At 68.8% G+C, this 56,920-nt stretch carries 53 protein-coding genes and 1 pseudogene (2 of these 54 only partly in view); 34 read left to right on the top strand and 20 right to left on the bottom strand.

Features of this window, described 5'->3' with window-relative positions:
- Both LEL84_RS07295 and LEL84_RS07290 read right to left on the bottom strand, forming a co-directional pair.
- On the bottom strand, window positions 1-266 hold the 5' portion of the coding sequence (locus LEL84_RS07295; RefSeq protein WP_211539382.1) for a beta-class carbonic anhydrase. Its footprint begins 223 nt before the window's first position; the window shows 266 of its 489 coding nt (coding positions 1-266); it begins with the start codon at window positions 264-266; its stop codon lies off the left edge, out of view.
- Between the two features lie 140 nt (window positions 267-406).
- A complete protein-coding gene (locus tag LEL84_RS07290) occupies window positions 407-1,456 on the bottom strand; it encodes an ABC transporter substrate-binding protein (protein ID WP_226513678.1) in 1,050 nt (349 codons plus the stop codon).
- Window positions 1,457-1,747: 291 nt separating this feature from the next.
- Here LEL84_RS07290 and ctaD point away from each other — a divergent pair, with 291 nt between their 5' ends.
- The 4 genes from ctaD to LEL84_RS07270 are packed head-to-tail and all read left to right on the top strand — an operon-like array spanning window position 1,748 to window position 6,014.
- A complete protein-coding gene (ctaD, locus tag LEL84_RS07285) occupies window positions 1,748-3,532 on the top strand; it encodes a cytochrome c oxidase subunit I (protein WP_226513677.1) in 1,785 nt (594 codons plus the stop codon).
- A gap of 3 nt (window positions 3,533-3,535) precedes the next feature.
- Entirely contained in the window at window positions 3,536-4,777 is a 1,242-nt protein-coding gene (gene serB / locus LEL84_RS07280) for a phosphoserine phosphatase SerB (RefSeq protein WP_068970709.1), read from the top strand.
- 14 nt (window positions 4,778-4,791) lie between these two features.
- Window positions 4,792-5,568, top strand: coding sequence for a peptidyl-tRNA hydrolase (locus LEL84_RS07275; RefSeq protein ID WP_159371166.1), 777 nt, complete (start codon window positions 4,792-4,794; stop codon window positions 5,566-5,568).
- Window positions 5,565-6,014, top strand: coding sequence for a cupin domain-containing protein (locus LEL84_RS07270; RefSeq protein ID WP_137809019.1), 450 nt, complete (start codon window positions 5,565-5,567; stop codon window positions 6,012-6,014). The genes LEL84_RS07275 and LEL84_RS07270 overlap by 4 nt, the downstream gene beginning before the upstream one ends.
- A 21-nt stretch (window positions 6,015-6,035) precedes the next feature.
- Here the strand turns inward: LEL84_RS07270 and LEL84_RS07265 are convergent, their stop codons facing one another.
- Window positions 6,036-7,037: an LLM class flavin-dependent oxidoreductase gene (locus LEL84_RS07265; protein ID WP_159371165.1), complete on the bottom strand. Its 1,002-nt coding sequence runs from the start codon at window positions 7,035-7,037 to the stop codon at window positions 6,036-6,038.
- A gap of 99 nt (window positions 7,038-7,136) precedes the next feature.
- On the opposite strand from LEL84_RS07265, the gene LEL84_RS07260 reads away from it, so the two are divergent.
- Both LEL84_RS07260 and LEL84_RS07255 read left to right on the top strand, forming a co-directional pair.
- The gene (locus LEL84_RS07260) at window positions 7,137-7,973 is read left to right on the top strand and encodes an ABC transporter ATP-binding protein (RefSeq protein ID WP_058252176.1); all 837 of its coding nucleotides are present in this window, start codon (window positions 7,137-7,139) and stop codon (window positions 7,971-7,973) included.
- Window positions 7,974-8,801 carry an NUDIX hydrolase gene (locus LEL84_RS07255; protein WP_137809018.1) on the top strand — a complete coding sequence of 276 codons (828 nt, stop codon included), beginning with the start codon at window positions 7,974-7,976 and terminating at the stop codon, window positions 8,799-8,801.
- Window positions 8,802-8,813: 12 nt separating this feature from the next.
- Here LEL84_RS07255 and LEL84_RS07250 read toward each other — a convergent pair whose 3' ends face one another.
- Window positions 8,814-9,413, bottom strand: coding sequence for a maleylpyruvate isomerase family mycothiol-dependent enzyme (locus LEL84_RS07250; RefSeq protein ID WP_159371164.1), 600 nt, complete (start codon window positions 9,411-9,413; stop codon window positions 8,814-8,816).
- A 101-nt stretch (window positions 9,414-9,514) separates the two neighbouring features.
- On the opposite strand from LEL84_RS07250, the gene LEL84_RS07245 reads away from it, so the two are divergent.
- Window positions 9,515-9,919, top strand: a complete 405-nt coding sequence (locus LEL84_RS07245; protein ID WP_413466970.1) for a MarR family winged helix-turn-helix transcriptional regulator — start codon at window positions 9,515-9,517, stop codon at window positions 9,917-9,919.
- On the opposite strand, the gene ligD is transcribed toward LEL84_RS07245, so the two are convergent.
- A complete protein-coding gene (gene ligD / locus LEL84_RS07240; RefSeq protein ID WP_159371163.1) occupies window positions 9,900-10,880 on the bottom strand; it encodes a non-homologous end-joining DNA ligase in 981 nt (326 codons plus the stop codon). The genes LEL84_RS07245 and ligD overlap by 20 nt on opposite strands.
- Before the next feature lie 127 nt (window positions 10,881-11,007).
- Between ligD and LEL84_RS07235 the strand changes: the two genes are divergently transcribed.
- From LEL84_RS07235 to LEL84_RS07225, 3 genes are all read left to right on the top strand, one after another.
- On the top strand, window positions 11,008-11,796 hold the full coding sequence (locus LEL84_RS07235; protein WP_058252172.1) for an enoyl-CoA hydratase/isomerase family protein: 789 nt from the start codon (window positions 11,008-11,010) through the stop codon (window positions 11,794-11,796).
- Window positions 11,797-11,858: 62 nt separating this feature from the next.
- On the top strand, window positions 11,859-12,833 hold the full coding sequence (locus tag LEL84_RS07230) for a class I SAM-dependent methyltransferase (protein ID WP_226513676.1): 975 nt from the start codon (window positions 11,859-11,861) through the stop codon (window positions 12,831-12,833).
- 19 nt (window positions 12,834-12,852) lie between these two features.
- Window positions 12,853-14,052 carry a THUMP-like domain-containing protein gene (locus tag LEL84_RS07225; protein ID WP_226513675.1) on the top strand — a complete coding sequence of 400 codons (1,200 nt, stop codon included), beginning with the start codon at window positions 12,853-12,855 and terminating at the stop codon, window positions 14,050-14,052.
- A gap of 71 nt (window positions 14,053-14,123) precedes the next feature.
- Here LEL84_RS07225 and LEL84_RS07220 read toward each other — a convergent pair whose 3' ends face one another.
- Window positions 14,124-15,461 (bottom strand): PQQ-binding-like beta-propeller repeat protein, encoded by a 1,338-nt coding sequence (locus LEL84_RS07220; RefSeq protein WP_226513674.1) that lies wholly within the window; start codon window positions 15,459-15,461, stop codon window positions 14,124-14,126.
- 127 nt (window positions 15,462-15,588) lie between these two features.
- Between LEL84_RS07220 and LEL84_RS07215 the strand changes: the two genes are divergently transcribed.
- The gene (locus LEL84_RS07215; RefSeq protein WP_226513673.1) at window positions 15,589-16,341 is read left to right on the top strand and encodes an acyltransferase; all 753 of its coding nucleotides are present in this window, start codon (window positions 15,589-15,591) and stop codon (window positions 16,339-16,341) included.
- Between the two features lie 82 nt (window positions 16,342-16,423).
- Here the strand turns inward: LEL84_RS07215 and LEL84_RS07210 are convergent, their stop codons facing one another.
- The 3 genes from LEL84_RS07210 to LEL84_RS07200 are packed head-to-tail and all read right to left on the bottom strand — an operon-like array spanning window position 16,424 to window position 20,111.
- On the bottom strand, window positions 16,424-17,731 hold the full coding sequence (locus LEL84_RS07210) for a glycosyltransferase family 4 protein (protein WP_226513672.1): 1,308 nt from the start codon (window positions 17,729-17,731) through the stop codon (window positions 16,424-16,426).
- Entirely contained in the window at window positions 17,728-19,290 is a 1,563-nt protein-coding gene (locus LEL84_RS07205) for a glycoside hydrolase family 57 protein (RefSeq protein ID WP_068970699.1), read from the bottom strand. Before LEL84_RS07205 ends, LEL84_RS07210 begins: the two co-directional genes overlap by 4 nt.
- A gap of 2 nt (window positions 19,291-19,292) precedes the next feature.
- Complete coding sequence (locus LEL84_RS07200; RefSeq protein WP_068970698.1) at window positions 19,293-20,111, bottom strand: class I SAM-dependent methyltransferase; 819 nt, start codon at window positions 20,109-20,111, stop codon at window positions 19,293-19,295.
- 186 nt (window positions 20,112-20,297) lie between these two features.
- Between LEL84_RS07200 and LEL84_RS07195 the strand changes: the two genes are divergently transcribed.
- The 10 genes and pseudogenes from LEL84_RS07195 (at window position 20,298) to ligA (ending at window position 30,741) form a co-directional block, all read left to right on the top strand.
- Complete coding sequence (locus LEL84_RS07195; RefSeq protein ID WP_004019278.1) at window positions 20,298-21,083, top strand: electron transfer flavoprotein subunit beta/FixA family protein; 786 nt, start codon at window positions 20,298-20,300, stop codon at window positions 21,081-21,083.
- 53 nt (window positions 21,084-21,136) lie between these two features.
- On the top strand, window positions 21,137-22,093 hold the full coding sequence (locus tag LEL84_RS07190) for an electron transfer flavoprotein subunit alpha/FixB family protein (RefSeq protein WP_068970697.1): 957 nt from the start codon (window positions 21,137-21,139) through the stop codon (window positions 22,091-22,093).
- A 100-nt stretch (window positions 22,094-22,193) separates the two neighbouring features.
- Window positions 22,194-23,180 (top strand): GNAT family N-acetyltransferase, encoded by a 987-nt coding sequence (locus LEL84_RS07185; RefSeq protein WP_159371951.1) that lies wholly within the window; start codon window positions 22,194-22,196, stop codon window positions 23,178-23,180.
- A complete protein-coding gene (locus tag LEL84_RS07180) occupies window positions 23,177-24,121 on the top strand; it encodes a lysophospholipid acyltransferase family protein (protein ID WP_226513671.1) in 945 nt (314 codons plus the stop codon). Before LEL84_RS07185 ends, LEL84_RS07180 begins: the two co-directional genes overlap by 4 nt.
- A gap of 63 nt (window positions 24,122-24,184) precedes the next feature.
- Window positions 24,185-24,664, top strand: coding sequence for a DUF4334 domain-containing protein (locus LEL84_RS07175; RefSeq protein WP_159371154.1), 480 nt, complete (start codon window positions 24,185-24,187; stop codon window positions 24,662-24,664).
- A 69-nt stretch (window positions 24,665-24,733) separates the two neighbouring features.
- Window positions 24,734-25,954, top strand: coding sequence for a cysteine desulfurase family protein (locus LEL84_RS07170; protein WP_226513670.1), 1,221 nt, complete (start codon window positions 24,734-24,736; stop codon window positions 25,952-25,954).
- Window positions 25,954-27,072: a tRNA 2-thiouridine(34) synthase MnmA gene (gene mnmA, locus LEL84_RS07165; protein ID WP_058252159.1), complete on the top strand. Its 1,119-nt coding sequence runs from the start codon at window positions 25,954-25,956 to the stop codon at window positions 27,070-27,072. Before LEL84_RS07170 ends, mnmA begins: the two co-directional genes overlap by 1 nt.
- Entirely contained in the window at window positions 27,069-28,085 is a 1,017-nt protein-coding gene (locus tag LEL84_RS07160) for a vitamin-B12 independent methionine synthase (protein ID WP_065632682.1), read from the top strand. The genes mnmA and LEL84_RS07160 overlap by 4 nt, the downstream gene beginning before the upstream one ends.
- A 42-nt stretch (window positions 28,086-28,127) precedes the next feature.
- Window positions 28,128-28,513: pseudogene (locus LEL84_RS07155) on the top strand (MmcQ/YjbR family DNA-binding protein).
- A 137-nt stretch (window positions 28,514-28,650) separates the two neighbouring features.
- Window positions 28,651-30,741 carry an NAD-dependent DNA ligase LigA gene (ligA, locus tag LEL84_RS07150; RefSeq protein WP_226513669.1) on the top strand — a complete coding sequence of 697 codons (2,091 nt, stop codon included), beginning with the start codon at window positions 28,651-28,653 and terminating at the stop codon, window positions 30,739-30,741.
- Window positions 30,742-30,748: 7 nt separating this feature from the next.
- Here ligA and LEL84_RS07145 read toward each other — a convergent pair whose 3' ends face one another.
- Both LEL84_RS07145 and LEL84_RS07140 read right to left on the bottom strand, forming a co-directional pair.
- Entirely contained in the window at window positions 30,749-31,264 is a 516-nt protein-coding gene (locus LEL84_RS07145; protein ID WP_226513668.1) for an O-acetyl-ADP-ribose deacetylase, read from the bottom strand.
- Window positions 31,265-31,298: 34 nt separating this feature from the next.
- On the bottom strand, window positions 31,299-31,967 hold the full coding sequence (locus LEL84_RS07140) for an amino acid-binding protein (protein WP_226513667.1): 669 nt from the start codon (window positions 31,965-31,967) through the stop codon (window positions 31,299-31,301).
- 179 nt (window positions 31,968-32,146) lie between these two features.
- Between LEL84_RS07140 and gatC the strand changes: the two genes are divergently transcribed.
- Entirely contained in the window at window positions 32,147-32,458 is a 312-nt protein-coding gene (gene gatC / locus LEL84_RS07135; protein ID WP_065632687.1) for an Asp-tRNA(Asn)/Glu-tRNA(Gln) amidotransferase subunit GatC, read from the top strand.
- Complete coding sequence (gene gatA, locus LEL84_RS07130) at window positions 32,455-33,975, top strand: Asp-tRNA(Asn)/Glu-tRNA(Gln) amidotransferase subunit GatA (protein WP_226513666.1); 1,521 nt, start codon at window positions 32,455-32,457, stop codon at window positions 33,973-33,975. The genes gatC and gatA overlap by 4 nt, the downstream gene beginning before the upstream one ends.
- A gap of 45 nt (window positions 33,976-34,020) precedes the next feature.
- Here the strand turns inward: gatA and LEL84_RS07125 are convergent, their stop codons facing one another.
- Together LEL84_RS07125 and LEL84_RS07120 are read right to left on the bottom strand one after the other, a co-directional pair.
- On the bottom strand, window positions 34,021-35,268 hold the full coding sequence (locus LEL84_RS07125; RefSeq protein WP_226513665.1) for an alpha/beta-hydrolase family protein: 1,248 nt from the start codon (window positions 35,266-35,268) through the stop codon (window positions 34,021-34,023).
- Window positions 35,265-35,966 (bottom strand): hypothetical protein, encoded by a 702-nt coding sequence (locus LEL84_RS07120; protein WP_413466946.1) that lies wholly within the window; start codon window positions 35,964-35,966, stop codon window positions 35,265-35,267. Before LEL84_RS07120 ends, LEL84_RS07125 begins: the two co-directional genes overlap by 4 nt.
- A gap of 165 nt (window positions 35,967-36,131) precedes the next feature.
- Here LEL84_RS07120 and LEL84_RS07115 point away from each other — a divergent pair, with 165 nt between their 5' ends.
- The 3 genes from LEL84_RS07115 to LEL84_RS07105 all read left to right on the top strand — a co-directional run bounded on the left by LEL84_RS07115 (window position 36,132) and on the right by LEL84_RS07105 (window position 39,208).
- Complete coding sequence (locus LEL84_RS07115; RefSeq protein ID WP_226513664.1) at window positions 36,132-37,424, top strand: sensor histidine kinase; 1,293 nt, start codon at window positions 36,132-36,134, stop codon at window positions 37,422-37,424.
- A gap of 9 nt (window positions 37,425-37,433) precedes the next feature.
- Window positions 37,434-38,084: a response regulator gene (locus LEL84_RS07110; protein WP_065632692.1), complete on the top strand. Its 651-nt coding sequence runs from the start codon at window positions 37,434-37,436 to the stop codon at window positions 38,082-38,084.
- A gap of 89 nt (window positions 38,085-38,173) precedes the next feature.
- Complete coding sequence (locus tag LEL84_RS07105) at window positions 38,174-39,208, top strand: 6-phosphofructokinase (protein WP_068971735.1); 1,035 nt, start codon at window positions 38,174-38,176, stop codon at window positions 39,206-39,208.
- Window positions 39,209-39,223: 15 nt separating this feature from the next.
- Here LEL84_RS07105 and LEL84_RS07100 read toward each other — a convergent pair whose 3' ends face one another.
- Window positions 39,224-39,460 carry a PspC domain-containing protein gene (locus tag LEL84_RS07100; protein ID WP_226513663.1) on the bottom strand — a complete coding sequence of 79 codons (237 nt, stop codon included), beginning with the start codon at window positions 39,458-39,460 and terminating at the stop codon, window positions 39,224-39,226.
- A gap of 133 nt (window positions 39,461-39,593) precedes the next feature.
- Here LEL84_RS07100 and gatB point away from each other — a divergent pair, with 133 nt between their 5' ends.
- Window positions 39,594-41,087 carry an Asp-tRNA(Asn)/Glu-tRNA(Gln) amidotransferase subunit GatB gene (gene gatB / locus LEL84_RS07095; protein ID WP_226513662.1) on the top strand — a complete coding sequence of 498 codons (1,494 nt, stop codon included), beginning with the start codon at window positions 39,594-39,596 and terminating at the stop codon, window positions 41,085-41,087.
- Between the two features lie 310 nt (window positions 41,088-41,397).
- Here the strand turns inward: gatB and LEL84_RS07090 are convergent, their stop codons facing one another.
- Window positions 41,398-42,591, bottom strand: coding sequence for a PQQ-dependent sugar dehydrogenase (locus LEL84_RS07090; protein WP_388031272.1), 1,194 nt, complete (start codon window positions 42,589-42,591; stop codon window positions 41,398-41,400).
- A gap of 108 nt (window positions 42,592-42,699) precedes the next feature.
- Between LEL84_RS07090 and LEL84_RS07085 the strand changes: the two genes are divergently transcribed.
- Window positions 42,700-43,935: a DoxX family protein gene (locus tag LEL84_RS07085; protein ID WP_065632695.1), complete on the top strand. Its 1,236-nt coding sequence runs from the start codon at window positions 42,700-42,702 to the stop codon at window positions 43,933-43,935.
- 70 nt (window positions 43,936-44,005) lie between these two features.
- Here LEL84_RS07085 and ilvD read toward each other — a convergent pair whose 3' ends face one another.
- The 3 genes from ilvD to LEL84_RS07070 all read right to left on the bottom strand — a co-directional run bounded on the left by ilvD (window position 44,006) and on the right by LEL84_RS07070 (window position 47,998).
- Window positions 44,006-45,850 carry a dihydroxy-acid dehydratase gene (gene ilvD, locus LEL84_RS07080; RefSeq protein WP_065632696.1) on the bottom strand — a complete coding sequence of 615 codons (1,845 nt, stop codon included), beginning with the start codon at window positions 45,848-45,850 and terminating at the stop codon, window positions 44,006-44,008.
- A gap of 268 nt (window positions 45,851-46,118) precedes the next feature.
- Entirely contained in the window at window positions 46,119-47,462 is a 1,344-nt protein-coding gene (gene mgtE / locus LEL84_RS07075; RefSeq protein WP_226513661.1) for a magnesium transporter, read from the bottom strand.
- Window positions 47,463-47,542: 80 nt separating this feature from the next.
- The gene (locus LEL84_RS07070) at window positions 47,543-47,998 is read right to left on the bottom strand and encodes a PH domain-containing protein (protein ID WP_226513660.1); all 456 of its coding nucleotides are present in this window, start codon (window positions 47,996-47,998) and stop codon (window positions 47,543-47,545) included.
- A 347-nt stretch (window positions 47,999-48,345) separates the two neighbouring features.
- On the opposite strand from LEL84_RS07070, the gene LEL84_RS07065 reads away from it, so the two are divergent.
- The 4 genes from LEL84_RS07065 to LEL84_RS07050 all read left to right on the top strand — a co-directional run bounded on the left by LEL84_RS07065 (window position 48,346) and on the right by LEL84_RS07050 (window position 52,961).
- On the top strand, window positions 48,346-50,310 hold the full coding sequence (locus LEL84_RS07065; protein WP_226513659.1) for an acetolactate synthase large subunit: 1,965 nt from the start codon (window positions 48,346-48,348) through the stop codon (window positions 50,308-50,310).
- Window positions 50,307-50,810, top strand: coding sequence for an acetolactate synthase small subunit (ilvN, locus tag LEL84_RS07060; RefSeq protein WP_058252141.1), 504 nt, complete (start codon window positions 50,307-50,309; stop codon window positions 50,808-50,810). Before LEL84_RS07065 ends, ilvN begins: the two co-directional genes overlap by 4 nt.
- A gap of 119 nt (window positions 50,811-50,929) precedes the next feature.
- Window positions 50,930-51,943, top strand: a complete 1,014-nt coding sequence (gene ilvC, locus LEL84_RS07055; protein WP_226513658.1) for a ketol-acid reductoisomerase — start codon at window positions 50,930-50,932, stop codon at window positions 51,941-51,943.
- A 172-nt stretch (window positions 51,944-52,115) separates the two neighbouring features.
- Window positions 52,116-52,961, top strand: coding sequence for an alpha/beta fold hydrolase (locus tag LEL84_RS07050; protein ID WP_226513657.1), 846 nt, complete (start codon window positions 52,116-52,118; stop codon window positions 52,959-52,961).
- A gap of 137 nt (window positions 52,962-53,098) precedes the next feature.
- Here LEL84_RS07050 and LEL84_RS07045 read toward each other — a convergent pair whose 3' ends face one another.
- Window positions 53,099-53,764 carry a trypsin-like peptidase domain-containing protein gene (locus LEL84_RS07045; protein ID WP_058252132.1) on the bottom strand — a complete coding sequence of 222 codons (666 nt, stop codon included), beginning with the start codon at window positions 53,762-53,764 and terminating at the stop codon, window positions 53,099-53,101.
- Window positions 53,765-54,104: 340 nt separating this feature from the next.
- Between LEL84_RS07045 and serA the strand changes: the two genes are divergently transcribed.
- Window positions 54,105-55,700 (top strand): phosphoglycerate dehydrogenase, encoded by a 1,596-nt coding sequence (gene serA, locus LEL84_RS07040; RefSeq protein WP_058252194.1) that lies wholly within the window; start codon window positions 54,105-54,107, stop codon window positions 55,698-55,700.
- Window positions 55,697-56,704, top strand: a complete 1,008-nt coding sequence (locus LEL84_RS07035) for a 3-isopropylmalate dehydrogenase (RefSeq protein WP_226513656.1) — start codon at window positions 55,697-55,699, stop codon at window positions 56,702-56,704. Before serA ends, LEL84_RS07035 begins: the two co-directional genes overlap by 4 nt.
- A 71-nt stretch (window positions 56,705-56,775) precedes the next feature.
- Here LEL84_RS07035 and LEL84_RS07030 read toward each other — a convergent pair whose 3' ends face one another.
- A protein-coding gene (locus LEL84_RS07030; protein ID WP_226513655.1) for an MFS transporter crosses the window boundary here: on the bottom strand, window positions 56,776-56,920 show its 3' end. Its footprint extends 1,085 nt past the window's final position; only the last 145 of its 1,230 coding nucleotides appear in the window; its start codon lies beyond the right edge, outside the window; its stop codon occupies window positions 56,776-56,778.

Raw genomic sequence — 56,920 nt, 5'->3', positions numbered from 1 at the left:
GTGTGGTGGATGAGGATGATCTCGGTGGTGCCGAGCAGTCGCTGACTGATGGCCAGGGAGCGGATCTCGTCGTCGGTCACCACCCCGCCGGCGTTGCGGATCACGTGGGCCTCGCCCTCGTTCAATCCGAGGATGCGGTAGACGTCGAGGCGGGCGTCCATACAGGCCACCACCGCGACGTGCTTGGCCGGCGGCAGGGGCAACGGCCCGGTGAAGGTCTTGGCGTATTCGGCGTTGTTCTCGAGGCATTCGTCGGTGACACTCATGCGCCGATCCTGATGTGTCGACGTCGCCCCGGCGAGGGTTTGGACGTGGGTGATCGGAAGTGGCCGAAACGGCACCCGGCAGATGTAGCGCATCGTTGCGCCTGGGGCAACGATGCGCGACACCTGCCGATCGGAGACCGTCAGGAGTTGCCGTCGAGTGAGCCCTTGACGTCGTTGAGGACCAGCCAGGCGGCGGCGAGTCCCGAGGACTCGTACCAGACGTCGTCGTCGACGGCGAGCACACGTTTCCACACGGGTGCGCCCAGGCTGAGCCATTCGTCGCTGAGCAGGACCTGTTCCCCGTGGGCGAGGCCTTCCTCGCCTTCGAAGCTCACATAGATGAGGTCGGCGTCGGCGTCGCGGAAGTTCTCGTCGGTGACGGCGAAGGAGTCGGGCACGCGCTGCGGGCCGGGCCGCTGGACGCCGATGTCCCCGAGCACCTGGCCGGCGAAGGTGTTCATCCCGGCGATGGTCTCGGAGTCGTCGCCGAATCGCACCAGCGACACCTGGGTGTGCGAGGCGTCCATACGCCGGCCGGTCTTGGTCGCCTCGGTCGTGTACTCGGCGAGACGTGTCCGACCCGACCCGCTGCGGTTCACGGCGTCGGCGACGGCCTGGAACTGCTCTTGCCAGGTGCCGTCGGCCGGGATGGTGACGGTGCGGACACCGGGGAACGCGCGGGCGGAGTCCGCGGTGTCGGCGGTGGTGAGGACGAGTCCGGCGTCGGCGTCGGCGACCGCCGCGGCGTCGGGCGTCGGTCCGATGGCCGGGACCGAGGTCAGCTGGGGACCGAGATACTCGGGCACGGAACCGGGCTCGGCAGCCACCGCGACGACCTCGGGGCCGAGCCCGAGGGCGCACAGCGCGTCGAGAACAGCGGGGTCGGTCACGACGATGCGTTCGACGTCGGCCTCACCCGGATCCGGCGCGGTGGGTGCGAGGCAGGTCTTCGCGTAATCACGGTCGGCCGAGACGATGTTCACCTCCGCCACCCGTGTCGTCACGGTGGAGATGGGGGAGCCGTCCGGAGTCGTCAGCGGCTCCTCGCCCGAACAGGCGGCCAGCGCGACCACGGTCAAGCCGATCGTGGTCGCCAGGCCAATGCGTCGGACGAGTGAGCGCCGGGTCTCGCCGGTGGCTGCCTCGACACTTCTGGCGGCCTCGTTCGCGACCGTGACCCTCCGTTGCACCCGCCCAACCTAGCACCGGCCCCGAGGCGGCCGGCGTAGGCTCGGATGCGCACTCCCGGGCGCCGGACGCCGGCGATCGGAGGGGTGCTCCGAGAGCCTGGCGCGTCGTCGAAGAAACCGCCGATGAGCACTGCCGATCCGGTGGCTCCGACATCGAATACGACAGATCGTAGGACCCGCTCGGCCCGGGCACCGGTGAGGGTTTAGGATCAGTAACCAGCGCTCGGTTTGTTCATGTGCCGACCGACGGCCGAAGGGGTTCGGCGTCGGGTTCGGGCAAGAGGAGGATCTGTGACCGCGGTAGACCAACCCACCACGCAAGTGGCTCCAGTGCGTCCGTTCCCGGAGCGCTATCAGCCCAAGGGTTCGTTCATCTACAAGCTGCTGACGACGACCGATCACAAGTTGATCGGCATGATGTACATCACCGCCTGCTTCGCGTTCTTCCTCATCGGCGGCCTCATGGCCCTGCTGATGCGTGGCGAGCTCGCGATGCCGGGCATGCAGTTCCTGTCCACCGAGCAGTTCAACCAGCTCTTCACGATGCACGGCACCGTGATGCTGCTGATGTACGCGACGCCGATCGTGATCGGCTTCGCCAACTTCGTGTTGCCGCTCCAGATCGGTTCGCCCGACGTCGCCTTCCCGCGACTCAACGCACTCGGCTTCTGGCTGTTCGTCTTCGGTTCGACCATTGCCGTCGCCGGCTTCATCACGCCCGGTGGCGCCGCCGACTTCGGCTGGACCGCGTACACGCCGCTGACCGACGCCGTGCACAGCCCCGGCATCGGCGCCGACCTGTGGATCATGGGTCTGGCCGTCTCGGGTCTCGGCACCATCCTCGGTGGCGTCAACATGGTCACCACCGTGATCTGTCTCCGCGCACCCGGCATGACGATGTTCCGCATGCCGATCTTCACCTGGAACATCCTGGTGACCAGCGTGCTGATCCTCCTCATCTTCCCGCTGCTGACCGCGGCGCTGATGGGTCTCGAGGTCGACCGCCAGTTCGGTGCCCACATCTACGACCCGGCCAACGGCGGCGTCATCCTGTGGCAGCACCTGTTCTGGTTCTTCGGACATCCCGAGGTGTACGTCATCGCCCTGCCGTTCTTCGGCATCGTGTCCGAGGTGTTCCCGGTCTTCTCGCGGAAGCCGATCTTCGGCTACTCCGGCCTGATCTACGCCACGCTCGCCATCGCCGCCCTGTCGGCCGCGGTGTGGGCCCACCACATGTACGTCACCGGCGCCGTGCTGCTGCCGTTCTTCTCCTTCATGACGTTCCTGATCGCGGTGCCCACGGGTGTGAAGTTCTTCAACTGGATCGGCACGATGTGGCGAGGTCACATAACGTTCGAGACCCCGATGCTGTTCTCGGTCGGCTTCATCGTGACGTTCCTCTTCGGTGGTCTGACCGGCGTCCTGCTCGCGAGCCCGCCGCTGGACTTCCACCTGTCCGACAGCTACTTCGTCGTCGCGCACTTCCACTACGTGCTCTTCGGCACCATCGTGTTCGCCACCTACGCCGGCATCTACTTCTGGTTCCCGAAGATGACCGGACGCATGCTCGACGAGCGACTCGGCAAGATCCACTTCTGGCTGACGTTCATCGGCTTCCACATGACCTTCCTGGTGCAGCACTGGCTGGGCAACGAGGGCATGCCGCGTCGCTACGCCGACTACCTCCCGTCGGACGGCTTCACGACGCTGAACATGATCTCGACCGTGGGCGCGTTCATCCTCGGCCTGTCGACCCTGCCGTTCCTGTGGAACGTCTTCCGCAGCTACCGCTACGGCGAGGTCGTCACCGTCGACGATCCGTGGGGCTTCGGCAACTCGCTCGAGTGGGCCACCTCCTGCCCGCCGCCGCGCCACAACTTCACCGAGCTGCCCCGCATCCGGTCGGAGCGCCCGGCGTTCGAGCTGCACTACCCGCACATGATCGACCGCATGCGTGCCGAGGCGCACGTCGGCCCGGGCCACGCCGCGGGCAAGGACCGTCAGATGGAAGAGGCTCGTCGCGAGCCGTTCACCGTGGGAACGCACGAGGGATCCCCGGATCCCGACCCGCGCTGACCGGTGAGCAAGGACTCGACAGCCAGTTCCGGTACGACCGTCCTGGTCACTGTCACCGGTCCCGACCGGCCAGGTGTCACCTCTGTTCTCATGGGTGCCCTGGCCGGTCAGGCCGTTGCACTGCTCGACGTCGAGCAGGTGGTCATCCGCGGGCAGCTGACCCTCGGCGTGCTGGTGTCCTCCACCGGCGACCCCGAGGCGCTGCAGGAAGTCGTCGAACAGGCGATGGCGTCCATCGGTTTCGACGTCCGGGTGGAGATCGGGGTCGATCCCGGTAGCCGTTCGCCGTCGTCGCATGCCGTCGTCATCCTCGGCAGCCCGGTCACCGCCACCGCGTTCAGCGCCGTCGCGGCGAAACTGGCGAGCCAGGGCGGCAACATCGACTCGATCCGCGGAATCGCCGACTACCCGCTCACCGGCCTCGAACTCATGGTCAGCGTTGCCGGCCGGGGTGGTGTCGCCGCCGACGCCGCCCTCCGCAAAGGCCTCGCCGAGGTTGCTGCGAAGCATTCGGTCGACATCGCCGTGGAGCGCGGCGGACTCGCTCGGCGCGCCAAGCGCCTGATCGTCTTCGACGTCGACTCGACCCTCATCCAGGGCGAGGTGATCGAGATGCTCGCCGCGCACGCGGGCCGCGAAGCCGAGGTCGCCGCGGTGACCGAGGCGGCGATGCGAGGTGAACTCGATTTCGCGCAGTCCCTTCACGAACGCGTCAAGGCCCTGGCCGGACTCGACGCGAGTGTTCTCGACGATGTCGCCAAGTCACTCGAACTGACCCCCGGTGCTCGGACGACGATCCGTACGCTGCACCGCCTCGGATTCCACTGCGGTCTCGTGTCCGGCGGTTTCCGTCAGGTCATCGACGGACTCGCGCACGAACTCGAACTCGACTTCGTCCGGGCCAACACCCTGGAGATCGTCGACGGGAAACTGACCGGCCGGGTCGTCGGCGAGGTCGTCGACCGGATGGGCAAGGCGCACGCGCTGCGGTCGTTCGCCGATCAGGTCGGGGTGCCGATGGAGCAGACGATCGCGGTGGGCGACGGCGCCAACGACATCGACATGCTCAGCGTCGCCGGGCTGGGAATCGCCTTCAACGCGAAGCCGGCGCTGCGCGAGGTCGCCGACGCCACGCTGAATCACCCGTTTCTCGACGGGGTCCTGTTCATCCTGGGCGTCTCCCGCGACGAGATCGAGGCGGCCGACGCCGCCGACGGCGTCTATCGCCGGGTACCCCTGGGCTGACCTCGCACCGCTCCATGGGATCCGAGCGCACGGTCTCTCCGCAGGTCGATCCGGAAGCGATCGTGGCCGATCATCGGCGGCTGGTCGCCTACGTCGGAGGCGGTGACGACCCGTCTGACCCCGCCGACGTCCTGGCGATGGCGATGGTGCTCCGGATCGAGAAGAACGATCCGCCCGACCGCACCGAACTGCTGACCGCGGCAGCGCGAGCGGTGGCGTTACTGTGCCTCGACGAACGAAGTGCGGGCGACGGTCCGTGGTCGGCGGCGATGGACGCCTGGTGCGACGCACGAATCCGGAAGATCGCCCGGCGCGCGCGTGGCGCGCAATGGGCTGCCGCGCAGGAGGTCTGGGGTGTGACCGCGACCGAGGGCGGGGCGTCGGCACGGGCGTTCGTGCCCGGCCGCGTCGGTGACCTCGACCGGCGTGTGGCGAAGCTGCAGATCGGTGGGACCGAGGTCGAGGGAGAGCTGCCCGAGCAGCCGCCGGTCTCGGGCGTCGTGCTGTGGACCAATCCCGACCTGCCGATGACTGTCGGCAAACTGGCCGCGCAGGTCGGTCACGCGTCGATGCTGGCGGCCAAGCTCCTCTCCGCGGACGACGCGATCGAGTGGCGTCGGGACGACTGCCCGCTCGCGGTCCGTCAGGCCACGCCCGGGCGGTGGCGAGAACTGCTCTCCGCCGATGCCGCCGGGAGGGCGGTGGCCGTTCGAGACGCCGGGTTCACCGAGATCGCGCCCGGTTCGGTGACCGTCATCGCCGAGGTCATCCGGGCCCAGGAGGACACGTGAGCGCTGCGGTACCGCCGGAATGGGTGAAAGCTCTTGATCTGCAACCCCATCCGGAAGGCGGCTGGTTCCGGGAGACGTGGCGGAGCGACGTCGTCGTGCCGTCGGCGTCGCTTGCCGACGGCTATACCGGCGACCGTGCCGCCGGCACGGCGATCTACTTCGTCCTCATGCCGGGCGACGAGTCGGCGTGGCACACGGTACGCGGCGCCGAACTGTGGCTGCACCATCGAGGAGCGCCGGTCGAACTCGATCTCGGCGGGGACGCCGATGTCCCCGGTGACCCGACGACAGTTCTCGTCGGACCCGACATCGAGGCCGGTCACCGACCCCAGGCGCTCGTGCCGCCGGGCGTGTGGCAGCGTGCACGGCCCGCCGGGGACGAGCCGTCACTAGTCAGCTGTATCGTCGTGCCCGGGTTCGACTTCGAGGACTTCCGGCTGGCCTGACGGTCTGCCCTCGGATCTCGGTCAGCCGGCGGCGACCGGTGAGTTCACCGGCGCGAGGTGGCCGAAGGTGCCCAGCCACACGTCACGATCGGGCGCCAGCGACGCGACGATCAGCTCGTCTGCGTCGGCGTGCCCGGCGAACCACGAGAGGTAGTCGCGCACCTCGCCCGGCGTCCCGACACCCGAGTACGTCAGCATCTCGTCGATCTGGCGTCCCTGCGGCATCGAGAGGATGGCGTCGGCTTCCTCGTCGGTGAAGGTCCGGCCGCGGCCGTAGAGCAGCGACACGCGTTGACGTTTCGCGATCTGCAGCTGCGCCTGCGCACGGTCGGCGTCCTCGTCGGCGATCGCTCCGACACCCGCGATGACGTAGGGCTCGGCGAGGACCTCCGACGGCCGGAACTCGCGGCGGTACAACGCCACGGCCTCGGTGAGCGCCTGCGGCGCGAAGTGGGAGGCGAAGGCGTACGGAAGTCCGAGGGCCGCGGCGAGCTGCGCGCCGAACAGCGACGAGCCGAGGATGTAGAGCGGCACGTGGGTGCCCGCGCCCGGGGTCGCGCGAACGCCTTCGATACGCGACTCGTCGCCGAGGAAGGCCTGCAGCTCCAGGACGTCGTGCGGGAACCGCTCCGCGGAGGCGTGGGTGCGGCGCAGGGCCGCGAAGGTCTGCTGATCGCTGCCGGGCGCGCGCCCGAGCCCGAGGTCGATGCGCCCGGGATGGAGTTCGGCGAGGGTGCCGAACTGCTCGGCGATGGTCAGCGGGGAATGGTTCGGCAGCATCACGCCGCCGGCGCCGAGACGGATGGTCGAGGTGTGCGCGGCGATGTGTGCGATGAGCACCGCCGGCGCCGACGACGCGATGGCCGACATGTTGTGGTGCTCGGCGTACCAGATCCGGCGGTAGCCCCACTTCTCCGCGTTCTGTGCGAGATCGACACTGGCGGACAGGCTTTGCGCGGCAGTCTCGTCACGACCGATCTGCGCGAGATCCAGGATCGACAAGGGGAGGTTCGAAGGGGTCACGACGATGTTCAATGCGGCCGACGCCCCGGACTATTCCCGCCGTCCGGTCTGCCGTGAGTCGAACGGGTCGACCATTCCCTCGTGGTGCAGGATGGGGGAGTGACCGAATCCGATCCCGACCTCTTGATCGATTTTCGCGACGTCGCCGTCGTTCGAGGCGGCAAGACTCTCGTCGGCCCGCTGTCGTGGCAGGTGGAACTGGACGAACGCTGGGTGATCATCGGACCCAACGGCGCGGGCAAGACGACACTGATCCGACTGGCCGGGGCGGAGATCCACCCGACGTCGGGCACCGCCTTCGTGCTCAACGAGAAGCTCGGCCGGGTCGAGATCCGCGAGCTGTCGACCCGGATCGGGGTCTCGAGCCCGTCGCTGGTCGATCGAGTGCCGCCGGAGGAGATCGTCAGCGACGTCGTCATCTCGGCGGGATATGCGGTCCTGGGGCGGTGGCGCGAGAGCTACGACGCCATGGACCGTGCGCAGGCCGTCGAATCGCTGGAATCGATGGGCGCCGAGCACCTCGCGGACCGTCGCTTCGGCACGCTGTCCGAGGGCGAGCGCAAGCGTGTCGTGATCTCGCGCGCGCTGATGACCGACCCCGAACTGCTCTTGCTCGACGAACCGGCCGCCGGGCTCGACCTGGGTGGCCGCGAAGAACTCGTCGATCGTCTCGCGCGTCTGGCCGCCGACCCCGACGCCCCGGCCATCGTGCTGATCACCCACCACGTCGAGGAGATCCCCGAAGGTTTCACACATGCGATGATCCTGTCCGAGGGTGGCGTGGTGGCCCAGGGGCTGCTCGAGGAGGTACTCACGAGTGAGAACCTCACCGCCGCCTTCCGCCAGCAGATCGTTCTGGACAAAGTCGACGGCCGGTACTTCGCGCGGCGCCGGCGCCGTGCGGGTGGCCACCGTCGAGCAGCAGGAGGTAACTGAATGACGTCGACACAGCAGCAGGGCCCGGACATCGTGTCCGCACCGTTGCGGGATGCCGCGACCGTCGTGCTCGTCCGCGACGCTGCCGACGGCATCGAGGTCTTCCTGCAACGCCGCGTCAAGCAGATGGCCTTCGCGGGGGGAATGACGGTGTTCCCGGGCGGCGGCGTCGACAAGCGGGACGCCGACGCCGACCTGGCGTGGACGGGTCCCGAGGCCACCTGGTGGGCCGGGCAATTCGGCAGCGACGCCGAGATCGCCCAGGCCCTGGTGTGCGCGGCCGTCCGCGAGACGTTCGAAGAGTGCGGCGTCCTGCTCGCGACCGATGCCGACGGCGCCTTCGCCGACCCGGAGGGACTGGCCGAGGATCGGCAACGCCTCGTCGAGAAGTCGTTGTCGTTCGCGCAGTTCCTCACCGCGCGCGGACTGACGCTGCGTGCCGATCTGCTGCGTCCGCTCGCGCACTGGATCACCCCGGTGAACGAGAAGCGACGCTACGACACCCGGTTCTTCCTGGCCGCGATGCCCGACGGACAGCACGCCGACGCCGAGACCACCGAAGCCGAGGTCGCCCGGTGGGTGAACGCCCGGGTCGCGATCGATTCCTGGGCCGCGGGCCAGCACTTCCTCATGCCGCCCACGTGGTCGCAGCTCAACTACGTCTCGCAGTTCTCGACCATCGACGAACTGCTCGACGCCGAGCGTGTCATCGAACCGATCCTGCCGAACGTGACACCCGGCGCCGGGCTGGCCGGCCTCGGTTTCCCCGGCTCCGACGAGTACTTCCGGACTCTCGGCGATCAGCAGCCGCCCGAGATCACGCTCTGACCGGACGCGCTGTCAGGTTGAGGGCGCCAGTGCCCCGGCGGCGTTCGTCCGTCCGCCGAACAGCATGACGATGTCGCGGATCGGCGCCTCGACGACCGCGCCCGTCCCGGCCGCGAAGTCGCTGTCGGTGGCCACGTAGCGTCGTCCCTCGTTTCGGCGACGTGCGTGGAACGGGAAACCCGTCGACCACAGGTAGTCTGCGCACGCCGTCGCGGCGTCGGTCGGCATCGGCCGGTCGAGTCCGAGCGGGACCGCGATGTCCTGCCCGTGCAGGAGCGAATCCAGCAGCGGCGCCATGGGAGTCGTCCCGATCGGATGCCGACGCGAACCGACCATGGCGCGCAACTTCGAGGCGGCCTGATCCGCCGTGGTGTCGTCGCGCAGCGCGAGTTCGCGGATCATCGTGTTGAACCGGAATCCGTATCGGCACGCGGCGATCATCGCTCGTGCCGGTGAGGTGTGGGAGTGGGTGAGGTGGACCGCGACGTCGCGCACCGTCCAAGCGTCGCACAGCGACGGGGTGGCGAGTTGCTCGGGCGTGAGGGTCTCGATCAGTCCGGCGAGTTCGAGTCGTTGCTCGTCGATGCGTTGCCAGATGAGGTCGGTGTCCATCGGTCGCTCCCGCCGCACAGATAGTCAGGTTCCCTGACTGATATTAGTCAGGGTTTCGTACTAAAGTCAACGTCGTGTCCGACCCGCAGATCGCCGTCCTGATGTTCATCGCCCATCGCGCGACCGAGCGCCGGGTGTTGGCACGGATCGCCGAGGAAGGGGCCGACGACATCACTCCGGCGCAGTCCCGGGTGCTACAGCGGCTGGCACCCGAACCCATGCGGCTGACCGATCTCGCCGAGCAGGCGGGTGTCACCAAGCAGACCGCGGGCGGCATCGTCGACCAGCTCGAGGCGGCTGGCTACCTGACCCGGGTGCCGGACCCGTCCGACCGTCGCGCCCGGCTGGTGACGCTGAGTGAGCGGGGCGTTCACCTGTGCGAGGTCGCCGCGCGTGAGGTCGAGGCGCAGCAGCAGGAGTGGCGCGAGCATCTCGGCGACGCTCAGTTCGCCGCCCTGGAAGAGGCATTGCGGTCGTTACGCGACGTCACCGATCCATATCGATGATCTCGGCGTCCTCGTCGGTGCCGATGTCGTCGCGGTCGGCCCAGTCGATGAGGGTGTCGAGTCGGTGCGCGACGTCGTCGATCTCCGCGTGCAGGTCTCCGAGTTCGGCGAACCGGGCCGGCACGGTGGCGATGGTGAAATCGTCGGGTTCGATGTCGTCGATCTCGGCCCAGGTGATCGGCGTCGACACGGTGGCCCGCTCGTTGCCACGCACCGAGTAGGCCGAGGCCATGGTGTGGTCGCGGGTGTTCTGGTTGTAGTCGACGAAGACCGCCGCCGGGTCGCGGTCCTTGCGCCACCAGGTCGTCGTCACGTCGTCGGGCGCCCGACGTTCGACCTCCCGGGCGAACGCGAGAGCCGCACGCCGGACCTGCGGGAAGCCCCACTCCGGCGCGATGCGGACGTAGATGTGCAGCCCGCGACCGCCCGAGGTCTTGGGGAACCCGCGCATACCCAGTTCGTCGAGCACTTCTTCGACGACGTGCGCCACGCGCCGGATCCGGGGGAACGTGCAGTCGGGCATCGGGTCGAGGTCGATACGCCACTCGTCGGGCGACTCGGGGTCGTCGCGTCGTGAGTTCCAGGGGTGGAACTCGACGGTCGACATCTGCACCGCCCAGATCACCGATGCCAGTTCGGTGACGCACAGTTCGTCGGCGGTGCGGCCGTACCGCGGGAAGTAGATCTCGGTGGTCTCCAGCCAGTCCGGCGCACCGGCGGGGATGCGCTTCTGGTGGACCTTGTTGCCGCTGACGCCCTTGGGGAACCGGTGCAGCATGCACGGACGGTCGCGCAGCGCACGGACGATCCCGTCGCCGACGGACAGGTAGTACTCGGCGAGATCGCGCTTGGTCTCACCGCGCTCGGGAAAGTAGACGCGGTCGGGACTCGACAGCCGGACGGTGCGGTCGCCGACCTCGAGCTCGATGGGATCACCTGCGGAACCCGACGTTTTCGCCATGACCGCCACTGTATGGCTCCGATGCCGGTGGGCGGCGGACTCCGGGCCGCGTCGTGCGTGCCGGGTCGTCGGCCTGGGTCGTCGGGCTGGGGCATCGATCGGACTTACCTACCGGTAGCCTTCGACCATGCCTGAGTTCGTGACCCTCGAGTGCTCCGACGCTCATCCGGGGGTCGGCACCATCCTGCTGCACCGGCCGCCGATGAACGCGTTGAGCCGGCAGGTGCAGGCCGAACTGGCCGCCGCGGCCGAGGAGGCCACGGTCCGCGCCGACATCAAGGCCGTCGTCGTCTACGGCGGCCCGAAGATCCTGGCGGCCGGCGCGGACGTCAAGGAGATGCGGGACGTCGGCTACGCCGAGATGAGCCGGGTGGCGGGTCGCCTGCAGAGCGATCTCGGCGCGATCGCCGCCATCCCGAAGCCGACCGTCGCGGCCATCACCGGGTACGCGCTCGGCGGTGGCCTCGAAGTCGCGTTGGGTGCCGACCGACGGATCGCGGGCGACAACGCGAAGCTCGGGCTGCCCGAGGTCCTGCTCGGTCTCATCCCCGGCGGCGGCGGCACGCAGCGGCTGGCACGTCTCATCGGGCCGTCGAAGGCCAAGGATCTGATGTTCACCGGCCGCTTCGTCGACGCCGCGGAGGCACTGGCGATCGGACTCGTCGACGAGGTCGTCGCGCCGGACGAGGTCTACAACGCCGCGCTCGCCTGGGCCGGACAGTTCGACGGCGCCGCCTCGGTGGCGCTCGCCGCGATCAAGAAGGCCGTCGATCAGGGGCTCGGCGTCGACCTCGACACCGGGCTCAAGATCGAAGAGCAGTTGTTCGCCCCGCTATTCGCGACCGAGGACCGCGCCATCGGTCTGACTTCGTTCCTCGAGAACGGCCCCGGGAAGGCGGAATTCGTCGGCCGCTGAGCCGTCGTCGCCGCGTACCCCTCGACCACAGCACCCCATCACCACGCACACAGGAAGCGATCATGACCACCGACGCCACACCGGGCACCGATCCCGCTCCCAATCCGCACGCCACCGAGGAACAGGTCAAGGCGGCCCTCACCGACACCAAACTCGCCCAGGTGCTCTACCACGACTGGGAGGCCGAGACCTACGACGAGAAGTGGTCGATCAGCTTCGACGAACGCTGCATCGACTACGCGCGTGGCCGTTTCGACGCCGTGGCCACCGAGGAGCCCCTGCCGTACGGCCGCGCGATGGAACTCGGTTGTGGCACCGGCTTCTTCCTGCTGAACCTGATGCAGTCGGGTGTTGCGTCGAAGGGGTCGGTCACCGACCTCTCGCCGGGCATGGTCAAGGTCGCCCTGCGCAACGCGGAGAACCTTGGTCTCGATGTCGACGGCCGGGTCGCCGACGCGGAGAAGATCCCGTACGACGACGACACCTTCGACCTCGTCGTCGGACATGCTGTGCTGCACCACATTCCCGATGTCGAGCAGGCGCTGCGCGAGGTGCTGCGGGTCCTCAAGCCCGGCGGGCGGTTCATCTTCGCGGGTGAGCCGTCGACGATCGGTGACTTCTACGCGCGCTGGATGAGTCGGGCGACGTGGTTCGCCACGACGAACGTCACGAAGCTCGGTCCGCTGCAGGGGTGGCGGCGCCCGCAGGAGGAACTCGACGAGTCCTCGCGTGCGGCCGCGCTCGAGGCCGTGGTCGACATCCACACCTTCGATCCCGACGAGCTCGCCGGCATCGCCCGCGCCGCCGGCGCGCAGAAGGTGGCCACCGCCACCGAGGAACTGGCCGCCGCGATGCTCGGCTGGCCGGTCCGCACCTTCGAGGCCGCTGTGCCGCCGGAGAAGCTCGGCTGGGGCTGGGCCCGCTTTGCCTTCGGTGGCTGGAAGCGGCTGACCTGGCTCGACGAGAACGTGCTGCGCAAGGTCGTACCCCCGAAGTTCTTCTACAACGTCGTGGTGACGGGGACGAAGCCGCAGTAGGCGGTTCCGTCGTCAGGCCATGGGCTACTCCTTCGATCTCGACGATGTCGCGTTCCTGCGGTCGCGGCACGGCGAGAAGGCGCTCGACACGGTGGCCGGCCTCGAGCTCACCCCGTCGACGATGCTGGCCGACATCACCGAGGTACGCAGCCGATACGCGCCCCACGACGCCGCGCTGATCGAGACGGTGCAGTGTCGTAGGCGCGCCCGCTCGAAGCTGCGCGATGCCGAGGCGCTCCTGCTCACCGACGACGCCCTGCAGCAGGCGACCGCGTCGGTGGTCGCCGCGCACCGTGCGGCCGAAATCGCGGCGCGGTTCCCGGAATCGGTGGTGCACGACCTGACCTGTTCGATCGGGGCGGAGTTGCGAGAGCTGGTGCGCGCCAACGGTATCTCGGGTGTCATCGGCAGCGACATCGACCGGGTCCGGCTCGCGATGGCGCGTTCCAACGTGCCGGAGGCGACGCTGCTGGTCGCGGACGCGCTCACCCCGACCTCGACCGCGGACGTGCTCCTCGCCGATCCCGCGCGGCGATCGGACGCGGGCCGCATCTTCCGACTCGATCAGCTGACCCCACCGCTCTTCGAGCTGTTGACCACCTACCCCGGCCGCGCGCTCATCGTGAAATGCGCTCCCGGACTGGATCATCAGATGCTGCGAAACCGCTATGGCTTCGACGGCGAGGTCCAGGTCACCTCAGTCGACGGCGGCGTGCGCGAGGCGTGCCTGTGGACGGGCCCGGGTGTGGAGCCCGGCCGGCGGGCCACCGTGCTCCGCACCCGCGCCGACGGAACCATCGCCGAGGTCGAGGTCACCGACCGCGAAGACGACGACGTGCCGGCCGGTGAGGCGGGCGAGTGGATCGTCGACCCGGACGGGGCGATCGTGCGCGCCGGGCTGGTCAAGCACTACGCCCACCGGTCCGGGCTCTGGCAACTCGATCCGCAGATCGCCTATCTCACGGGTGATTCCGTCCCCGACGGCGCCCGCGGATTCCGGGTGATCGAGCAGACGGGCGTGACCGAGAAGGCGCTCCGGAAGGCGCTCGCGGCGCTCGACTGCGGCCCCCTCGAGATCCTCGTCCGCGGACTCGACGTCGACCCCGACCGATTGCGGAAGAAGCTCAAGCTCAGGGGCTCCCGGCCGTTGTCGGTGGTGCTGACCCGGATCGGGCGCAAGGGTGCCGCGTTCATCTGTGAGCCGGGCGTCCGGTTCTGAAACGAACCCCGACCACGCAGAGTGCGGGATCTGTATCGGTTTCCAGTACGAATCCCGCACTCTACGAACACCTAGTCGAGATCGGCCTTGCTGTCGAAGAAGTACACCTCGCCGAGATTGGTCGCGGTCGCGATCTGTCCGGCGTAGGACACCGAGACGCCGGTCGCGAAACCGCGTGAATCCGGCAGCGGCAGAGTCCGTTTCGTCGCGCCGTCGGTCGTGGACACCTCGACCAGGGACAGGGAGTCCTTGCCGGGATCGCGGGCGACCGTCCACGCGGTCTGCTGCTGGGTCAGCGCGGACAGGCTCACCGTCGCCAGATCGGTGCGCTGCCAGACCTGTTCGGCACGATCGCCCCGGTCACGCAGCAGGGTCAGCGGGGCGCCGAGCGAACCGGTCGGGATGATCAGACCGTCCGGGGAAACGGTCATCGTCGCGAATCCGTGGCCGCCGATGTCGTAGGTCCACCGCGTCGATCCGTCCTCGGCGTTCAGGGCGACGATCTTGCCGTCGCGCGAGAACGCATAGACGGTCGCGCCGTCGGCCGAGAGCGTCGGGGTCCCGATGACGCCGCTGGGGACGTCGGCCTGCCACGCGGTCCGGACTTCGCGGTTCCCGGCAACGGCGCCGTACTTCATCGCGCGGATCTGCGACGTCGCTGCGCCCTGGGGAAAGAAGTTGAGGAAGAAGCGTTCTCGTTCGGTGTCGACGGCAGCGGGGGCGGGGATCGCGCACTGCGGCCCGTTGCTCACGCAATCGCCGAAGCCGCGGAGCGGTTGCGCGGGGTCGGCGTCGTCGCGCAGTCTCACCTCAGGCGCGAGGAGTTCGTTGCGCTGGGTGTCGATCAGCAGGATCTGACCCTGTGTGGTGGCGACCAGCACCTCGTTCGGGGCCGCGAACTTCGCCGACAGCGGTACCCCGATCACGCCGGCCCGCCAGCGGATGGCGCCGCCGGCATTGAAGGCGAGGAAGGTCGTCTCCTCGCCGAGATAGGGCTGGTCGTACTGATCGACGAGCATCGCGTTGATCTCGACACCGGCCCGCATGTCCTTGCAGAAGTTCTTGCGTCCGGAGCGGCTGTCGAGCACGAGCACGTTGCATCCCTGCGCCGCATTCGACGTCACGCCCACGTTCCCCTTGCCGGAGATCGTCACCGGCGCGGTGACCGGGCCGCCGGTCGGCCGTGTCCAGCTCAGCGTGAGGTCCTCCGGCACATCGGCATACGCGAAGTTGGCGTTGCCCGGGACGCCCCCGTAGCTGGGCCAGCCGACGCTCGGCACGGAGCGGACGTCGATGTGGCCGTCCGAGCAGGCGGCGAGCGCCATCGAGCACACGGCCGTCAGCGCGACGAGCGGGCGGGTCAGCGCGGATCGGCGGCGTCGAGACACCTGCGGTCGTGCCAAAGCCATCCTGCTCCTCGTCGTCGTGCCCTGTTCTGCGTCGTGTCCAGGCGCCGGGCATGCCATCGAACGGCACCCTCCGCGCCAGCAGTGAGCCTATCGTGCGCGAAAATCGCGTCGATTAGGGTTTCTGGTCATGACCACCATGTGGAATGCGTCGTACCGGTCCCGCCGGCGCGCGGGCCGACGCCGCGACCCCGACCAGGCGCGTTTTCTCACGCTGGACTCGCTGCGATGGATCAGACGCAACCGGGCGTTCACACCGTGGTACCTCGTGCGCTACTACCGCCTGGCGCGGTTTCGCCTGGCCAATCCGCACATCGTGCTGCGGGGCATGGTGTTCCTCGGGCGCAACGTCGAGATCCACGCGACGCCGGAACTCGCGCGCATGGAGATCGGTCGCTGGGTCCACATCGGCGACGGCAACTCCATCCGCTGCCACGAGGGCAGCCTCCGCATCGGCGACAAGACCGTCTTCGGCTGCAACAACGTGGTGAACTCCTACCTCGACCTCGAGATCGGCGGTTCCACCCTCATCGCCGACTGGTGCTACATCTGCGACTTCGACCACAAGATGGACGACATCACGCTGCCGATCAAAGACCAGGGCATCGTGAAGGGCCCGGTGCGCATCGGGCCGGACACGTGGGTCGCGGCCAAGGTGTCGGTGCTGCGCAACACCATCGTCGGGCGAGGATGCGTGCTGGGCTCGCACGCGGTGGTCAAGGGCGTCATCCCCGACTACGCCATCGCGGTCGGCGCCCCCGCCCGGGTGGTCAAGAACCGGATGGACGACTGGGCCTCGAACGCCGCCGAACGCGCCGAACTCGAACGCGCCCTCGCCGACATCGAACGGAAGAAGGCCGCGGCCGAGCGGGACCCTTCGTGACGCCCTCCGCAGGCTCCGGGCTCCTCAGGGAGCAGGGGGTGGAGGCCCTCCGCAGGCTCCGGGCTCCTCAGGGAGCAGGGGGCTATGCCTGGCCCGGGTCCCGTTCGGGCAGCGGGCGTTCCGGGATGTCGGGCCGTCCGATCGCGTGCCGGACTCGACGCTTCGCGGCGAGGTGCACGCTCGCGGTGCGCTCGGCGACCTCGGCCCAGGAGAACTCCGCGGTGAGCCGCGCCCGGGCCCGCAGTGCTCGCTGCGCGGCCGCGCCCGGATCGGACAGCGTGGCCCGGACCGCCGCGGCCAGACCGGCGACATCCGCGGGCTCGAACGTCAGCCCGGTGTCCGGCTCGCGAACCGCCTCACCCAGACCCCCGGCCGTGGACACGATCAAGGGCACGCCGGTCGCCGCCGCCTCCAGCGCCACGATCCCGAACGGCTCGTAGCGACTCGGTAGCACGATGGCGTCGCAGCGGTGCATCAGCGTCACCAGCTCGGTGTGGTCGACCGGGCCGACGAACCGCACCGCCTTGCCGACCCGATGCTTGCGCGCCTGCTCCATCAGCCAGTCTCGCTGGGTGCCGTCACCGGCGATCGTCAGCGTCGTACCCGGATGGCTGCGCCGGATCCGGGGGAGAGCCGCGAGCAGATCCTGCACGCCCTTCTCGTATTCGAGCCGACCCGCGAACAGCAGCTCGGCCGGACCGCTCGTCCGAGCACGTTCGGCGAACGGCCACGTACGGATGTCGATGCCGTTGTGGATCACCGTGATGTCGGTGGCGTCGTAGCCGAACAGTCGGTTCACCTCGTCGCGCATCGACGCCGAACACGTGATGAGAGCATCGGATTCGGACACCAGCCACCACTCGACCGAATGCACCTGCCGGTTCGTCCGGCCGCTCACCCAGCCGCTGTGCCGCCCGGCCTCCGTCGCGTGGATCGTGGAAACCAATGGCACATCGAAGAACTCGGCCAGCGCGATGGCCGGGTGGGCGACCAGCCAATCATGCGCGTGCACGACCTCCGGTACCCATCGCGACCCGATCGCTCCGCTCCCGGCGCCGTGCGGATCCGGCCCGCTCGCTCCGCTTCCGGCGCCGTGCAGAATCCGAAGTCCCGCCCGCACGAAGGCATGCCCCATCGCCAGCGTCCAGGCCATCATGTCCTGCCCGAACTCGAACTCCGGCGGGTCCTCGGCGACGGCCAGAACCCGAACACCCTCGACGACGGTGTCCGTCGTCGGATGACTCAACGCATCGGTCCCCGACGGACGCCGGGTCAGCACGACCACGTCGTGCCCGGCGGCGGCCATCTCGGTGGCGAGGTGATGGACATGCCGGCCGAGTCCGCCCACCACCACCGGCGGGTACTCCCACGACACGAACAACACCTTCATCGGATTCCCCCCTCGACACCGACCCGGTCGGCGGTCAGAGCCGTGTGCAGCCGGCGCGCATCGAGTGCGGGAAAGAGATTGTCGGCACGCGCCCAGGCGGCGGCGAGCGTCTCGGCTGCGTCGTCGCGGCCCCGCATCGCCGCGTCGCTGATTTCGCGGGTGGCATGCGCATGCGTGTGAGCTCGCGACACAGCGTACTGCGCCGCGGTGTCCTTCGACACCATGAACGGCCAGTCCGAGGACACGGTCAGCAGCGCCTCGCGCACGATCTGATCGGCGACCCGGCTGCGTGCATTCACTCGTTGCCGCAGCTTGGCGACCGCGTCGAGCGCCGTCTCGGTGACCTCGGCGTTCAGGTCGACCAGGTGCTGCACGGCCGGGCCGTTCCACACCCGCCAGTCCTTACCCGACCCCCACGACGACCTGGGGAGGTCGATGGGCGCGCCGACGAGCCCGGCCTGCGTTGCGCCCGCGAGTGTCCCGACGGTGACCCCGACCTCGGGCAGACGTCGCAGCACCCGTTCCAGCCAGACCGGGCCCTCATGCCACCAGTGCCCGAACAATTCGGTGTCGAACGCGGCGACCACCAGCGCGGGCCGGCCGATCCGCGCGGACTCGTCGACCAGACGCTGCCGCACATGCGCGACGAAGTCCTCGACGTGCCGGTCGACAACCGCGTCGACGCGAGCCGGGTCGTAGGGCTTCTTGTCCTGCCCGGACACGGTCCGGCCGGTGACCCGGAACCGCTTGAGCCCGGTCTCATGGTCATAGGTGTGGAAATCCCGATAGGCGCCATGACCCGGATAGCCCGACTTCGGCGACCAGACGCGATAGCTCACCGTCAGGTCACGTCCGTAGGCGACGACGACGCTGTCGCCGACGGGGCGTCCCAGCGCGGTGTCGCCGTGCAAGGCGGGCCCGTCGACCATGAAGTGGCGCACGCCCGCTCGGTCGTACTCCGTTTCCATCCCCGGCGCGAAGGCGCACTCGGGTGCCCAGATCCCGGTCGGGTCGACACCCCACCGCGCATGGGCGTCCGCGAGCCCCTCGGTCAGCGAGAATCGGCGCAGTCGCGGGTCGAGCAGCGGTGCGAACGGGTGGGCCAGGGGGCCGCCCAGGATCTCGACGACGCCGCTCGATGCCAGTCCGCGGATCAGTGGCGACGCGCCGTGACGCCATCGGGACGCAAAGGTGTCCAGCGCGCGTTGGGCGTCGAGGTACTCACGGCGGCCCGCCGCGGCTCGGTCGGCGTCGCGGGACATCGCTGCCTGCGTGGCCCGGAGCTGCCAGTCGGCGAGCCACTCGTACATCGACGACGCACAGTGCGGATCGTCGAGCTGCGCGGCCAGCACCGGCGTGATCCCGAGGGAGAGCTGGTCGCTGAAACCGTCGGCGGCCAGCCGCTCGAGCATGTCGAACAGCGGCAGGTACGACGCGGCCCACGACTGATACAGCCACTCCTCGCCGACCGGCCAACGTCCGTGATTGGCCAGCCACGGCAGATGCGAGTGCAGGACCAGCGTGAACTGGCCCGGGACGGGTTCGGTGCGGGTGGTCACCCTCAGCCCCGCAACGCGACGGCGAACAGGTCGAGCGAGTCGTCGATGTCGTACACGCCGGAATCGACGACATCGAAGTCCGCGGCGACCACGCCGGCGACATCCGCGGCCAGCTCGTCCGGCCAGGGCTCGCCGGCGAGCGCACGCTCGATCTGGGCGTCGATGAGCGAACCGCCCCATTTGGTGTCCAGGGCGCGAAGGCGCGGTCCGTGGACGACTCCCCACATCGCGTCGATCACGAAGCCGCCGTCGAGAAGCAGTTCGGTGAGTTCGGCCGCGTCGAGCTCACGGGTGTGGAACGGGTTGAGCGGTGTGTCGCGACCGGGGGAGAAGGTGATGCGGTTGGGCGTCGACATGAGCAGGACCCCGCCCGGACGCAGCACGCGGTGGCATTCGGCGACGAATCGCGGCTGATCCCAGAGGTGTTCGATGACTTGGAAGTTGACCACGATGTCGACCGAGGCGTCGGCGAGGGGGAGGTCGACGAGGTTGCCCTGGTGGACGACGAGCTGGGGATAGCGGCGTCGGGTGTGTTCGACCGCGGCGGCGTCGTAGTCGACGCAGACCACCGACGACGCCCCGGCGTCGGCGATCATCGCGGCGCCGTACCCCTCGCCGGAGCCGGCTTCGAGGACGTCGTGGCCCGCGCACCGGTCGGCGATGTGGCGGTAGGCGATCTCGTGGCGCCGGAACCAGTAGTTCTCGGCGGGAATCCCCGGGACCGTCCGCTCGCCGGTCAGCGCCAATTGCTGGTCGGTGTCGAGCGCCTCGAGACCAGTGGTTGCCGTCCCGCGCGACGATCCGAGGTCTGCGTCAGTCATCTGACAGAGAGTAGGGCATGCCCCGGGGACCGCCGGGGCCGTCGTGCCGAGCGAGCGAACGGTAGCGTGCATTGTGTGAGGTAGTCGATGTTTAGTGGAAACATAGGAGACGCTAAAGTGGTGGGGACCCATGGCCTTACCCGCCGGTAAGTTGCCGAACCCGATGCAGGAGGTCGACGTAGACCCATGACAAACATTGTCGTACTGATCAAGCAGGTTCCCGACACATGGTCCGAGCGCAAGTTGTCCGACGACGACTACACCCTGGACCGTGAGGCCGCCGACGCCGTCCTGGACGAGATCAACGAGCGCGCCGTCGAGGAAGCGCTGAAGATCAAGGAGGCCGACGGCGGTGAGGTCACCATCCTGACGGCGGGTCCCGAGCGCGCCACCGACGCCATCCGCAAGGCCCTGTCCATGGGCGCCGACAAGGCGATCCACATCAAGGACGACCTCATGCACGGCTCGGACGCGGTCCAGACCGCCTACGTGCTGGCCCGGGCGCTCGGCACGGTCGAGGGTGTCGAGCTGGTCATCGCCGGCAACGAGGCCACCGACGGTCGCGTCGGCGCCATCCCGGCCATGATCGCCGAGTACCTCGAGCTCCCGCACCTGACCCACCTGCGCAAGCTGACCCTGGAGGGCGAGACCCTCAAGGGCGAGCGGGAGACCGACGACGGCATCTTCCACGTCGAGGCCAGCCTGCCGGCCATCGTCAGCGTGAACGAGAAGATCAACGAACCGCGCTTCCCCTCCTTCAAGGGCATCATGGCCGCCAAGAAGAAGGAGGTCACCGTTCTGACCCTCGCCGAGATCGACGTCGAGGCAAGCGATGTGGGCCTGGAGAACGCCGGCTCGGTCGTGACGGCGAACACCCCGAAGCCGCCGAAGACCGCGGGCGAGCGCGTCACCGACGAAGGCGACGGCGGCACCAAGGTCGCCGAGTACCTGGTCGGCCAGAAGATCATCTGACCTTCTCCACGCAGACCACCGGCGAACCCCCAGACATTCAGGAGAAAACCACCATGGCAGAAGTACTCGTTCTCGTGGAACAGGACGCCGAAGGCGCCCTGAAGAAGGTCACCAGCGAGCTCATCACCGCCGCCCGCGCACTCGGCACCCCGTCGGCGGTCGTCGTCGGCAAGCCCGGCTCGGCCGACGGCATCCTCGACGGACTCAAGGAGGCCGGCGCGGAGAAGATCTACGTCGCCGAGTCCGACGACGCGGGTAGCTACCTCATCACCCCGCAGGTCGACGTGCTGGCCTCGATCGCCGAGACCGCCTCGCCGGCCGGCATCCTCGTCGCGGCCACCGCCGACGGCAAGGAGATCGCCGGCCGCTTGGCCGTGCGCCTCGGCTCGGGCGTCCTCGCCGACATCGTCGACGTCAAGGAAGGCGGCGTGGGCATCCACTCCATCTTCGGTGGCGCCTACACCGTCGACGCCCAGGCCAAGGGCGAGGTCCCGGTCTTCTCGATCCGCCCCGGTGGCGTCGAGGCCGCTCCGCAGGCCGGCGCCGGCGAGCGTGTCGACGTCGAGGTCCCGGCTCAGGAAGAGGGCGCGGTCAAGATCACCAAGGTCGAGCCGAACGTGGGCGGCGATCGTCCCGAACTGACCGAGGCGTCGATCGTCGTCTCGGGTGGTCGCGGTGTCGGCAGCGCCGAGAAGTTCTCCGTCGTCGAAGAACTCGCCGACGTGCTCGGTGCCGCCGTGGGCGCTTCGCGCGCGGCCGTCGACTCCGGTTACTACCCCGGTCAGTTCCAGGTCGGTCAGACCGGTAAGACCGTGTCGCCGCAGCTGTACGTCGCCCTGGGCATCTCGGGCGCCATCCAGCACCGCGCCGGCATGCAGACCTCGAAGACGATCGTGGCTGTCAACAAGGACGAAGAGGCCCCGATCTTCGAGATCGCCGACTACGGCGTTGTCGGCGACCTGTTCAACGTTGCGCCGCAGCTGACCGAAGAGGTCAAGAAGCGCAAGTGATCATGAGCTGATCAACTGCAGGACCCGGTGACCCCCGACTCCCCGTCGGGGGTCACCGTGCGTTCGGGGGTCGTTCACCCGCAGGTGGCCGTGGCGAGGCCTGTTCATCCGATGGCGGCCCGAGTTCATCGAACCCGCACCGACACGACACGCTGCGGTGGTCCTGCCGATGCCCGGTCTCGTTTCCATTCGAGTCATGAACGCCATGCAGTCGCCAGTCCGCACCAGCCATGTCGCGCGCGCTCGGTTCTCGCGGGCCGTGCCGACGACCCTGCTCACCGCGGGGCCCATCCGGGTCCTCGTGTCCGACGATCCCGCCGACATCGTCGCCGCCCAGGAACTGCGGTATCGCGTCTTCGCCGACGAACCCGGCTTCTCCAACCGCATCGGTGACGCGGTCACCGGACGGGACGCCGACCGGTTCGACGCCTTCTGCGAGCACCTCATCGTCCGCCACGCCGACGACGGGGTCGTCGGGTGTGCGCGCCTGCTCTCCCCGGCGCGGGCGATCGCCGCCGGCGGCTGGTACTCGGCCACCGAGTTCGACCTCCGCGAGATGAACGACATCGTCTCCGCCACCGTCGAATTGGGTCGGGCGTGTGTCCACTCCGAGTACCGCGACGGGTCGGTGACCGCGCTGATGTGGGCGGCGCTGCTGCAGTACATGGACGACGCCGACCTGCGATACCTGATGGGCTGTGTGTCGGTGCCCCTGCACACGCCGGGTGAATGGCTGCCGGGGTCGTCGCTGCGCGCCCTGCGCGATCGTCTGCGGGACGACCACCAGGACCCCGAGCGACGTGCCCACCCGCTGGCACCGGCGCGCATCGGCGGACGCCTGCTCGACGACATCGTGCCGTCCGACACGGTCGCGATGCCGGCGCTGATGCGTGGATACCTCCGCCTCGGCGCCCGCATCTGTGGCGAGCCGGCGGTCGACGACGTCTTCGACGTCGCGGACTTCCTGACCCTGCTCGACCGCGAAGGTGCCAACAAGCGATACCTCGACCGGCTGCGATCGAGTGCCCGACGGCTGGGTTCGGCCCGCGCGGACGCCACTCCGGAGCCCGGGGGCGCGGCACGATGACCGCCCTGCTGGTCGGTCCGGTCGGACCTCGCTCCGAGCGTCCCCGACGCGAACACGCCGCGTGTCCGCCTGCCCGCCCGGCCGGCGCGCTCGCGCACCCGTGGTTCCCGATCAGCACCTGTGGCGACGGTTGCATCGGTGCACCGCGGGCCGGGCGGTTCGACGCGGTCTTCGGCGCGACGATCGTCGCGTGGCGTCTGTGCCGACTCGTCGTGGTCGTGGTGTGGATCGTCTGGGCGGCGCTGACCACCGGGGCGGTGGCGCGGCTGCGTCGTCGTCCGCCGCGTCCCCTGCGTCGATCCGCGTCGGGTGCGCTGCTGGCGGCCCTGGGCATCGCCGTCCGCGTCGAGGACCGGCGCGGTGGCCCGACCCGCGCCGGACTCGTGGTCGCCAATCACATCTCGTTCCTCGACGTCTTGGCGCTCGCGCTGATCAGCCCTGCTGACGTGGTGGCCAAATCCGATGTCGTCGGGATGCCGGTGGTGTCGTCCCTCGCGCGCCGGTTCGGCGTCATCGCCGTCGACCGCGGCACACTCCGCGGTCTGCCGGGGACGATCGGCGACGTGGCCGGGCGGCTGCACCGCGACTCGTCGGTGATCGTGTTCCCCGAGGGCACCACGTACTGCGGCCGCTCGGCCGGTGCATTCCGACCCGCGTTCTTCCAGGCCGCGATCGATGCGGACGTGCCGGTCGTGCCGGTGAGGTTGCGTTTCGTCGGCAGCGACGGGGCCACGGCGACGGCACCGAGTTTCATCGGCGCCGACACCCCGGCCGACACGCTGCGGCGGGTCCTGCGGGCGCGTGGTCTCGTCGTGACGATGGTCATCCACCCGCCCGAGGAACCCGGCGCAGATCGTCGCGAGCTGGCGCGTCGGTGTGAGCGCGTCGTGGCGGGGCGATTCCCGGGCGCGGAAAGTGACATCACCCGTTCCCTGATATAGGTTTTTCCGGTAGCCGTCCGCAGCTCTGCGGACGATCAACCGCGTACCTCCAGGAGGCCGACGATGACGTCCACTCAGACCCGAGAAGCCGCGCGCGCCAAGTTCTTCGAACTCCGGGACGTCGACGGCCGGGTCGACGACGCCGACCTCGACACCGTGTGGGCGGGGCTGTCGCCGCTGCGGCCCGAGGAGATGCTCGGCGCATGGAAGGGCGGCGAGTTCACCACCGGGCACGCGATCAACGGCGCGCTCGCCAAGGCCAACTGGTTCGGCAAGACGTTCACCTCACGCAGCGACGTCCAACCGCTAGTGTGCCGCGACGAGAACGGCAACCTCTACTCCAACACCACACTCGGCAAGGGCGAGGCCAGCCTGTGGGCGATCGAGTTCCGCGGCGAGATCACCGCGTCGATGGTCTACGACGGTCAGCCGGTCATCGACCACTTCAAGCGCGTCGACGACACCACGGTGATGGGGATCATGAACGGCAAAGGCGGAGTCATCGACGGCCGTCACTTGTACTTCTACCTCGAGCGGGTCTGAGGCGGGCTGTCGTTCCGCGTCCGATCGCGGAATTTGTCGGCGACCTACGCGCGTTTATCCTTGCTAGCGATGCCCGTGCCAAGCCGACCGCCCGTGAAGGCGCCTGTCTACCTCGACCACGCCGCTTCGACGCAGATGCTGCCCGAAGCCGTCGAGGCGATGACGGCCGTCTTCGTGCAGCCGGGTAACGCCTCGTCGCTGCACGGATCCGGTCGCACCGCACGTCGTCGGCTCGAGGAGGCCCGCGAGGCCATCGCCGCGGCGGTCGGCGCCCGGCCCTCCGAGGTCGTCTTCACCGGCGGCGGCACCGAGGCCGACAACCTGGCGGTCAAGGGGATCTACTGGGCACAGCGGAACGCCGATCCCCGCCGTCGCCGGATCATCACCTCGGCGATCGAACATCACGCCGTCCTCGACCCCGCGCAGTGGCTGGCCGAGCAGGCCGGAGCCGAGCTCGTCCTGCTCCCGGTCGACGCCGACGGTGTCGTCTCGCCCGCCGACCTGCGCGCGGAGCTCGAGGAGCACGCCGCCGAGACCGCTCTCATCTCGCTGATGTGGGCCAACAACGAGGTCGGCACGATCCAACCGATCGCCGAGCTCGCCGCGGTCGGGTCCGAATTCGGCGTCCCGGTGCATTCCGACGCGATCCAGGCCGTCGGCCATCTGCCGGTCGATTTCGCCGCGAGCGGCCTCTCGGCGCTCAGCCTGACCGCCCACAAGTTCGGCGGGCCGCAGGGTGTCGGCGCCCTGCTGCTGGGTCGCGATGTCGGCTGTGTGCCGCTGCTGCACGGCGGCGGCCACGAACGCGACGTGCGCTCGGGAACCCAGGACGTCGCCGGTGCGGCCGGCATGGCCGCCGCACTGTCGTGGTGCGTCGAGCACCTCGACGAGAACACCGCGCACGTCCGCGCCCTGCAGACCCGGCTGACCGACATTCTCCTCGGCGTCGACGGAACGGTGCGGAACGGTGCCGACGGCGATCGTCGCCTCCCGGGGAACGTGCACGTGTCGTTCGCCGGTTGTGAGGGTGACTCGCTGCTCATGCTTCTCGACGCCAAGGGCGTCGAGTGTTCCACCGGATCGGCCTGCACCGCCGGGGTCGCCCAGTCCAGCCATGTCCTCCTGGCGATGGGCCTGGACATGGCCGACGCGCGGTCGTCGCTGCGGTTCTCCCTCGGCCACACCACCACCGAGGCCGACATCGACGCGGTCGCCGCGGTCATCGACGAGGTCGTCGACCGGGCGCGGGCGGCCGGACTGGTCTCGGTCCCCGGCGGAAGGATCTCCTGATGCGCGTATTGGCAGCGATGAGCGGCGGCGTCGACTCGGCGGTTGCCGCGGCCCGGGCGGTCGAGGCCGGTCACGAGGTGGTCGGAGTTCATCTGGCGTTGTCGACGGCTCCGGGTGCGCTGCGCACCGGTTCGCGCGGATGCTGCTCGCGCGAGGACGCCTCCGACGCCCGCCGCGCCGCCGATGTCCTCGGAATCCCGTTCTACGTGTGGGATTTCGCCGACCGGTTCAAGGACGATGTGATCGACGAGTTCGTCGAGGCCTACGCGGCCGGACGCACCCCGAACCCGTGTCTGACGTGCAACGAGAAGATCAAGTTCGCGGCCCTCGCCGACAAGGCGATGGCGCTCGGCTTCGACGCGCTGGCCACCGGTCACTACGCGCAGCTGACCGACGGCGAATTGCGACGAGCGGTCGACGCCGACAAGGACCAGTCGTATGTGCTGGCCGTGCTGACACGTGATCAGCTGTCGCGGGCGATGTTCCCGATCGGTGACACCCCGAAGTCCGAGATCCGGGCCGAGGCGGCCCGGCGCGGCCTGGCCGTCGCGGACAAGCCGGACTCCCACGACATCTGCTTCATCCCGAGCGGCGATACCCGCGCGTTCCTCGGCGCCCGCATCGGCGTCCGGCCGGGCGCGATCGTGGACGCGACGTCGGGCGAGCGCCTCGCCGAGCACGACGGGGTGCACGGCTTCACCATCGGGCAGCGCAAGGGCCTGGGGGTCGAGGCGCCGGCCGCCGATGGCAAGCCCCGCTATGTCACCGAGATCGACCCGGATTCGGGGACGGTGACGGTCGGGACGGCAGCCGACCTGCAGGTCTGGGGCATCACCGCGACGCGCGCGGTGTGGACCTCCGGCGTCACTCCGGACGAACCCTTCGACGCGATGGTGCAGGTCCGAGCCCACGGCGGGCTCGCGCCGGTGCGCGCGACCGCCACCACGATCGACGGTGAACCCGGTATCGACATAGCGCTGCAGGAGCCGCTCACCGGCGTCGCCCGCGGTCAGGCCGCGGTGCTGTACCTGCCCGATGCCCGACGCGGCGACCAGGTCGTCGGGTGCGGACGCATCGCCACCACCTCGTCGCAGCCGACTGTCGTCGCGTCTCGGTGACCGGAGCGGCACTGCCCACCGGAGTGGGCACCGGCGTGGGGTCGATGCCCGGCACCGACGCACGTGCGGCCGCCGCGGTGGTGAACGGGGAACTCGATCTCGCCCACCTCGTCGAACTGCCCGCGCGAGGTATCGGTGCGGATCTGATCGGCCGGATGGCGGCGATCCTCGTCGACCTGCCGATGGACACCGCGACATGGGGTTACCGGCTGGCGCAACGCCACTCCCGCCTGGCCCGACGCGCCGCGGACCTGCTTGCCGAGGACCTCGACGTCGTCGAGGAACTCTGGGAGACAGCGGGTTTCATCGGTACCGGCCGCACCTTCAAGGTTCAGGTGGCCGGCCCGTTCACCACCTCGGCATCTGTCGAGCTGACGAACGGGCAACGAGTCCTGAAAGACCACGGCGCCGTCCGCGACATCGTCGAGTCGACGGCGGAGGGTGTGCGCGAGCACGTCGCCGAGGTGGAACGCCGGCTCGGTGCGCGCGTGGTGGTCCAGCTCGACGAACCGATGGTCGGCCAGGTCATCGACGGCACGGTGAAGCCGCTGACCCGCTTCGACCCCATCCGGGCGATACCGGCGGTCGAGGTGGCTCGCGCACTCACCGAACTCGTCGACCACGTCGGCGTCCCGGTGGTCTTGCACGATTGCGGCACACCGCGGTGGGACCTCCTCGAACATCTTCCCGGGGTTGCGTATTCGATCGACATCACCACACCGTCGGCGACCGATCTCGACGGCATCGGGATGCTCGTCGACCGCGGCGGCGTCCTGCTCGCGGGTCGTGTGCCGTCGACAGCGCCCGATCGTCCGCTGGCCGCCGAACACGTGGCGACCGAACTCGCCGCGCTGACCGACCGCATCGGGCTGGACCGCAAAGTGTTGTCGGACAACGTGATCGTGACGCCGAGCTGTGGTCTGGCCGGGGCGTCGACGAAGTGGGCCAAGACGGCCTTGGCGATCACCGCAGAGGCCGGTCATCTGCTCGGCAGCGATCCCTCCGCGCTCTGAAAACCCCTGCGGGCCCGGCGTCGCGGACCTATTCTCGTCGGTATGCCGCACCCGATCATGTTCGACGACGCGGATCCCTATCTGGGCCGCATACGGGAGATCGCGCTCGCGCTGCCCGACGCGACCGAGGTCGCGCGCACGGTCGCCCGACCTTCCGCTGCGGCAAGATGTTCGGCAACTACGGCGGTGGCGTCAAGGGCAGCAAGGTGCGTCACGATCAATCGATCCTGGTCCTCGCCGACGACTCCGAGCGGCCCGCGCTGCTGGACGATCCGCGGTTCTTCCTGCCCGCCTACCTCGGGCCGGCCGGCTGGGTGGGGCTGATCCTCGACGACGAGACCGACTGGGACGAGGTCGCCGAACTCCTCGACACGAGTTACCGCCAGATCGCACCCAAACGGTCGGTGGCCAAGCTCGGTCCGTTGTGATCGTCGGCGCGGAAACTCCCGCGGCCCCGTCTCCGTCCCGCTGATCGGATCCGATCAGCGGGAGGGAAGCAGTACCGCGCGAACGAGGCATCGGTTGACGAGCTGGGTCTGTCCCACCACTCCGATACCCTCGGAACGTGGCAGATACAACGGAGTCGGGTCAGCCGGTCACCGAGCAGTCGGGGCCGGAGGCGGACCTGCGTGAGGAGTGGACCGCGCTCGCCGAGGAGATCCGCGAGCACCAGTTCCGCTACTACGTGAAGGACGCGCCGGTCATCACCGACGGCGAGTTCGATCTACTCCTCCGACGCCTGCAGGCGCTCGAGGACGCGCACCCCGAACTCGCGGCCGCCGACTCACCAACCAAGCTCGTCGGGGGCGGCTTCTCCACGGCGTTCTCCGCAGTGGACCACCTCGAGCGAATGATGTCGCTGGACAACGTCTTCGACCACGACGAGATGCGCGCCTGGGTCGACCGCGTGGTCGCCGACGCCGGCGCCCGGGCCGACTTCCTCTGCGAGCTCAAGATCGACGGCGTGGCCCTGGCGCTGGTCTACCGGAACGGGGTTCTCGAGCGAGGTGTCACCCGTGGCGACGGACGCACCGGTGAGGACGTCTCACTGAACGCGCGCACCATCGACGACATCCCGATGCGCCTGACCGAGTCCGCGGAGTACCCGATTCCCGAGGTCCTCGAGGTCCGTGGCGAGGTCTTCTTCCGGGTGGAGGACTTCGAGGCGCTCAACGCCTCGCTCGTGGCGGAGGGCAAGCCGCCGTTCGCGAATCCGCGCAACTCGGCCGCCGGCTCGCTGCGGCAGAAGAATCCGCAGGTCACGGCCCGTCGCAAGCTGCGGATGATCTGTCACGGGATCGGGCACACGGAGGGATGGCGACCGGAGTCGTTGCACGACGCCTACCTGGCGCTCGGGGCCTGGGGTCTGCCGGTGTCGACCCACACCACCAAGGTGTCCGGCGCCGACGAGATCATCAACAAGATCGCCTACTGGGGCGAGCACCGCCACGACGTCGAGCACGAGATCGACGGCATCGTGGTCAAGGTCGACGACGTCACCGTGCAGCGTCGCCTCGGTTCCACCTCGCGGGCGCCGCGGTGGGCGATCGCCTACAAGTACCCGCCCGAGGAGGCCACCACCAAGCTCTCCGACATCCAGGTCAACGTCGGACGCACGGGCCGGGTCACACCCTTCGCAGTTCTCGAACCCGTGCTCGTCGCCGGGTCCACGGTCTCGCGTGCGACCCTGCACAACGGTTCGGAGGTCAAGCGCAAGGGTGTGCTGATCGGGGACACCGTCACCATCCGCAAGGCGGGGGACGTGATCCCCGAAGTCCTCGGGCCCGTCGTCGATCTCCGCGACGGCACCGAGGTGGAGTTCGAGATGCCCGAACTGTGCCCGGCCTGCGAGACGCCGCTGCGGCCGGAGAAGGAGAGCGACGCCGACCTCCGCTGTCCGAACCAGGAGAGTTGTCCGGCTCAGTTGCGCGAGCGGCTCTTCCACCTGGCCGGACGGGGTTCCTTCGACATCGAGGCGCTCGGCTACGAGGCCGCGTCGGCCCTGCTGTCGGCGGGCGTGCTCAGCAACGAGGGTGACCTCTTCTCGCTGACGGCCGAGGACCTGGTCCGCACGGATCTGTTCACCACCAAGGCAGGGGCGCTCTCGGCCAACGGCAAGCGGTTGCTGGCGAACCTCGACAAGGCGAAGGACGTGGCGCTCTGGCGCGTGCTGGTCGGACTGTCGATCCGTCATGTCGGGCCCACCGCCGCCCGTGCCCTCGCCACCGAATTCGGTTCCCTCGAGGCCATCGAGGCCGCCGACATCGACCAGCTCGCCGGCGTCGAGGGGTTGGGAATGACCCTCGCCCAGTCGATCCACGACTGGTTCACCGTCGACTGGCATCGAGACATCGTCGAGAAGTGGCGCGCCGCAGGCGTTTCCATGGAGGACGAGCGCGACGAGTCGATCCCGCGGACCCTCGAGGGCAAGACGATCGTCGTGACGGGTTCGCTGGTGGACTTCTCCCGCGACGGGGCCAAGGAGGCGATCCTCCAGCGCGGTGGCAAGGCGTCGGGTTCGGTGTCGAAGAAGACCGACTACGTGGTGGTCGGGGATTCGCCGGGCACCAAGGCCGACAGGGCCGAACAGCTCGGCGTGCCGGTGCTCGACGAGGACGCGTTCAAGAAGTTGCTGGAGACCGGCAGCCCCGAGTGACCGTCGATCAGCCCAGAGCGGACTCGAACGCGCGGAAGGCACGCTGGTCGAAAAGGACGAAACGGACCTCCTCGATCGAGGTCTCCGGCAGCGTGGCACGCACCGTGTCGACCGCCTTGCGGGCGCCGTCGTCCATCGGCCAGCCGTAGACGCCGGTCGAGATCGCCGGGAAGGCGATGGTGGTGGCACCGAGTTCGGTTGCGACGCGCAGTGACTCGCGGTAGCAGGAGACGAGCAGGGATGAACGGTCCTCGTCGTAGGAGTGCACCGGTCCGACCGTGTGGACGACCCAACGTGCGTCGAGGTCTCCCGCCGTGGTGGCCACTGCCTCGCCGACAGGCAGTCCACGTTCGTAGGTGCCCGCCCGCAGCTCCTTGCACTCGGCGAGAATCGCCGGGCCGCCCCGCCGGTGGATCGCGCCGTCGACACCGCCGCCGCCCAGCAGTGTGGAGTTCGCGGCATTCACGATCGCATCGACCGACTGTGTCGTGATGTCGCCCTGTATCAACGTGATCGACGTCATCAGACCATGATGCCTCCGGATCGACCGGCTGTGGCTAACTCTCGGCGCGCAGCACGGTACTGACGATCCCGGCGAGATAACCGAGTCGGGCGACCTCCGACGGCCGGAAGTCCGGTCCGCCGATGCGTCCGAGCAGGATCGCCTTCGACTCCGAGCCCAGGGGAGCCGCCGCGAGACGGGTGTCCATGTCGTGCCAGGCACCGGGCACCCAGTCGCCGTCGGCGTCCAGCTCGACGGCTCTCTCGAGCGGTAGCCAGTCCGCCCTGGTCAGCGGGGTCTCCGGGGCGCCGGACGAGCCGAACAGCTGCAGCACGCCGCCGCTGGCGGGTGTGACCACCATCGCCCAGGAGACGCGCAGGACGCGGGGCGCGTTGTCCACCAGGATCTGCAACCGGTCACGTCCGGCAGTGGCCACCTGATCGACCAACTCGAGTTCACGATGGGTGTCCAGCACGCCCGAGTAGGGACGGATCGAGTCGACACGGACGCCGTTGACCTTCTCGGCCGCGGTGATCAGGCTGTCGGGCAGCGCCCCGGGCGCCACCTCGACGACGAGGTCGTCCACGGCGTAACCGTTGCCGCGCTCGACGACCTCGAGGGACAGGATGTCTGCGCCGACCGAGCCGAGCTGCACGGCGAGCACGCCGAGGCTGCCCGGCCGGTCTTCGAGATAGACCCGCAACAGGTAGGACACGTGCGACATTCTCGCACCCACGCGCGGGCGGCGCGCAGTGCACGGCTGCCAACCGGTGGCTGGGGGAAGCGGTCGTCGCGGGTTCCCATAGTCTGGAGACGTCGCCCAGACGCCGACACGACATCGGTCGACGACACGGCGGGGACGACGAGACCCGAACGAACAGTGATGGAAGGAAGGACGCTGCGGTGGCTGGCGAACCGAAGTCCATATCGCGCAACGAAGTCGCGCATCTGGCGCGTCTGTCGCGCCTGGCGTTGAGCGAGGACGAACTCGATGTCTACGCCGAGCAGCTGGACTCGATCCTGACCCACGTCGCGTCGGTGTCGGAAGTGGCCGCCGACGACGTGCCCGGCACGGCCCACCCGGCCGAACTGGCGAATGTGCTGCGCCCCGATGTCGTCGTCCCGGGGCTGACGACCGACGCCGCGCTGTCCGGTGCACCGGCCGTCGAGCAGGACCGTTTCGCGGTTCCGCAGATCCTGGGAGAAGAGCAGTGAGTCCCGATTCCAGCGCCCCCGGTTCCAGTGCCGCGGCGCCGCGTCCCGACGGTGATCTGACCGGGTTGTCCGCCGCCGAACTCGCCACCCGGATCGGTGCGCGCGAGGTCAGCTCGGTGGAGGTCACCCAGGCCCACCTCGACCGTATCGCCGAGATCGACGACCAACTCGGCGCGTTCCTCCACGTCAGTGGCGCCGAAGCGCTGGTCGCCGCGAAGGCCGCCGACGACGCGATCGCCGCCGGGGACGCCCCGTCGGCCCTCGCGGGTGTACCGATCGCCCTCAAGGACGTCTTCACCACCACCGACGCACCCACCACGTGCGGCTCCAAGATCCTCGAGGGTTGGGTTCCGCCCTACGACGCCACGGTCACCGCACGCCTGCGCGCCGCGGGCATCCCGATCCTGGGCAAGACCAACATGGACGAGTTCGCGATGGGCAGCTCGACCGAGAACTCCGCCTACCAGCTCACCCGGAACCCGTGGGATCCCAGCAAGATCCCGGGTGGTTCGGGGGGTGGCAGCGCCGCCGCGCTGGCCTCCTACCAGGCCCCGCTGGCGATCGGTACCGACACCGGGGGCTCGATCCGTCAGCCGGCCGCGGTCACCGCGACGGTCGGCGTCAAGCCCACGTACGGTACGGTCTCGCGCTACGGGCTCGTGGCGTGCGCCTCGTCGCTCGACCAGGGCGGCCCGTGTGGCCGTACCGTGCTCGACACCGCGATGCTGCACGAGATCATCGCCGGGCACGACCCGCGGGACTCGACCTCGATCGATGTGCCGGTGCCCGACGTCGTCTCGGCCGCCCGCGAAGGGGCCGAGCGGGATCTCGCCGGCGTCCGGATCGGTGTCGTCACCGAACTGCAGGGCGAGGGCTACCAGTCCGGCGTGCTCGACTCCTTCCACCAGGCCGTCAAGCTCCTCGAGGAGCGCGGCGCCGAAGTGGTCGAGGTCAGCTGCCCGCACTTCACCTACGCGCTGGGCGCCTACTACCTCATCCTCCCGTCGGAGGTGTCGTCGAACCTCGCGCGGTTCGACGCGATGCGCTACGGACTGCGGGTCGGCGACGACGGCTCGCATTCGGCCGACGAGGTCATGGCATTGTCCCGGGAACAGGGATTCGGTCCAGAGGTTAAGCGCCGCATCATGATCGGGACCTACGCGTTGTCCTCGGGCTACTACGACGCCTACTACGGCCAGGCGCAGAAGGTGCGCACCCTGATCTCTCGCGACTTCGCCACGGCCTTCGAGAAGGTCGACGTGCTCATCTCGCCGACCACGCCGACCACCGCGTTCCCGATCGGGGAGAAGGTCGACGACCCACTCGCGATGTACCTGTTCGACCTGTGCACGCTGCCGGTGAACCTCGCCGGCATCGGATCGATGTCGGTGCCGTCGGGGCTGTCGGTCGACGACGGCATGCCCGTCGGGCTCCAGATCATGGCGCCCGCCCTGGCCGACGAGCGGTTGTACCGCGTGGGAGCGTCGTACGAAGCGGCTCGGGGGCCGATCGTCTGACGACCCGGGCGGCGTGCCGTCTTCGGTGCACGCCGCCGCGGGCCGTCAGTTCCGCATCGGCTGCGGCGGTCCGGACTGTTCCGACCCGTACCGGTGGCCGACCCCGGCCGCACCGTCGAGTGCGCCGAGAAGGTCGATGCTCGTCTGTACGAAACTGACCACGGGTAGCCACGGCGCCGACGGGACCCGCGGACCGCGGATGTGGGTGTCCTCGGTGGCGCGGTGCGGCCTCCACAGTCCGGCGGGTGACCAGCGCACGACGGGGTCGCTGGAATTGGCGAGAACCGTTCGCGAGGTGCGGGAATCCGGAGCGACGGTGCCCGCCGGCGGCGCGACCAGCACGGTCTCGTCGAGCAGAGCGGGGCGCTCGTTCTCCAGCCATACCCGGGCGGCGTCGGCGCCCACGGCACCGAGACTCTGCCCGTAGAGGATCACCCGCCGACGTTCGCGGTCGGGAACACCGTCGAGGACGGTTGTCAGAGCCGACACCACCGCGATCGCCGAGTCCGCCGATCGGGAGCGGTCGGACACGAAGGCCTGCCACGACGGCACGTCGTCGTAGGGGAGTGCGAGGACCCGGACGTCGCCGGCGAACCGGCTCTCGAAACCGTCGACAGCTGCCGGGTCGATCCATCCCGATCCGGTCGGCACCGCGACCACGACCGCCTGCGTCGACAGTCCGCCCGAACGCGCCCACGTCCGCACGAGTTGTGCAGCGGCGCGGTCGAATCCATCGGTGCTCAGCTCCCCGCGGGCCAGGACGTCCGAATGCGTCGCCACCGTCGTCGACGACGCCGGCACCGGCTGTTCGTCGGCGCCGGCGTCGGCGGGTGCCAGCAGTCCCGCCGTGAGGGCAACTGCGCCGGCCGCGAGCAGAGCGCAGCTGCGCGGGACAGCGACGATCGCCAGGACGAGGACGGCGGGCGGGATCGTGGCCGCCGCCACCCATCCGGGCCCGACGGGTGCGACGTCGACCGCCGCACGGATGAGGTTCTGCCACCAGACCGCGACGCCGACCGTGCATCCGAGGATCACCAGGCAAGAGCCGAACACGACGCGCCGTGCCTGGTCGTCCGGCTGTCGCCGGCTGCGCCGGGCGACGATCATCCCGATGATCGCACCCAGCGCCCCGAATGCCGCGGTCACGATCGCGGTCGTCGTCGCGTCCCGGGGCAGAGTGCCCGGGTAGAGCGCGATGAGGTAGCCGAGGGTCACCGCGACACTGATCGCGGGATGCGGCCACGATCGGAACGGGCCGTCACGCAGCCAACGGGCGTCTCGGTACTTCGTCATCGCCGCACCTCGCGCTGGTCGGGATCGACCAGGGCGCGCTCGACGGTCGTGTGGACCAAGGCCGACAACGACTCGCCCCGGGCCGGGGGACCGCCGTACTGCCGCCACGTGTTCCACGCCAACCCGATCCGAGCGCCATGCGTGGCAGTCGTGCAGGCAGCTGTCCGGCAGGAGGCGAACATCCGGTCGATCAGCATGCGGTCCAGCGCGATCCGGGCCCAGGCGCCGAGCGGTTTGCCGTTTCGCTGCGCCGCCCGCAACAGGTCGTAGCCGAGATCGTGGGTGCGGCACAGCGGGGTGAAGTGCTCTGGCAACGGAACCGGCGACGAGCAGTCCCCATCCGGGTCGATCGGGTATCCGTCGACGATCCGCGGGGAGTACCCCTGCGCCACGACGAAGGACGGCGGAAGGGACGCCAGTGCGGTGGCCGGGTGCGGTCCCACGAGGGCGACGACCACGGCCGCGTAGGGATTGGTCGCATCGGCCGCCGGCGCCGTCACCGCCGGGCTCGGTGCGGCGAGGAGCGGGCCTGCGACGGCGTGTGCCGTCGAGACCCACTGGCCGGTGACGAGTACGGCCAGGGTGAGCATCGCCGCCCACCACCGCGACCGTCGTCGGCGAGTGGTTGCGGAGAGATCGCGGTGCTGGTGTAAGACGTTGTCCGACGGAAGCTTTCGGATGTTCTCTGATCCGGTCATGAGCATCGACGCTATGAGTCCGGATCCGGCCGGCACATCGCTCCGCGGGACCGGCCGCGGTCGTCCCCAGGCCGGTTCGTCGACGCCGAAACGCTACGACGGTATCGGGTCGTCTCCCTCGGAAGTATGAGGTCTTCGAGCGGTCGGCGAGCCTAGGGTGAGGGCATGTTCGGATACCGCAAGAAGCTCCGCGCGGTGGGGGCGTCCTCACTCGAATGGGCCTCGACCGCCCCGGTGGCCCAGGACCCCGCGGTGCGCCACTACTTCTCGTCGCGCCTCAACTGGTTCTTCCTGTTCGTGGCGCTGGTCATGTACTCGGTTGCGTGGCCGACGCTCCCGATCACCCACTCGATGCCGGTGTTCGTGCTACCCGTGGTCGCTGCCTTCGCGGCCCTGCCGATCGCCCTCGCGTGGTCGGCCCCGTTGCTGGGGTGGGCGATCTCGGTGGTCTCCGCCCAACTCATCGGCATCGTCGTCCCGACCCGGGGCGGGTGGGAGCTGACGATCCAGGTCACCCACCTGATCGAACTGCTGGTCCTCACGTTCATGGCTTTCCTCAAGTGCCCGCTGCGATGGATTCCGGTGGTCTGGGTCTCGACGTCGATCGTCATCGCCTTCGCCGTGCAACCGACCGCGCGCGGCGGGTGGGTCTTCGGGGTCTCGGTGCTCGCGGTCGTGGTCGCGTTGCTGCGCGGACTGATGGCTTCGCGCCGGCAGTTGGCGGTGCGCACCGAGCAGACCGAGGCCGCCGAAGCCGAGGCAGCCGTACTCCAGGAGCGGGCGCGAATCGCCCGGGACCTGCACGATGTGGTCGCTCACCGGATGTCGATGGTGGTGGTGATGTCACAGACCGCCAGATATCGCCTGCCGGATGTGAGCCCCTCTGCCGCAGCGGAATTCGACGCCATCGCCGAGGCGGCACGTACGTCCCTCGACGAGGTCCGACAGTTGCTCGGGGTCCTGCGCGTCGAGGGTGCGGATGCTTCGGCGGCACCCAATCCCGGCCTGGCCGAACTCGATTCGCTGGTCACCGAGACACGCCGCGCGGGTGCCGAGGTCGTGCTGAACCTGGCCATCGACGCCGACGACGTCGGTGAATCGGCCGCCCTGGTGATCTATCGGATCGTGCAGGAGTCGCTGGCCAATGCCACCCGGCATGCCCCCGGCGGGCGCGTGGACGTCGAGGTGAGGCGCGGGGACGATGATCTCGTCGACGTCGCCGTGGTCAACACGGCCGCGACCGCTGAACCATTGCAGATCGGCGGGAGCGGGGTGGGTATCCCCGGGATGATCGATCGCGCTCAGGCGGTGGGTGGTTCGCTGGTCGCCGCCCCCACATCGACCGGCGGGTTCGCGGTACGCGCTCGCATCCCGGCGACGCCGCGCCGGGACGTCGTCGTGCCCGAGCCGATCGTGACCTCCACGGGTTCCGGTGAGCCGTCGTCACGACGACGGTAGCGTGACGGCGTGCCGATCACCGTAGTCATCGCAGATGACCAGGCCATGGTGCGTCAGGGCTTTTCGGCGCTGCTCGCCGCGCAACCCGACCTCTCGGTCCTCGGCGATGCCGCCGACGGGGTCGAGGCCGTCGAGGTGTGTCGTCGGGTGCGTCCCGACGTCGTGCTGATGGATGTGCGGATGCCGCGCAAGGATGGACTGTGGGCCGCGGAGCAGATCCTCGCGTCGTCTGCCGAACCGCCCACGCGCGTGTTGATGCTGACGACCTTCGACATCGACGACTACGTGTACGAGGCGCTGCGCATAGGGGCATCGGGATTCTTGCTGAAGGATGCGCCCGCCGATGAGCTGGTGAGAGCGGTCCGCGTCGTGGCCGCGGGTGAGGCGTTGCTGGCACCGTCGATCACGCGGCGGCTGATCACCGAGGTCACCGCCAGGCGCCGGCGGCCGGCGCGGGATCAGAAGCTCGACACGCTCACCCCGCGGGAGCGCGAGGTGCTCGACCTGGTGGCCGACGGCAAGTCCAACGCCGAGATCGGCGCGGACCTGTTCGTGACCGAGCAGACGGTGAAGACCCATGTGAGCAGTCTCCTGAACAAGCTCCGGCTCCGGGATCGAGCTCAGGCCGTCGTGTTCGCCTACGAGAACGGCATCAAGTGATTTCGCGACCAGCGCCGGGCTCGCCGGGGCACTAGATTGGGGTTGCTCGGGCAGGTTGACCGATGACGACAGGGAGGGTGGTCTCACCAGTGGCCAAGAGGTTCGGCATTCTGACGTCCGGGGGAGACTGCCCCGGACTGAACGCGGTCATCCGCGGCGCAGTGCTCAAGGGTGAGACCGTGTACGGCCACGAGTTCGTCGGCTTCCGGGACGGCTGGGCCGGACTGGTCTACGGCGACATCGTCGAATTGAACCGGTCGACGGTCCGCGGCCTGTCGAACCAGGGCGGCACCATTCTCGGCACGAGCCGGTTCGGTCCCTACTCCGAACCCGACGGTGGTCCCGAGAACATCAAGAAGGTGTTGAAGAACCTCGAGATCGACGGCGTGATCGCGATCGGCGGCGAGGGCACGGCGGCGGCGTCGAAGCGGTTGTTCGACGACGGCATCAACATCGTCGGGGTTCCCAAGACCATCGACAACGACATCGCCGCCACCGATTACACCTTCGGGTTCAACACCGCGGTGGAGATCGCGACCGAGGCCATCGACCGCCTCCGCACCACCGGCAACTCGCACAAGCGGTGCATGGTCCTCGAGGTCATGGGTCGCCATGCCGGCTGGATCGCCCTGCACTCCGGGATCGCCGGCGGCGCCCACGTCATCCTGATCCCGGAGAACCCTGAGAGCCTCGACCAGATCTGCGCCTGGGTCACCAGCGTCAAGTCGCGCGGGCGTTCGCCGATGGTCGTCGTCGCCGAGGGATTCAAGCTCCCGGAGATGAAGGAGGCGTACTCCACCAAAGGCCTCGACGGTTTCAACCGCCCCCGACTCGGTGGTGTGGCCGAGGTGCTCGCCCCGCTCATCGAGGAGCGGACCGGGATCGAGACCCGGGCCACCATCCTCGGCCACATCCAGCGCGGCGGCGTGCCGTCGGCCTACGACCGGGTGCTCGCGACCCGTATGGGGATGGCGACCGCCGACCTCGTCGCCGAGAAGGGCTGGGGACAGATGGTCGCGCTGCACGGCACCGAGATCGCGCGCATCACCTTCGACGAGGCTCTCGGTGAGCTCAAGACCGTACCGCTGGACCAGTACAAGGAGATCCGGGTGATCTTCGGGTGAGATCGCGGCCGCGCGTCAGACGACAGGCGACACCGCCGACGCAACCGGTTCGCGAGGGATGATGATCCAGAGCGCCAGGTAGATCAGGACCTGGGGTCCGGGCAGCAGCATCGACAGGATGAACAGCACGCGGATGAGCGTCGGATCCCAGCCCCAACGTTGCGCGATACCGCCGCAGACACCGCCCAGCCACGAGTTGCTGCGCGAACGCATCAGGCGGGGGCCGGTGCCGGCGGGTTGTGGGGTGGTCATGTCGTCCTCCTGGGCGGGTGCGGAATCCGACGTCGTCCGTCGGTGTCTTCGACGCTACGAGCGGGTGCGGGTCTCCGGCATCGGTGATCACCCTGAACGTGCCCCTGGGATATCGCCGCATAAACTGGCTGCCATGACTGACCTGTTGGACTACGACGAGGTGCTCGCCGCATTCGATCCGGTGATGGGTCTCGAGGTGCACGTCGAGCTGGGTACCGCGACCAAGATGTTCTGCGGGTGCCCCACCGAGTTCGGCGCCGACCCGAACACCCAGGTGTGCCCGGTGTGCATCGGGCTGCCGGGTTCGCTGCCCGTCGCCAACGCCAAGGCCATCGAGTCCGCGATCCGGATCGGCCTCGCACTGAACTGCTCGATCCGGCCGTCGAGCAAGTTCGCGCGGAAGAACTACTTCTACCCGGATCAGCCGAAGAACTACCAGATCTCGCAGTACGACGAGCCCACTTCGTACGACGGCTACCTCGACGTCCTGCTCGCCGACGGCACCACGTGGCGCGTCGAGATCGAGCGTGCACACATGGAGGAGGACACCGGTAAGTCGCTGCACATCGGCGGCGCCACCGGCCGGATCCACGGTGCGAGTCACTCGCTGCTCGACTACAACCGCGCCGGAGTGCCGCTCGTCGAGATCGTGACCCGGCCCATCGAAGGTGCGGGGGAGCGCGCGCCCGAGGTGGCCAGAGCGTACGTGTCGGCACTGCGTGATCTGCTCAAGTCCCTCGACGTGTCGGACGTGCGCATGGACCAGGGGTCGATGCGCTGTGACGTCAACCTGTCGCTGAAGACGAAGGACGCCACCGAGTTCGGTACGCGCACCGAGACCAAGAACGTCAACTCGCTCAAGAGCGTCGAGGTGGCGGTTCGCTACGAGATGCGCCGTCAGGCCGCCATCCTCCGGGCCGGAGGCGAGATCGTCCAGGAGACGCGGCACTTCCACGAGACCGACGGCACCACGTCGGCCGGGCGCCGCAAGGAGACCGCCGAGGACTACCGCTACTTCCCGGAGCCGGATCTGCCTCCGGTGCAGCCGGATTCGGCGTGGATCGAGGAGTTGCGGGCGAACCTGCCCGAGCTGCCGTGGCTACGTCGCGCCCGCATCCAGGAGGACTGGGGAGTCTCCGACGAGGTCATGCGTGACCTCGTCAACGTCGGCGCGGTCGATCTCATCATCGCAACCGTCGACGCCGGGGCAGCACCCGAGGCGGCGCGCGGTTGGTGGGTGTCCTTCCTTGCGCAACAGGCCAATTCTCGCGGAGTCGAACTCGCCGACCTGTCCATCACGCCGGCGCAGGTCGCCGAGATCATCGGGCTGGTCGACGAGGGCAAACTCACGACCAAGCTGGCGCAGCAGGTCGCGACCGCCGTCCTCGACGGTGAGGGTGAGCCCGCTCAGATCGTCGCCGACCGCGGCCTCGAGGTGGTTCGGGACGACTCCGCGCTCCAGAAGGCGGTCGACGACGCGCTCGCCGCCAACCCCGACATCGCCGACAAGATCCGCGGCGGGAAGGTCCAGGCCGCCGGCAAGATCGTCGGAGACGTCATGAAAGCGACTCGCGGACAAGCAGACCCGGCCCGCGTCAAGGAACTCGTCATCGCTGCCTGTTCCTGAGGCGGCTCCGCCCCTCTGCTCCCTGAGGAGCGAGGGGCGATCCCCTCTGCCCCCTGATCCGAAAGAACGACCAATCCGTTGGTCTGAGGGGTGCAAGCGATGCCCTCCCTTTGCTCCCTGAGGTGCGAGGAGCGTTAGCGACGAGCCACGAAGGGTTCGCGACGCACCTCGCCAGGACCCTTCGTGACGCGCCCTCCGCAAGCTCCGGGCGCTCCTCAGGGAGCGGGGGTTGGCCGCGCCATCCGCAAGCTCCGGCCTCCTCAGGGAGCGGAGGTTCTTTCGTTGTGCACGACGGCGCGAGGCGTCCCGGTCACGTCCGGTCGTTGCCACCGCCGGAGGGCAGGAAGCGGAACACGCGATCGTCGGTGGGCTTCGCTGAACCCACCTCCTTGTTGACGGTCGCCACCTGCAGCAGTCCGTTGGGAAGCGCGGCCATCCGGCCGAGGGCACCGTACCGCCGGTCGAGCACGACAGCAGGAGCGGTGATCGTCGGCTCCTCGCGAGTGGGCTCGTTGATGGCCTCGATCCGTTGGGTGCGCGTCGTCGAGACGAAGATGCTGCCGCCGGCGACCCCGCAACCCGCGATCTGCGGCCGGTCCGGCCACGTCCACAGCACCTTGGGCCCGCCTTCTTCGAGCACCTGCACGCGATCCTCGGTGGCCGTCTGGTCGGCGACGTAGACCGTCCCCGTGGAAGCGTTGGGACACAACGCCACCGACGACCCGAAGCCGGATGCGAGGATCGCCGGCCGAGGGCCGTCGCCAGAGGTGAACGAGGTCACCAGCAGTACCTTGCCGGCGAGGGACGACGGATCGTCCGCGGCCGCGGGATTCCCCGCATTGCCGGTGGCGACGACGAGTTCGGTCGGCGACCGGAAGTACATCGCGCCCATGTTCCCCGTGGCGCCCTTGGGGATGCCGGTCAGGATCGGCTTGGGCACGTCTCCCGGCGCCAGGCGGACGATGCGGTTGTCCGACGGGGTCGTGATGTAGGCGTAGATCAACCGGTCCTGAGAATAGGTGGGGGAGTAGGCGAAATCGATCAGACCGCCGTCACCGGACGCATCGACCGGCGTCTCTCCCAGGGTCCGGGCAGGCCCGTAGCGTTTGGTTGTGATGATCTTGCCGGTCGTACGTTCGGCGACGACGGTGACCTCGCCCTGCTCGTCGCCGGGCATCACACCGCCGGTGGACGCGAGGCACGTCGCGATCACCGCGGGGTCGGGGTCGACGCACGGGCCGGTCGGTGGCGGTTGCGTCTCGCGCGGGGTTTCCGGCGGTGGCGTCGGTTCGGGCTGGCCGCTCGGCCGGTTGTTGGGGCTGAACGCACCCGCCTCGCGTTGATTGTCCTGGGCGCTGAAGTCCGCGCAGCCGCCGACCAGCACCACGACCGCCGTCAGCAACGTCACCAGCACTCGCCACCGGGCCCACACCCGGCGGTCCGCCGTCGCGGCTGAACTCGTCCGGGCATCGTCGCGCGTGCCCGTCGGGCGCCCCTTCCACATGCCGTCCACAGTAATGGTGCTCCGGGTGGCGGTGCCCCGAGCGTGGTGCCCCGACTCACCCCGTCGGGGTCCGGTGACCGCAGTCCGCGAGCCTCTAGAGTCGGGCGTGTGAGCGAACGCGACACGTCGGGCACCAGCGAGCGCGACACACCGGCGACGAGTCCCTACGACGAACCGACCGGACAGATCCCGGTCCCGGGTGCCGGGGGTGGAGTGCCCGGTGCCGGACCCGGCCCGGCGGCCGCGCGGCCCGAGCCCGGCCCGCCGACACCGCCCGCGGTGACCGACCGTGACGACTTCTACAACCGGCACGCCCGGCGGTCGCCGGCCCCCTACTCCCGGGTGGACGACCTCGACGACCTCGATCCCGGCGACGTGGAGACGCGTCCCGCCGCCGCGGGTACTCCGACGACGTCACGGCCCATCGCCGAGCCACCCCGACCCGCCGCGAAGACCGCGCCCCCCGCCCCACCGGCGGCCGGGGCGGCAGGGCCGGCGGACGACGATTTCGAGACCGTCCAGTTCGCGAAGCATCCCGGTCCCGCCCGCGCGCAGCCCATCGACGGCCCCACCGACGACGCGGTCACCACGCCGGAGCCGGCGCTGCCGCCGGTCGGCACCGCGCGCTACGACTTCGTCGATGACGACGACGATCTGATCTCCCGTGCCCGAGCGCACGACGCCGCGTCCGACACCGAAGTGCTCGACGACGAGCCGCGCGGTCGACGTCGGTTCGGGCGGCGCCGAACCGACGACGACACCGATGATCGGCGCGGTGCCGGGGCCGACGACGACCTCGAGGACGCGCTCGCGAAATCGCGGCGGGGCACCATCGACCTGGGTTTGCTGCTGTTGCGTGTTGCGCTCGGCGGCCTGGTCGGTGCGCACGGCCTGCAGAAGCTCTTCGGGTTGTGGAACGGTCCGCGGTTGAGCGGCTTCGAGTCCATGCTCGTCGACGCCGGCTTCACCGCCGACTACGCCCAGATCCTCGCGATCGTCGGTGCGCTGTCGGAGACGATCGGTGGACTGATGGTGATCCTCGGGCTGCTGACCCCGATCGGGGCGTCGGCGATCCTCGGCACCATGCTCGTCGCCGCGGCCTACAAGATGTCGATGGCCGATGGCTTCTCGTTCTTCGCCGCCGCCGGCGGGGTCGAGTTCGAGCTCTTCCTCGCGGTGGCCGCGGCGGTCGTCATCCTGACCGGCCCGGGTCTGTACTCACTCGACTATCCACGGGGTTGGGCGCGACGGCCGTTCGTCGGCTCGTTCCTCTGGCTCATCGTCGGCGTGGCGGCAGCCGTCGCGGTCTGGGTCCTGGCCAACGGGAGCAACCCGCTCATCTGAGTCGGCACCGACACAGAACGCGGGGGACGTATCGGAATCCGATACGTCCCCCGCACTCTGTGCTGAGTAGTCAGTCGACCTGACGCACCGCGCCGCGGTCGGCCGACGTCGCGAGCTTGGCGTACGCGCGCAGTGCGGTGGTCACCGTGCGCTGACGATCCTTCGGCTGCCACGGCCGTTCGGAGGCCTCCATCTTGGCGCGGCGCTCGGCGAGCACCTCGTCGTCGACCAGGACCTCGAGGCGGCGGGTCTTGACGTCGATGAGGATCGGGTCGCCGTCCTCGACGAGTCCGATGGCACCACCCGACGCGGCTTCGGGGGACATGTGACCGACCGACAGGCCCGACGACCCGCCGGAGAACCGGCCGTCGGTGATGAGCGCGCACTTCTTGCCCATCCCGGTGCCCTTCATGAAGGCTGTCGGATGCAGCATCTCCTGCATGCCGGGGCCACCCGCGGGACCCTCGTACCGCACGACGAGTACCTCGCCGGCCTGGATGGTCTTGGAGAGGATGACCTGGACGGCGTCTTCCTGGCTCTCGACGACGCGGGCCGGGCCCTCGAAGTGCCACAGGTCCTCGTCGATGCCCGCGGTCTTCAGGACAGCGCCGTCGGGGGCGAGGTTGCCGCGCAGCACGCACAGACCGCCTTCGACGGTGTAGGCGTGCTCGAGGTCGCGGATGCAACCGCCTGCGGCATCGGTGTCGAGCGAACTCCACCGGTTCGACGTCGAGAACGGAGTGGTGGTGCGGACGCCGCCCGGTGCGGCGTGGAAGAGTTCGACGGCCTCGTCGATAGCCTTGCCGCCGCGGATGTCCCAGTCGTCGAGCGCCTGGGCCATGGTCGGGGTGTGCACGGTCGACGCGGTGTCGTCGAGCAGGCCCGCGCGGCGCAGTTCCCCGAGGATCGCCGGGATTCCGCCGGCCCGGTGGACGTCCTCCATGTGGTAGTCCGAATTCGGCGAGACCTTCGACAGACACGGCACGTTGCGGCTGATCTCGTCGATGACCCCGAGGTCGAAATCGGCGACCTCTCCCTCCTGCGCGGCGGCGAGGATGTGCAGGACGGTGTTGGTCGAACCGCCCATCGCGACGTCGAGGGCCATCGCGTTGCGAAAGGCGGTCGGCGTGGCGATGTTCCGCGGCAGCACCGACGCGTCGTCGTCGCGATACCAACGTGTCGCCGCATCGACGACGACCGTGCCGGCGCGCGCGAACAGGGCGCGGCGGGCCTCGTGGGTGGCCAGCGTCGAGCCGTTGCCGGGCAGTGCCAGTCCGAGGGCCTCGGTGAGGCAGTTCATCGAATTGGCCGTGAACATGCCCGAGCACGAACCGCACGTGGGGCACGCCGACCGCTCGACCTCGTCGAGTCCGGCGTCGTCGACAGCACTGTTCGCCGACGCCGAGATCGTGGTGATCAGGTCCGACGACGGATGTGCAACATCGCCGACGACGACTGCCTTGCCGGCTTCCATCGGCCCGCCGGAGACGAACACCGTCGGGATGTTCAGGCGCATTGCGGCGTTGAGCATGCCAGGAGTGATCTTGTCGCAGTTGGAGATACACACCAGCGCGTCCGCGGTGTGGGCGTTGACCATGTATTCGACCGAGTCGGCGATGATCTCGCGACTGGGCAGCGAGTAGAGCATGCCGCCGTGACCCATCGCGATGCCGTCGTCGACGGCGATGGTGTGGAACTCCCGCGGCACGCCACCGGCGGCCCGCACGGCCTCGGCCACGATGTCGCCGACGTCCTTCAGGTGCACATGCCCCGGCACGAACTGGGTGTAGGAGTTGGCGATGGCCACGATCGGCTTGCCGAAGTCGTCGTCGGTCATCCCGGTGGCGCGCCACAGGGAGCGGGCGCCGGCGGCTTCGCGGCCGACGGTGGTGGTACGTGACCTCAGAGCAGGCATGGGTTCCTCGAATCGATCGTGTGGCTCAGGCGGGCCCGGCGCGATCGGACGTGCGGTGACGGACCGGCGCCGGACTCTTCGGCTCAACACCGCGACCCCGGGTGTGTTCCCACGGGCTGTGGCCGGGGCGAACTGTGTTGACGGGCGCCGCCTCGCTGAGGGTGGGCGTGAGGGAGCACCGAGAAGCAGGCTACTCCGCTGTGACGATGGGTAACAAAACCATTCGGGCGTGCGGGCCGGGCCGCGCCGGTGCCGTCCTCGGTCGGGGTCAGATCCCCAGCACCGTCTTGGCGATCGAGAAGTAGAGGAGAAGGCCGGTGGCGTCGCAGAACGTCGAGATGAACGGCGTGGAGAACACCGCGGGATCGACGCGGATCGACTTCGCGATCAGCGGCATCACGCCGCCCACGGTCGCGGCAAGGGTGCACACCGACAGGATCGTCAGGCCGATCACCACACCGATCTCGAGGCCGTAGACGAGTGCGGCGACGGTGAACCCGGCGAGTCCGAGTAGCGCGCCCATGGTCAGTCCGACGCGGACCTCCTTGGCGGCGACGCGGGCGACGTCGCGCGGGGCGACCTCGTCGGTGGCGAGTGCGCGGGTCACGGTCGTCGCCGCCTGCGAACCGGTGTTCCCGCCGATCCCGGTGAGCAGCGGGATGAACAGTGCAAGCGCGACCCGCTGCTCGAGGGTGCCCTCGAAGATCTCCAGCACGTTGACGGTGAGGATCGCCGACACCGCGAGCACGAACAGCCACACGATCCGGGCGCGCGTGATCGACAGGATGGACGAGAACAGGTACGGGTCGCGGAGGGGTTCACGCGCGCCCGCACGGGCCTCGTCGGTGTCCCGGGCCTGCTCGACGACGTCGACGGCATCGTCGATCGTCAGGACGCCGACCAGGCGGCTGTCGCTGTCGACGACGGGCATGGCGAGGATTCCCCGGTCCACACACCTCTGTGCGGTGGCCTCGGCGTCATCCTCGGCATGAGCGAACATCGGCTTGTTCATCAGGTCGTGGACGGGTTCGGCCGGGTCGGCCAGGAGGAGGTCGCGCAGGCTGACCACACCGCACAGCGAGCGAGCGCCGTCGAGGACGGGCACCGTGTAGATCGTCTCCGCGGCGTGTCCGCGTTCTCGCACGCGGGCCAACGCGTCGCCGGCCGGTTCGTCCTCTCGGGCGTGGACGAACTCGGGACTCATCCGACGCCCCACCGAACCGCGCGGGTAGCCGAGAACCACCGCGGTCATGTCGCGTTCGGCCGGGGTTAACTGCTGGATCAGCGACTTGGCGACTCCCGCGGGCAACTCGTCCAGCAACTCGGCGCGATCGTCGGGGTCGAGGTGGTCGAAGGCGGCCACGTCCGCGGTGCCCAGATCGTCGATGAGGCGGCGCTGCGAGCCGGCCGACAGATCGTCGAACACCTCCACCGCGAGGTCCTTGGCCAGCAGACGGAACGCGACGCCACGGGACTTGTGGGGGAGCCGGTCGAGCAGGGCGGCGATGTCGCCCGCGGGCATCGCGGACAGCGTCGTCCCGACGTCTGCGAGGCGACCTGCCGAGATCAGTTCGTCGAGTTCACCGGCGTCGAATGTTCGGGTGTGCTCCACGGCCGCACTCTATCGCCGGCAGGTGGAGGCCTCTGAGACCGAGCGGAGTCGGATCCGTGCCGGAAACGAGGAGACCGTGACTACTCGGCAGAGCGGGCCGCCTCGAAGGGGTCCGGAATGCGACCACCACTGACGAGCGACAACGCGGGAAGATCACGGAAGCCGATGGCGGGCAGACGAACTCGACTGCCATTCGTCAGGACCGCACGCACCGAACTCCACTTCGGGAACTGCAGTCCGGCGAGGTCGGACCAGGCGATCTCGGTGGTCGAGAACATCCGCACCGAGGTGAGTCCGTTCTCGGTGACCACGGTCCGCAACCGGTGGATCCACAACCAGACCAGGACCGGGACGATCAGGGCGAAGGCAAACCACGGGGAGGCGCCGACCAGGAGCACGACCACCAGCGCGGCCATCGGGACCGTGAAGTAGGCGGTCCGGTTGATACGGAACGTCACCGGATAGTCGAATGCGACGTCGTCGGCAGGGGTCGCGCTGGTCTTCGGGTCTACGGGGTCGGTGGAATCAGTCGGCACCGCTCCATTGTGCCAACCGGCCCCGAGGCCTCTCGCCGACGGGTTCGTCGCGCCGGACCGAAATCGAGGTGCGCAGACAACCGACTCGACCAGTGTTTTCCCAGATGGTGAGACGGCGTGGTCCGGAGTTTGACTCAGAACCGAACACAGTCCTACCGTGAACCCGTGATGCAGAACGGGATCCTCGTAGTAATCGGCTGGCGCGTCTTCGCCTGACCGGTCACCTCGCAGACCCCCAACCGGCATCGACGCGCCACCCTCGAACAGCGGAAGCTGTCGGGGGTTTTTTCATGCCAGGTACTTCCATCACCGATATCGGATTCCACAACCAAGATGAGGATCGTGCAGTGAGCGCACCAACAGCACGCACCGACGCCGGCCGCAACGAGCCGACGCGCAACGCAGGACTGCGGCAGCAGTCTCCGGCGGCGGGCAACCTCCGTGCGGTAACCCACCACACCGTTGCTCCCGAGCGTGTCAGCGGCGCCCAGTCTGTGGTTCGTTCCCTCGAGGAGCTCGGTGTCGAGGTCGTCTTCGGCATTCCGGGTGGCGCGGTCCTGCCGGTCTACGACCCGCTGCTGGACTCGCAGAAGGTCCGCCACGTCCTCGTCCGTCACGAGCAGGGCGCAGGTCACGCCGCGACCGGGTACGCCCAGGTCGCCGGACGCGCCGGCGTCATGATGGCCACGTCCGGTCCCGGTGCCACCAACCTGGTGACCCCGCTGGCCGACGCCCAGATGGACTCGGTGCCGGTCGTCGCGATCACCGGCCAGGTCGGTCGCGCGCTCATCGGCACCGATGCGTTCCAGGAAGCCGACATCTCGGGTATCACGATGCCCGTCACCAAGCACAACTTCCTGGTCAGCCGGGCGATCGACATCCCGAAGACCATCGCCGAGGCGTTCCACATCGCCGAGAGCGGTCGTCCCGGCGCGGTCCTGGTCGACATCCCCAAAGACATCTTGCAGGCGCAGACCACGTTCTCCTGGCCGCCGCAGATCGACCTGCCCGGTTACCGCCCGGTGACCAAGCCCCACGGCAAGCAGGTTCGCGAGGCGGCCCGCATGATCAACGCCGCGAAGTCGCCGGTGCTCTATGTCGGCGGCGGTGTCATCAAGGCGAACGCGTCGGCCGAGCTGCTGGAACTGGCCGAGCTGACCGGCATCCCGGTGGTCACCACGCTGATGGCACGCGGCGCGTTCCCCGACAGCCACCAGCTGCACCTGGGCATGCCCGGCATGCACGGCACGGTGGCGGCGGTCGCGGGCCTGCAGCGCAGCGACCTGCTGATCACCCTCGGAGCACGCTTCGACGACCGGGTCACCGGACAGTTGTCGTCGTTCGCGCCGAACGCCAAGGTCATCCATGCCGACATCGACCCCGCCGAGATCGGCAAGAACCGGCCCGTCGACGTGCCGATCGTCGGTGACTGCAAGGCGGTCATCGCCGAGCTCACCGAGGCGCTGCGCGAGGAGCGGGCGACCAGCGGCTCGACTCCCGACATCTCGCAGTGGTGGTCCTACCTCGACAACCTGCGTCGGACCTATCCGCTGAGCTACGACCGTCAGACCGACGGCTCGATGTCGCCGGAGTTCGTCATCCAGGCCCTCGGCAAGGCCGCCGGCCCGGACGCGGTGTACTGCGCAGGTGTCGGCCAGCACCAGATGTGGGCCGCACAGTTCATCTCCTACGAGAAGCCGCGCACCTGGCTCAACTCCGGTGGTCTGGGCACGATGGGCTACGCGGTGCCCGCCGCCATGGGCGCCAAGGCCGCCGACCCCGACGCCGAGGTCTGGGCGATCGACGGTGACGGCTGTTTCCAGATGACCAACCAGGAACTCGCCACCTGCGCGATCGAGGGCATCCCGATCAAGGTGGCGCTGATCAACAACGGCAACCTGGGCATGGTCCGTCAGTGGCAGACGCTGTTCTACGAAGAGCGTTACTCGAACACCGATCTGTCGACGCACTCGCGGATGATCCCGGACTTCGTCAAGCTCTCGGAGGCGCTGGGCTGCGTGGCCTTCCGCGTCGAGCGCGAGGAAGACGTCGACGAGGTGATCGCGAAGGCGCGGGAGATCAACGACCGCCCGGTGGTCATCGACTTCATCGTCGGCAAGGACGCGCAGGTGTGGCCGATGGTCGCCGCCGGTACCGGCAACGACGAGATCATGGCCGCCCGCGACATCCGGCCGCTGTTCGACGACGACGAGTCGGCGTCGGGTCCGGTGGAGATCCACCAGGCGATGGATGGCCATCAAACGGTCGACAACGCGCCGGCCGATCGCGCAAACCAGAAGGACGAGCAGTGAGCACCACCCATACCCTCAGTGTCCTGGTCGAAGACCGACCCGGCGTCCTCGCGAGGATCTCGGCGCTGTTCTCGCGGCGCGGATTCAACATCGAGTCACTCGCCGTGGGCCCCACCGAGCTCAAGGGCATCTCGCGGATGACCATCATGGTCTCGGTGGAGGACTTCCCCCTCGAGCAGGTCACCAAGCAGCTCAACAAGTTGATCAACGTGATCAAGATCGTCGAGCAGGACCCGGCGAGCTCGGTCTCGCGCGAGCTGATGATGGTCAAGGTGCGGTCGGATTCGACGGTGCGCACCGAGGTCATCGAGGTGGTGAATCTGTTCCGCGCCAAGGTGATCGACGTCTCGCCCGAGTCGCTGACGATCGAGGCCACCGGCACGTCGGAAAAACTCGAAGCACTTCTGCGGATGCTCGATCCGTATGGAATCCGGGAGATCGCGCAATCGGGCGCGGTGACCCTCGGTCGGGGACCGAAGAGCATGTCGGCCAACCGCTGACAGAGAATCCCGCTGTCCTCGCGCTCATCTGAGCATCGGCGAGGAGCGACAAGGGAATTACGAATCCCGACGGATTCTTCAGAATCCGCCAGGGACACCACATATCGAAGGGAAACATAGTGGCCATCGAACTGTTCTACGACGACGACGCGGATCTGTCGATCATCCAGGGTCGCAAGGTCGCGGTGATCGGCTACGGCAGCCAGGGCCATGCGCATTCGCTGTCGCTGCGCGATTCCGGCGTCGACGTCGTGATCGGTCTGCGTGAGGGCTCCAAGTCGAAGGCCAAGGCCGAGGAGCAGGGCCTCAAGGTGCTCACCGCATCCGAGGCCGCCGCCTGGGCCGACGTCATCATGGTGCTGGCGCCCGACACCTCGCAGGCGAAGATCTTCACCGAGGACATCGAGCCGAACCTGCAGGACGGCAACGCGCTGTTCTTCGGCCACGGTCTCAACATCCACTTCGGCCTCATCAAGGCGCCGGAGAACGTGACCGTCGCGATGGTCGCCCCGAAGGGCCCCGGCCACCTCGTGCGCCGCCAGTTCGTCGACGGCAAGGGCGTCCCCGCGCTCATCGCCGTCCACCAGGACCCCAAGGGCGAGGGCCAGACGCTCGCGCTGAGCTACGCCAGCGCCATCGGCGGTGGTCGTGCCGGAATCATCAAGACCACGTTCAAGGAAGAGACCGAGACCGACCTCTTCGGCGAGCAGGCCGTGCTGTGCGGCGGCACCGAGGAACTGGTCAAGACCGGCTTCGAGGTGATGGTCGAGGCGGGTTACGCCCCCGAGATGGCCTACTTCGAGGTGCTGCACGAGCTCAAGCTGATCGTCGACCTCATGTACGAGGGCGGCATCGCGCGCATGAACTACTCGGTCTCGGATACCGCCGAGTTCGGCGGTTACGTGTCGGGCCCGCGGGTCATCGACGCCGACACCAAGGAGCGCATGCGCGGCATCCTCACCGACATCCAGGACGGCACCTTCGTCAAGCGCCTCGTCGCCAACGTCGAGGGCGGCAACAAGGAGCTCGAGGGCCTGCGCAAGGAGAACGCCGAGCACCCGATCGAGGTCACCGGCAAGAAGCTGCGCGACCTGATGAGCTGGGTTGATCGTCCGATCACCGAGACCGCCTGAGTCGCAGCGGTATTGCGCTGAACGTAGCGCCGACAGCGGGTCCGCACCGATGTGGTGCGGGCCCGCGTGCGTCTCCGCAGACCCACCCCTTTTCGGCAAACCCACCGGGGTCGCGGGGTGAGGAAATACCGAAAATGGGTGGGTTCGGCTCGACGGGTTTAATGTCTGACTCGTGGACAGCCAAGGGATCGTTCTGCCACCGCCGGTCTATGTCGACGTGGAGCGTGTTGCGACATATGTTCTCGAGCCGGCGGGGCACACCGACATCGATGTGGTGATGTGCCACGGGACTCCGTGGTCGGCGTACGTGTGGGCCGGCGTGGCGCAACAGATCGGCCTCGGTCGCCGAGTCTTCCTGTGGGACATGCCTGGATACGGGCAGTCGATGGTCACGGACGCACCGGTGGATCTGGCGACCCAGATGTCGAGATTCGCTGTGCTGCAGTCTCAGTGGGGTCTGACGCGGCCGCACGTGATCGCACACGACATCGGGGGCGCGGTGGCACTGGGCGCGCATCTGCTCCACGGTCGCGAGTACGCGTCGTTGTTCCTCTGGGACATCGTGACTCTCGATCCGTGGGGGTCGCCCTTCTTCCGACTGGTCGCCGACAACACCGAGGTCTTCGAGCAACTTCCCGACCCCTTGCACGCGGCGTTGGTGCGCGAGTACATCGCCGGTGCCGCGCGGCACCGGCTGACGGACAATGACCTCGACGAGCTGACTCGTCCGTGGCTCGGCGGGGACGGCAAGGCCGGGTTCTATCGTCAGATCGCGGCATTGCGGCCGGAGCATACCAGACCCGTCGCGGAACGCCTGTCTCAGGTTCGATGCCCGACGCGGATCGGCTGGGGCGCCGACGATCCGTGGATTCCCGTCGAGCAGGCCACGCAGCTACGAGACCTCCTGCCCGACCGCCGCGACCCCGTGATCCTCGACGGTGTCGGACATCTCGCACCCCTGGAGGTGACGGCAGCGGTCACCCGGGAGATCGAGGACTGGCTCGGGGTCACCCGGTGACCGAAGCCGGCTGACCACCCGGGTCGTGCTCGGCCCGAGCAGTCGTCCCGGCGCCTCACTGCGCACGTCACCCCGCACACGACGACGCCCCGGAGGGAAACCATCCGGGGCGTCGGTGGGGGTGGGACCCAGAGTCGTCAGGCGACCCGGAATCCCTTGTAAGCGTCGAGCGAAGCGATCCGCTTCAGGATCGGCTGGATGTTGGTGCCGGTCTCGGGGCCGAGGCAACCGAGGAAGTAGTAGGCGTTCACCATGCCCACCAGCCGGTCGCCGACGACCACGGGGCTACCGGAGTCACCTTCGATGACGCACATCTGGCTGACGTGCACGTCGCCGTCGGAGAACCAGGCGATGCCGCAGGTGTTGCCGGTGGTCCGGCCTTCTTTGCAGGCGATGGTCGGGAAGGCGAGCGGCGCCTGGTCGACCGAGCGGATCGTCACGCCGCGGACCGTGCGCAGCGGCACGACTCGCGAGGCGTCGAGTTCGATGATCGCCATGTCGAGATCCGGCGCGGTGTAGGTGATGGTGCCTGCCTGGCCGCGGTCCTGGAACGTCTCGGAGTAGACCTTCTGGCCGGGAGTGCCGCAGTGTCCCGCGGTGACGCCGATGAGCTTGTTGGTCTTCGAGCGGCCGATGGTGGTCAGGGTGCAGGCCGCGGCGGAGTTGCCGCCCTTGAGCACCAGGATTCCGGACCCGCCTCCCATGAAGATCTTCGCCGGTGCGGCGACCGCGACGCCCCCTCCCCAGCCGGCCAGCACCGTCGCAGCCAAAACCGCCAACAGTACTGTCAGCTTCTTCGTCATCCGCACTCCACTTCTCGGGTCTACCAGTTCTCGATCACGGGCATCGCCGCCCGTCGGGAACTTAGCGATGGGCGGCAAGCACACCGTACCGGGCGCCCCACGCGCGCACGGCGGCGTGGGATCGAGCCGCGGTCGGTTTGCAACACTTCTGTGATGCGCCGCGCGAGTTTGCCGTAATGCGCGTCACACTCTACTCGTGCCGGGGGACAGGGCTCTCGTTTCGGGGTAGACCGCATGCTCGACGGCACCTACCACACCTTTAAGCTGTCGTACGGAGTCGTCATCGACACTCCGTACCGACGTTCGTGAAACCGCACTCCCCGAACCTGGAGAAATGACTGTGAGCTCTGCTGGCCGCCCGGTTGTACTCATCGCCGACAAGCTGGCGCCGTCCACCGTGGAAGCACTCGGTGACGGTGTCGAGGTGCGATGGGTCGACGGCCCGGATCGTCCCAAGTTGCTCGAGGCGGTCGTCGACGCCGACGCCATTCTGGTCCGCTCCGCGACGACCGTGGATGCCGAGGTCCTCGACGCGGGCAAGAAGCTGAAGATCATCGCCCGGGCGGGTGTCGGTCTGGACAACGTCGACGTGCCTGCCGCGACCGAGCGCGGCGTCATGGTCGTCAACGCCCCGACCTCGAACATCCACACCGCGGCCGAACATGCCGTCGCGCTGCTGATGGCAGCGTCGCGCCAGATCCCGGCCGCGGACGCCACCTTGCGCGAGAAGACCTGGAAGCGTTCGTCGTTCAACGGCGTCGAGATCTTCGACAAGACCGTCGGTGTCGTCGGACTCGGCCGCATCGGCCAGCTGGTGGCCGCGCGGCTGGCAGCCTTCGAAACCCACATCATCGCCTACGACCCCTACGTGTCGCCGGCTCGTGCGGCCCAGCTCGGGATCGAGCTCGTCAGCCTCGACGAACTCCTCGAGCGCGCCGACTTCATCACCGTCCACCTGCCGAAGACCCCGGAGACCCTGGGCCTCATCGGCGCCGAGCAGCTCGCCCGGACCAAGAAGGGCGTCGTCATCGTCAACGCCGCCCGCGGTGGTCTCATCGACGAGCAGGCACTGGCCGACGCGATCAACTCCGGTCAGGTCCGCGCGGCCGGCCTGGACGTCTTCGCCACCGAGCCCTGCACCGACTCGCCGCTCTTCGAGCTGCCGCAGGTCGTCGTGACGCCCCACCTCGGCGCATCGACCAGCGAGGCGCAGGATCGCGCGGGCACCGACGTCGCCAAGAGCGTCCGGCTGGCGCTGGCCGGTCACTTCGTCCCCGACGCCGTCAACATCACCGGGGGCGCCGTCGACGAAGAGGTCGCACCGTGGCTCGAGGTCGCTCGCAAGGCGGGCGTGCTCGTCGGGGCCATCAGCAAGGAGCCGCCGACCTCCATCGTCGTCGACGTACGGGGCGAACTCGCCGCGAACAACGTCGACGTGCTCGGCCTGTCCGCGCTGCGCGGCCTGTTCTCCGCAGTGCTCGACGAGCCGGTCACCTTCGTCAACGCCCCCGCGGTCGCCGAGGGACGCGGCGTGACCAGCGAGGTCACCACCGCGCCGGAGAGTCCCAACCACCGCAGCGTGGTCGACGTGAAGGCCGTGTTCGCCGACGGCTCGACCCACAATGTCTCGGGCACCCTGTCGGGTCCGCGCCTGGTGGAGAAGATCGTCAACATCAACGGCCGCAACTTCGACCTGCGTGCCGAAGGGCACAACCTCATCGTCAGCTACGCCGACCAGCCGGGTTCCCTCGGCAAGATCGGAACGCTGCTCGGGAACGCCGGCATCGACATCCTGGCGGCCGGTTTGTCGCAGGACGCCGAGGGTGGCGGCGCGACCATGATGCTGCGCGTCAGCAGCGTCCTCGACGACGAGGTCGTCGCCGCGATCGGTGACGCGGTCAGCGCAACCCTCATCGAACAGGTCGACCTCGCATGAAACTCGCAGTCATCGCCGGCGACGGCATCGGTCCCGAGGTCATCGGCGAGGCGCTGGGCGTCCTCGACTCGGTCGTACCGTCGGTGAGCACCACCGAGTTCGACCTCGGCGCACGCCGCTACCACCGCAACGGCGAGCTGCTCACCGAGGACGACCTCGAGTCGCTTCGTCGTCACGACGCGATCCTGTTGGGCGCCATCGGCGATCCGTCCGTACCGTCGGGCGTGCTGGAGCGCGGTCTGCTCCTGACGATGCGATTCGCACTCGACCACCACGTCAACCTGCGGCCGTCGCGCCGCTTCCCCGGTGTCTCCTCGCCCCTCGCGGGCGACCCCGACATCGACTTCGTGGTCGTTCGGGAGGGGACCGAGGGGCCCTACACCGGCAACGGTGGCGCGATTCGTGTCGGAACCCAGCACGAGGTCGCCACCGAGGTCAGCGTCAACACCCGGTTCGGTGTGGAACGCGTCGTGCGCAACGCATTTCAGCGTGCCCAGCAGCGTCGCAAGAAGCTGACGCTGGTCCACAAGACCAACGTGTTGACCTTCGCCGGGTCGATGTGGAGTCGCGCGGTCGAGGAGGTGGGCGCCGAGTTCCCCGACGTGACCACCGACTACTGCCACGTGGACGCGGCGACCATCTACCTGGTCACCGACCCCGGCCGCTTCGACGTGATCGTCACCGACAACCTGTTCGGCGACATCATCACCGACATCGCCGCCGCGGTGAGCGGTGGTATCGGGCTGGCCGCGTCGGGCAACATCGACGCCACCGGCGCCAACCCGTCGATGTTCGAGCCGGTGCACGGCTCGGCACCCGACATCGCCGGGCAGGGCAAGGCCGATCCGACGGCCGCGATCCTGTCGGTCGCGCTCCTGCTCCAGCATCTCGGCGACGACGACGCCGCGGCCCGGATCGAGAAGGCCGTCGCCGACGACCTCGCCGAGCGCAGCGGTACGTTCAGCACCTCCGAGATCGGTGCGCGTATCCGCGAACGGCTCTGATTCGCAGGCAGATTCACCAGCAAGGGACGAACCCGCCACCGATTCGGTGGCGGGTTCGCCCGTTGGTGGGGTTACACGTCGACCAGCTCATCGGCTGCCCGCATCCGGTCGCGCGGGACCAGGGGCGTCGCGACAAGCGGTGCCAGGGCGGTCGCGGCAAAGGCGATCGGGAAACCGACGGTCGCGATGAGTGCTCCGAGAAGCGGTGTGGTCGCC

Origin of the sequence: Gordonia sp. WA4-43 (assembly GCF_020520305.1) — a bacterium.
GTDB lineage: Bacteria > Actinomycetota > Actinomycetes > Mycobacteriales > Mycobacteriaceae > Gordonia > Gordonia hongkongensis.
The sequence above is the reverse complement of the archived record's forward strand: the minus strand, read 5'-3'. Positions and strand labels throughout refer to the sequence as shown.

Bases quoted from the DNA above. Each gene is read 5' to 3' on its own strand.
- LEL84_RS07275 (WP_159371166.1), top strand. From the start codon at position 4,792: ATGGGATCCGAGCGCACGGTCTCTCCGCAGGTCGATCCGGAAGCGATC.
- LEL84_RS07255 (WP_137809018.1), top strand. From the start codon at position 7,974: ATGACGTCGACACAGCAGCAGGGCCCGGACATCGTGTCCGCACCGTTG.
- LEL84_RS07250 (WP_159371164.1), bottom strand. From the start codon at position 9,413: ATGGACACCGACCTCATCTGGCAACGCATCGACGAGCAACGACTCGAA.
- LEL84_RS07245 (WP_413466970.1), top strand. From the start codon at position 9,515: ATGTTCATCGCCCATCGCGCGACCGAGCGCCGGGTGTTGGCACGGATC.
- ligD (WP_159371163.1), bottom strand. From the start codon at position 10,880: ATGGCGAAAACGTCGGGTTCCGCAGGTGATCCCATCGAGCTCGAGGTC.
- LEL84_RS07235 (WP_058252172.1), top strand. From the start codon at position 11,008: ATGCCTGAGTTCGTGACCCTCGAGTGCTCCGACGCTCATCCGGGGGTC.
- LEL84_RS07230 (WP_226513676.1), top strand. From the start codon at position 11,859: ATGACCACCGACGCCACACCGGGCACCGATCCCGCTCCCAATCCGCAC.
- LEL84_RS07225 (WP_226513675.1), top strand. From the start codon at position 12,853: ATGGGCTACTCCTTCGATCTCGACGATGTCGCGTTCCTGCGGTCGCGG.
- LEL84_RS07220 (WP_226513674.1), bottom strand. From the start codon at position 15,461: ATGGCTTTGGCACGACCGCAGGTGTCTCGACGCCGCCGATCCGCGCTG.
- LEL84_RS07215 (WP_226513673.1), top strand. From the start codon at position 15,589: ATGACCACCATGTGGAATGCGTCGTACCGGTCCCGCCGGCGCGCGGGC.
- LEL84_RS07210 (WP_226513672.1), bottom strand. From the start codon at position 17,731: ATGAAGGTGTTGTTCGTGTCGTGGGAGTACCCGCCGGTGGTGGTGGGC.
- LEL84_RS07200 (WP_068970698.1), bottom strand. From the start codon at position 20,111: ATGACTGACGCAGACCTCGGATCGTCGCGCGGGACGGCAACCACTGGT.
- LEL84_RS07195 (WP_004019278.1), top strand. From the start codon at position 20,298: ATGACAAACATTGTCGTACTGATCAAGCAGGTTCCCGACACATGGTCC.
- LEL84_RS07190 (WP_068970697.1), top strand. From the start codon at position 21,137: ATGGCAGAAGTACTCGTTCTCGTGGAACAGGACGCCGAAGGCGCCCTG.
- LEL84_RS07180 (WP_226513671.1), top strand. From the start codon at position 23,177: ATGACCGCCCTGCTGGTCGGTCCGGTCGGACCTCGCTCCGAGCGTCCC.
- LEL84_RS07175 (WP_159371154.1), top strand. From the start codon at position 24,185: ATGACGTCCACTCAGACCCGAGAAGCCGCGCGCGCCAAGTTCTTCGAA.
- LEL84_RS07170 (WP_226513670.1), top strand. From the start codon at position 24,734: ATGCCCGTGCCAAGCCGACCGCCCGTGAAGGCGCCTGTCTACCTCGAC.
- mnmA (WP_058252159.1), top strand. From the start codon at position 25,954: ATGCGCGTATTGGCAGCGATGAGCGGCGGCGTCGACTCGGCGGTTGCC.
- LEL84_RS07145 (WP_226513668.1), bottom strand. From the start codon at position 31,264: ATGACGTCGATCACGTTGATACAGGGCGACATCACGACACAGTCGGTC.
- LEL84_RS07140 (WP_226513667.1), bottom strand. From the start codon at position 31,967: ATGTCGCACGTGTCCTACCTGTTGCGGGTCTATCTCGAAGACCGGCCG.
- LEL84_RS07125 (WP_226513665.1), bottom strand. From the start codon at position 35,268: ATGACGAAGTACCGAGACGCCCGTTGGCTGCGTGACGGCCCGTTCCGA.
- LEL84_RS07120 (WP_413466946.1), bottom strand. From the start codon at position 35,966: ATGACCGGATCAGAGAACATCCGAAAGCTTCCGTCGGACAACGTCTTA.
- LEL84_RS07115 (WP_226513664.1), top strand. From the start codon at position 36,132: ATGTTCGGATACCGCAAGAAGCTCCGCGCGGTGGGGGCGTCCTCACTC.
- LEL84_RS07100 (WP_226513663.1), bottom strand. From the start codon at position 39,460: ATGACCACCCCACAACCCGCCGGCACCGGCCCCCGCCTGATGCGTTCG.
- gatB (WP_226513662.1), top strand. From the start codon at position 39,594: ATGACTGACCTGTTGGACTACGACGAGGTGCTCGCCGCATTCGATCCG.
- LEL84_RS07090 (WP_388031272.1), bottom strand. From the start codon at position 42,591: ATGTGGAAGGGGCGCCCGACGGGCACGCGCGACGATGCCCGGACGAGT.
- ilvD (WP_065632696.1), bottom strand. From the start codon at position 45,850: ATGCCTGCTCTGAGGTCACGTACCACCACCGTCGGCCGCGAAGCCGCC.
- LEL84_RS07045 (WP_058252132.1), bottom strand. From the start codon at position 53,764: ATGACGAAGAAGCTGACAGTACTGTTGGCGGTTTTGGCTGCGACGGTG.
- LEL84_RS07035 (WP_226513656.1), top strand. From the start codon at position 55,697: ATGAAACTCGCAGTCATCGCCGGCGACGGCATCGGTCCCGAGGTCATC.